The following is a 57,671-nucleotide window of genomic DNA, read 5'->3' as shown; positions in this document are numbered from 1 at the left end:
CTGACCGCCATAACCCCCATCGCAAACGCAGCAACAACCCTGGTGTACTGCTCCGAAGCCAGCCCCGCCGGCTTCGACCCCAGCCAATACACCAGCGGCACCGACTTCGACGCCTCCGCCGAAACCGTCTTCAACCGCCTAACCCAATTCAAACGCGGCGGCACCGAAGTCGAACCCGGTCTGGCCACAAGCTGGGACGTAACCCCGGACGGCCTCCAGTACACCTTCCACCTGCGCCAGAACGTAAAATTCCACACCACGGATTACTTCACCCCGACCCGCACCTTCAACGCCGACGACGTCCTGTTCACCTTCCAGCGCCTGCTCGACCCGGACAACGCCTTCCGCAAGGCCTACCCCGCCGAGTCCCCGTATTTCACAGACATGGACCTGAACACCACGATCAAATCCGTGGAAAAACTCGACGAAAACACCGTGCGCTTCAACCTGAACAACGTCGACGCCGCCTTCGTGCAAAACCTCGCCATGAGCTTCGCCTCGGTGCAATCGGCCGAATACGCCACCCAACTGTTGAAGGAAGGCCACGCCGCCGACCTCAACCAGAAACCGGTCGGCACCGGGCCGTTCGTGTTCAAGCGTTATCAGAAGGACGCACAGATCCGCTACACAGCGAACAGGGACTACTGGAAACCCGAAGACGTAAAAATCGATAACCTGGTGTTCTCGATCACCCCGGACGCCGCCGTCCGCCTGCAAAAGCTCAAGACCGGCGAATGCCAGGTCAGCGGCTACCCGCGCCCGGCCGACATCGAAGTGATGGAAAAAGACCCGAATCTGCGGGTGTTGAAACAGGCCGGTTTCAACCTCGGCTTCCTCGCCTACAACACCACCCACCCGCCGCTGGATCAGCTCAAAGTGCGCCAGGCGCTGGACATGGCCATCGACAAACCGGCGATCATCAAGGCTGTTTACCAGAGTGCCGGACAACTGGCACAAAACGCCTTGCCGCCGGCGCAATGGTCATTCGATCCGAACATAAAAGACGCGCCGCACGACCCTGTAAAAGCCAAGGCGCTACTCAAGGAAGCCGGGGTTGCACCGGGTACAACCATCAACCTTTGGGCGATGACAGTGCAGCGTGCGTCCAACCCGAACGCGCGAATGTCGGCACAAATGATTCAGCAGGACTGGGAGAAGATCGGGATCAAGGCCAACATCGTCAGCTATGAATGGGGCGAATACATCAAGCGCGCCAAGAATGGCGAACACGACGCGATGATCTACGGCTGGACCGGTGACAACGGCGACCCGGACAACTGGCTGGGCGTGCTTTACAGCTGCGCGGCAGTGAAAGGCAGCAACTACGCCAAATGGTGCGACCCGGCCTACGACAAGCTGGTACAGCAGGCCAAGGTATCCACCGATAAATCGCAACGGGTAAAACTGTATCAACAGGCGCAACTGATCCTTAAACAGCAGGTGCCGATCACGCCGATCGCCAACTCCACGGTGTTCCAGCCACTGCGCAAGGAAGTCACCGACTTCAAGATCAGCCCGTTCGGTCTAACCCCCTTCTATGGCGTGGGTATAAATAAGTAACACCCAGCCCCAACCGGGCGCATTTTGCGCCCTGGTTGCACCATTTCAGGGCGGCATTTGCACCGTAAAAAACGTCCGCAAACGGTTAAATGCGTCAAAAGTTATACAGATGCGACATTAAGGTACGTTCGTGCCACGCTTTGACGCCGCCGAGCGCTCTGGATCTTGCATTGGGTATGGGCCCTGCATAAGTATCCGCAGGCACGACTCACGAGGTCGTACCTCACAACTAAAAAATGACAACAAATCATGAGGCCAACATGCTTAAACACGCGGTCATTCCGTTTTTAGTCGGCGCAGGCTTGTTAGCCTCCGCACCTTTCGCCACCGCTGCGACTAACCTGGTGTTCTGCTCCGAAGGCAGCCCGGCCGGTTTCGATCCAGGCCAATACACCACCGGAACCGACTTCGACGCCTCAGCCGAAACCATGTTCAACCGTCTGACCCAGTTCGAGCGTGGCGGTACCGCCGTGATTCCTGGTCTGGCGACCAAGTGGGACATCTCGGATGACGGCCTGACTTACACCTTCCACCTGCGCGAAGGCGTCAAGTTCCACACCACCCCGTATTTCAAGCCGACTCGTGAGTTCAACGCCGACGACGTGCTGTTCACCTTCAATCGCATGATTAACAAGGATGACCCGTTCCGTAAGGCGTACCCGACCGAATTCCCGTACTTCACCGACATGGGGATGGACACCAACATCACCAAGATCGATAAAGTCGACGACCACACCGTCAAGTTCACCCTGAAAGAAGTCGACGCCGCGTTCATCCAGAACATGGCCATGAGCTTCGCGTCTGTTCAGTCCTCCGAGTACGCAGCCCAGCTGCTGAAGGAAGGCAAGGCTGCCGACATCAACCAGAAGCCGATCGGCACTGGCCCGTTCGTGTTCAAGAGCTACCAGAAAGACTCCAACATCCGTTACACCGGGAACAAGGACTACTGGAAGCCTGAAGACGTGAAGATCGACAACCTGATCTTCGCCATCACCACCGACCCGTCGGTACGTATCCAGAAGCTGAAAAAGAACGAGTGCCAGGTCACCCTGTTCCCTCGTCCGGCTGACCTCAAGGCGCTGAAAGAAGACCCGGCGCTGAAGATGCCTGACCAGGCTGGTTTCAACCTGGGCTACATCGCCTACAACGTGATGGACAAGGTCAAGGGCAGCAACGAGCCGAACCCGCTGGCCGACCTGCGCGTTCGCCAGGCGCTGGACATGGCTGTGAACAAGCCACAGATCATCGACTCGGTTTACCAGGGCGCCGGCCAACTGGCTGTCAACGCCATGCCGCCAACCCAGTGGTCCTACGACACCACTATCAAGGACGCCAAGTACGATCCTGAGAAAGCCAAACAGCTACTCAAGGAAGCCGGCGTCAAGGAAGGTACCGAGATCGTCCTGTGGGCCATGCCGGTTCAGCGTCCGTACAACCCGAACGCCAAGCTGATGGCTGAAATGCTTCAGTCCGACTGGGCGAAGATCGGCCTGAAAGTGAAGATTCAGAGCTACGAGTGGGGCGAGTACATCAAGCGCTCCAAAGGTGGCGAGAACCAGGGCATGCTGATTGGCTGGAGCGGTGACAATGGTGATCCGGACAACTGGCTCAACGTGTTGTTTGGTTGCGACTCCCTGAGTGGCAACAACTTCTCCAAATGGTGCGACAAGAAGTTCGACGGCCTCGTGAAAGAAGCCAAGCGCACCACTGACCAGGCCAAGCGCACCGAACTCTACAAAGAGGCGCAACACGTCCTCAAAGATGCAGTCCCTATGACACCTATCGCTCACTCGACGGTGTATCAACCCATGCGCGCCAACGTGCAGGACTTCAAGATCAGCCCATTTGGCTTGAACTCCTTCTACGGCGTCAGCGTCAGCAAATAAAAGAAGCAGCGGCGACGTTTTCAGCGTCGCCGCTGTTTTTTTGCCGAGAAGCCAGGAATTTGCCTACAACCTTTTCCGCCCCGCCTTACCGGGACGGTTCGGGACGTGTTGCCTTTTCCTACGAGGCTTTAGGACAAAGCGCATTTACTGCCAGACCCACGGCCCCTACCGTCGGGTTCTGACCAGTGACTGCGTGGGCTATCGGTTTTGCTGCCGTATTGGTTTGAGCTCAATGCCGCCACAACGTCCCTGGACGGGATCGCGGCGCATTGAAAAACACTAAAAAAAGAGGGAGCGTCATGCGCCATACCTTGGTTTTTTCCGCATTGCTGGGCGCCGGCCTGTTGGCCGCCACGTCCGCCAGTTACGCCGCCGGCAACAGTCTGGTGTTCTGCTCCGAAGGCAGCCCGGCAGGTTTCGACACTGCGCAGTACACGACGTCGACCGATAACGACGCCGCCGAGCCGTTGTACAACCGTCTGGCCGAGTTCGAAAAAGGCGCGACCGGTGTTGTACCGGGCCTCGCCACCAGCTGGGATATTTCCGAGGATGGTCTCAAGTACACCTTTCACCTGCGTGAAGGTGTAAAGTTTCATACAACGCCGTACTTCAAGCCGACGCGCGACTTCAACGCCGACGACGTGCTGTTCACGTTTAACCGCATGCTCGATCCGCAACAGCCGTTCCGTAAGGCTTATCCGACCGAGTTCCCGTATTTCAACGGGATGAGCCTCAACAAGAACATCGCCAAGGTCGAGAAGACCGGGCCGTTGACCGTGGTCATGACGCTCAACAGCGTCGACGCCGCGTTCATCCAGAACATCGCCATGAGCTTCGCCGCCATCCTGTCCGCCGAATACGCCGACAAGCTGCTGGCCGAAGGCAAGCCGAGCGACATCAACCAGAAACCGATCGGCACCGGGCCGTTCGTGTTCAAGAGCTATCAGAAAGACTCGAACATCCGTTACACCGGCAACCCGCATTACTGGGACCAGAGCCGGGTGAAGCTGAAGAACCTGATTTTTGCGATCAACACCGACGCTTCTGTTCGCGTACAGAAAGTCAAAGCCAACGAATGCCAGGTCACCGTCAACCCGCGTCCGGCTGACGTGCCGGCGCTGAAAAACGATCCGAAACTTCAACTGATCGAAAAACCCGGCTTCAACCTCGGTTACATCGCCTACAACACCCGCCACAAGCCGTTCGACCAGCTCGAAGTGCGTCAGGCGCTGGACATGGCGGTAAATAAACAGGGGATTCTCAACGCTGTTTATCAAGGCGCCGGCCAACTGGCCGTCAACGCCATGCCGCCGACCCAGTGGTCCTACGACGACACGATCAAGGACGCCGCCTACAACCCGGAGAAAGCCAAAGAGCTGCTCAAGGCTGCCGGCGTCAAGGAAGGCACCGAGATCACCCTCTGGGCGATGCCGGTACAACGGCCGTACAACCCCAACGCCAAACTGATGGCCGAAATGCTCCAGGCCGACTGGGCCAAGATCGGTCTGAAAGTGAAGATCGTCAGCTACGAATGGGGCGAGTACATCAAGCGCACCAAGAATGGCGAGCACGACATCAGCCTGATCGGCTGGACCGGTGACAACGGGGACCCGGACAACTGGCTCGGCACGCTGTACAGCTGCGACGCCATCGGCGGCAACAACTACTCCATGTGGTGCGATCCGGCTTACGACAAGCTGATCAAACAGGCCAAGGTCGTCACCGACCGCGACCAGCGCACCGTGCTCTACAAACAGGCCCAGCAACTGCTCAAGCAGCAAGTGCCGATCACGCCTGTCGCCCACTCGACGGTCAACCAGCCGCTGAGCGCCAAAGTCGAAGGGTTCAAGGTGAGCCCGTTCGGTCGCAACGTGTTTTCGGGTGTCAGCATCGATTAAACCAAAAACCGATTAGCCGCAATGCTGAGGGGGCCGTCTACCCCCTCACGCAAGCGCTTTGCCGAAATTCGCCAATCAGGCCTTTTGCAAACGTTTGCGATGTGTGAATGAGTTCTAAACCAATAACCGGTCAACCAAAAAAGGCCGGCATAAAAAGAAAGTAAAGGAGCTTCACCCATGAAACTGAGCAATACCGCGATACTGGCCCTGGCCATCAGCAGCATCACCGCCACGGCTTACGCGGAAACCCAAAGCCAGGCGTTCACTCCGGTGACCGTCAATGAGAAGAGCGCCCAGGCTGAAGCCACCGGCTTCCTCGAAGGTCAGTCGATCAGCGGCTCGACCCGTAACTGGTACGCCAACGAGCAACTGAAGCGCGGCGGCAAGTTCACCTATCGCAAGGATGGCGTGGCCACCCCGACCGACCGTCGTATCAACTGGGTGCAAGGCACCATCGTCAAGTACAACTCGGGCTTCACCGAAGGTACTGTGGGTTTCAGCACCGAAGTGGCGGCGTACAACGCCATCGCGCTGGAGCGTGACCGCGAGAACCTGGCGTCCAACAACGGTGGCGCACCGGGCACCCGTCCAGGCGCGGGCAACAACCGTACCCTGACCCGTGAAGGCGGCGAAGCTCAGGGCCAGTGGAGCAAAGTCGGCCTGGCCAACGTCAAGGCGCGGATCTCCAACACCACCCTGACCGCCGGCCGCATGAACTTCAGCAGCCCGCAGGTCGACGTGATCGGCAACCGTCCGCTGCCTTCGAGTTTCGAAGGTGTTGCGATCCACAGCGAAGAGCTGAACAACCTGTCCTTCGACCTGGCCTCGTTCGATCGCGTTTCGCCGCGTACTGAAGAAAGCCTGAGCAAGTTCCGCTCCGAATACGGCGCGATCGATGCCGAAGCCGACCATGTTCACACCGGCGGCATCTCGTACCAGCCGTTCGCCAGCCTGACCACCAGCCTGTGGGGCACCCAGGCCGAAGACCTGTGGAACCAGTACTACTTCGGCGCCACCCACGTGCTGGGTGACAGCTCGGTGCTGGCTCTGACCACCGGTCTGAACTACTACAAGACCGTGGACGAAGGTAAGAAAAAACTGGGCGAAATCGACAACGACACCTACTCCCTGTCGTTCGGTCTGACTCACCAGGCGCATACCTTGACCTTCTCCTACCAGGAAGTGAACGGTAACGAGTACTTCGACTACCTGCACGAAACCAACGGTATCTACCTGGCCAACTCCCTGCTGTCGGACTTCAACGGCCCGAACGAGAAATCCTTCCAGGTGGCCTACGGTCTGAACATGGCCGAATACGGCGTGCCAGGTCTGAAGTTCAACATCTACCAGGCCCGCGGCTGGGGCATCGACGGCACTCACTACAAGGGTGGCGGCTACGATGGCGTGCAGTCGATGGACGGCGAGCACCACTATGAATACGGCATCGGTGCCGCTTATGCGGTACAGAGCGGTCCTCTGAAAGCCACCACCGTTCGTGCGACCTACACCGCGCACCGCGCGAGCGAGAACCAGGCTGACGGCAGCATCAACGAGTTCCGTCTGGTGACCACCGTTCCATTCAACATCCTGTAAAAACGCCAGCCGACGGCTGACTCAGTGACGAGTCGGCCGTTCGGCTTTTTGTCTTCAACCGATTGCAGAGGGTTCTTGATGAAAATGCTTCCCCTACGTGCGGCCATCGCGGCTGCGTTGCTGAGTGTCGCTGTCGGCGTCTCGGCCAAACCCTTGGTGGTCTGCACCGAAGCCAGTCCGGAAGGCTTCGATATGGTCCAGTACACGACTGCAGTCACTGCCGACGCGGTGGCCGAAACCATCTTCAACCGTCTGGCGGACTTCAAGCCCGGCACTACCGAAGTGATTCCGGCGCTGGCCGAGTCCTGGGACATCAGTGAAGACGGCCTGACCTACACGTTCCATCTGCGCAAAGGCGTCAAGTTTCACACCACCGAATATTTCAAGCCGACCCGCGACATGAACGCCGACGACGTGGTCTGGAGTTTCCAGCGTCAACTGGACCCGAATCACCCGTGGCACAAGCTGTCGAGCGTGGGCTTCCCGTACTTTGAAAGCATGGGCTTCAAGGAACTGCTGAAAAGCGTCGAGAAAATCGACGACAACACCGTCAAGTTCACCCTGACCCGTCGCGAAGCGCCGTTCCTGGCCGACATCGCCATGGCGTTCTCCTCGATCTACCCGGCCGAATACGCCGATCAGTTGCTCAAAGCCAACAAGACCGGCGACCTGAACAACAAACCGGTCGGCACCGGCCCGTTCATCTTCCAGCGTTACGCCAAGGACGCCCAGGTACGCTTCAAGGCCAACCCGGACTACTTCCGCGGCAAGGCCCCGGCTGACGCGCTGATCCTGGCGATTGCCACCGACAACAACGTGCGTTTGCAGAAGCTCAAGGCCAATGAGTGCCAGATCGCGCTGTATCCAAAACCGGATGACATCCCGAGCATCAAGAAAGACGACAAGCTGAAAGTCGATGAAATGGACGCGATGACCGTCTCGTACATCGCCATGAACACCCAGCACAAATACATCAGCGACGTGCGGGTGCGCAAAGCGATCGACATCGCCTTCGACAAGGAAGCCTACGTCAACGCGCTGTTCGGCAAAGGCAACGCGTCGGTCGCGGTCAACCCGTACCCGCCGACCCTGCTGGGCTACAACCACGAGCTGAAGAACCCGCCACGTGACCTCGACAAGGCCCGCGCCCTGCTCAAGGAAGCCGGCGTACCGGAAGGCACCGTGTTTACTCTGTTTACCCGCAACGGCGGCGGCCCGACCAACCCGAACCCGATGCTGGGCGCGCAGATGATGCAGGCTGACCTGGCGAAAGTCGGGATCAAGATCGACATCCGCGTGATGGAATGGGGCGAGATGCTCAAACGCGCCAAGGCCGGCGAGCACGACATGGTCTCGGCCGGATGGGCGGGCGACAACGGCGACCCGGATAACTTCCTGACGCCTATGCTCAGTTGCGAAGCGGCCAAGAACGGCGAAAACTACGCTCGCTGGTGCAACGAGAAATTCCAGACCCTGCTGGACGAAGCACGGGCTAAAGTAGATCCGGCCGAACGCGCCAAACTGTATGAAGAGGCGCAAGTCATCTTCAATCAGGACCAGCCGTGGATCAGCATGGCCCACACCCGCATGTTCACCGCAATGCGCAACAACGTAGAGGGTTATCACATCAGCCCTCTGACAACCAATAACTTCGCCACCACCCAGGTGAAGTAGATAAGAAAACTCCCGGCCTCCCTGACCCCAGGGTCGCCGGGCACGCCTAACCGGCTGATGAGGTAGCACACAAGATGTTTAGTTTTATTGCCCGCCGACTGGGGTTATTGATCCCCACGTTTTTCGGCATCACCTTGCTGACTTTCGCGTTGATTCGCATGATTCCCGGCGACCCCGTGGAAGTGATGATGGGCGAACGTCGGGTCGACCCCGAAATGCACGCTCAGGCAATGGAACGCCTCGGTCTGAACAAACCGCTGTACGCCCAGTATCTGGACTACATCGGCAAACTGGCCCATGGCGACCTCGGCGAATCCCTGCGCACCCGTGAGAGCGTCTGGACCGAGTTCACCTCCCTCTTCCCGGCGACCCTGGAACTGTCCATGGCCGCCCTGCTGTTCGCCGGCATCCTGGGTCTTCTGGCCGGGGTGATTGCGGCCCTCAAGCGAGGATCCCTGTTCGACCACGGGGTGATGGGCATCTCCCTCGCGGGTTACTCGATGCCGATTTTCTGGTGGGGCCTGATCCTCATCATGTTCTTCTCGGTGAGCCTGGGCTGGACCCCGGTATCCGGGCGAATCGACCTGCTTTACGACATCGAGCCGCGCACCGGCTTCATGCTGATCGACACCCTGCTGGCCGATGACATGGGCGCGTTCCTCGATGCCCTGCACCACCTGATCCTGCCGGCCATCGTGCTGGGCACCATTCCGCTGGCAGTGATCGCGCGGATGACCCGTTCGTCGATGCTCGAAGTGTTGCGTGAAGACTACATTCGTACTGCCCGGGCCAAAGGCCTGTCGCCGTCGCGCGTGGTGTTCGTCCACGGCCTGCGCAACGCACTGATTCCGGTACTGACCGTGGTCGGCCTGCAAGTCGGCACCCTGCTGGCCGGTGCGGTTCTGACCGAAACCATTTTCTCCTGGCCCGGCATCGGTAAATGGCTGATCGAAGCCATCGGCGCCCGGGACTACCCGGTTGTGCAAAACGGCATCCTGTTAATCGCCTGCCTGGTGATTCTGGTCAACTTCGTGGTGGACATCCTCTACGGCTTTGCCAACCCACGCATCCGTCATCAGCGCTGAGGTCAATACCCATGAGCACTCCAACTTCCTCAGTAGTCACCGCCGCCACCGCCGTGGATCAAAGTCTGCTGTACCCGTCACCGTACAAAGAGTTCTGGCAGGCCTTCGCCAAGAACAAGGGTGCCGTCGCCGGCCTGCTGTTCATGCTGCTGGTGATTTTCTGCGCGATCTTCGCGCCGTGGGTCGCCCCGCATAACCCGAGCGAGCAATACCGTGACTTCCTGCTGACGCCGCCGGCGTGGCTCGAAGGCGGACAGATGCAGTTCCTGCTCGGCACCGATGAACTGGGTCGCGACTTGCTGTCGCGTCTGATCCAGGGTTCGCGCCTGTCGCTGCTGATCGGCCTGTCGTCGGTGGTGATGTCGCTGATCCCGGGAATCCTGCTGGGCCTGTTCGCCGGCTTTTTCCCGAAAATGATCGGCCCGACCATCATGCGTCTAATGGACATCATGCTGGCCCTGCCGTCGCTGCTGCTGGCCGTGGCGATCGTCGCCATCCTCGGCCCTGGCCTGATCAACACCGTGATCGCGATTGCCGTGGTTTCGCTGCCGTCCTACGTGCGTCTGACCCGTGCCGCCGTGATGGGTGAGCTGAACCGCGACTACGTGACCGCCGCGCGCCTGGCCGGTGCCGGCCTGCCGCGCCTGATGTTCATCACCGTGCTGCCGAACTGCATGGCACCGCTGATCGTTCAGGCGACCCTGAGCTTCTCCTCGGCGATCCTCGATGCCGCCGCCCTGGGCTTCCTCGGCCTCGGCGTCCAGCCGCCAACCCCTGAGTGGGGCACCATGCTGGCTTCGGCCCGCGACTACATCGAACGCGCCTGGTGGGTGGTGAGTCTGCCTGGTTTGACCATTTTGCTCAGCGTGCTGGCAATCAACTTGATGGGCGACGGCCTGCGCGATGCGCTGGACCCGAAACTCAAGAACGCCGCCTGAGGAGATTCCCATGTCACTGTTAGAAATCAAGAATCTCAATGTTCGCTTCGGCGACAAGAACGCCACCCCGGTCGTCGACGGCCTCGACCTGAAAGTCGACAAGGGCGAAGTCCTGGCGATCGTGGGCGAGTCGGGTTCCGGCAAGTCCGTGACCATGATGGCGCTGATGGGCCTGATCGAGCACCCGGGGATCGTCACCGCCGACTCGCTGAGCTTTGACGGCAAGGACATGCTCAAACTGAGCAATCGCCAGCGTCGGCAGATCGTCGGCAAAGACCTGTCCATGGTGTTCCAGGACCCGATGACCGCGCTGAACCCGAGCTACACCGTCGGTTTCCAGATCGAAGAAGTGCTGCGCCTGCACCTGAAAATGTCCGGCAAGGCCGCCCGCAAGCGCGCCATCGAACTGCTGGAAAAGGTGGAAATCCCTGGCGCTGCCAGCCGTATGGATGCCTACCCGCATCAACTGTCCGGCGGTATGAGCCAGCGTGTGGCGATTGCCATGGCGATTGCCGGCGAGCCGAAACTGCTGATCGCCGACGAGCCGACCACCGCACTCGACGTGACGATTCAGGCGCAGATCATGGACCTGCTGCTGGCGTTGCAGAAAGAGCAGAACATGGGCCTGGTGCTGATCACCCACGACCTCGCCGTGGTAGCCGAAACCGCCCAGCGCGTCTGTGTGATGTACGCCGGTCAAGCCGTTGAAGTCGGTCAGGTTCCGCAACTGTTCGACATCCCGGCGCACCCGTACAGCGAAGCGCTGCTCAAGGCGATTCCGGAACACAGCCAGGGTGCCGAGCGTCTGGCCACCCTGCCGGGCATCGTTCCCGGCCGCTACGACCGCCCGCAAGGCTGCCTGCTGTCGCCGCGCTGCCCGTACGTGCAGGACAGCTGCCGCGCGCAGCGTCCGACCCTTGACCCGAAAAGCAACAGCCTCGCCCGCTGCTTCTACCCGTTGAACCAGGAGGTGGCGTAATGGCCGTCGTACTTACCGCCCGCGACCTGACCCGTCACTACGAAGTCTCCCGTGGCCTGTTCAAGGGCCATGCCACTGTGCGCGCCCTCAACGGCGTGTCGTTCGAGCTGGAAGCCGGCAAGACCCTCGCCGTCGTCGGTGAATCGGGCTGCGGCAAATCCACCCTCGCCCGCGCCCTGACCCTGATCGAGGAGCCGTCGTCCGGCTCGCTGAAAATCGCCGGGCAAGAAGTGGCCGGCGCCGACAAGGCTCAGCGCAAACAACTGCGCAAAGACGTGCAGATGGTGTTCCAGAGCCCTTACGCGTCGTTGAACCCACGGCAGAAAGTCGGTGATCAACTGGCCGAACCGCTGCTGATCAACACAAACCTTTCGGCCGCCGAGCGTCGCGAGAAAGTCCAGGCGATGATGAAGCAGGTCGGCTTGCGTCCCGAGCACTACCAGCGCTATCCGCACATGTTCTCCGGCGGTCAGCGTCAGCGTATCGCGCTGGCTCGCGCCATGATGCTGCAACCGAAAGTGCTGGTGGCGGACGAACCGACCTCGGCGCTGGACGTGTCGATCCAGGCACAGGTGCTGAACCTGTTCATGGACATGCAGCAGGAGTTCAACACCGGTTACGTGTTCATCTCGCACAACCTGGCGGTGGTGCAGCACGTGGCCGATGACGTGATGGTGATGTACCTCGGTCGCCCGGTGGAAATCGGTCCGAAGCACGACATCTATGCCCGTCCTCTGCACCCGTACACCCAGGCGCTGCTGTCGGCGACTCCGACCATCCACCCGGATCCGGACAAGCCGAAAATCAAGATCGTCGGCGAGCTGCCCAACCCGCTGAACCCGCCGCCTGGCTGCGCGTTCCACAAGCGCTGCCCTTACGCCACCGCGCGTTGCAGCAGCGAGGAGCCGGCCCTGCGCCAGCTCGACACGCGTCAGGTTGCATGCCACTACGCCGAGCAATTCCTCGACGGCGCGGCCTAAAAGCAGATTTGGAGATCGACACAAAATACTGTGGGAACGAGTTTGCTCGCGAAGGCACTGGATCAGTCGACATGCATATCAACTGACACACCGCAATCGCGAGCAGGCTCGCTCCCACAAGAGTTGGGTTGTTCTCTGAATTGAAGTGTTGACCAAACCCCTTCTGCCTCGATTGCGCATCAGTCGAGGTAAAAGGGGTTTTCTTTTGGCTGGAATCTACGTCTGGCTATCGCCCTCGTCCGGATCGTCGGTGTCCGGCTCATCGGTGGTCGAATCGTCATCGTCGGCGCTGCCACCCTGGCCCTGATCGCCCGGCTCGGACTCGGACTTGGCCAGCATCAGCGCGCTGTGCCCCACCTGCCCGCTGGAGGCCTGGGTATCGTGATCCTCGCACTCGGCCCAGGCCGTCGCGGTGCCGAGGGACAGCATCACCATCACTTTCAACAGCAGCAAAACGCGTAGCAACCTGTTTTTCATAGCCGAGTCCATCCTGTTCCAGGTGAGAAATTCGTGCTGACCTGACGCTGATTGAAATCTAGTTCCGATCCGCCGGGTTCACCAGATAGGACGCTAACCCATGCCCGGAAATGCCATGCGTGGACAGACCGCTTTCGAATAACGCTCATAACCGGATCGGCTAAAGCCCTTTCGAAGCTCGAATTCGAGTTGCCTGATAAATCAGCGGCACTGACAGCAAGGCCAACACGGCACTCGCCAACCAGACACTGTGGCCACCGAACTGGCCGTAGAGCTGCCCACCCAGCACCGGCGACAACAGCGAACTCGCACTCCAGGCCATGAAGAACAGACCAAAGTAGCGGCCGCTTTTTCCGGTTTGCGCATGCTGCATCACCAGCACGTTCAACGGCGGCATGAACAACGCCTCCCCCAGCGTCCAGATCACGGTCGAGAGGCAGGCATAAACCAACCCGGAACCCAGCGGCAACATGCCGAGCCCGAGCGCCAGCAGCACACAACCGGCGATCAACGGCCGGCGCGCGCCCCAGCGTTCCCCCCAGTGCGACATGGGAATCTGCAGCGCCACCACCAGAATCGCATTGATCGCGAACTGCCAGCCGATGGCCTCGGTACTCAAGCGGTAATAGTCGCGAAGGTAGTTGCCCAAGGTGCTGTAGACCGTGTCGAACGCCATGCCCAGAAGGACGGTCGCCGCCAGCAGCCAGAGGAATGGCTTGTCGCGATACGGCAGGCCCGTGCCCGATTGCGTCTGTGGTGCCTCGTCAGCGATCAGCACCGGTCGGCGCCAGGTTGTGCGGACAAACCAGAGCAGCGCCAGCAGCGTGAGCCCGGCGCTGATGAAAAACACCCAGCGAAAATCCACCTGTGCCAGAACACCGCCCGCCACACCGGCAGCGGCCATCCCGAGGTTCCTGGCAATGCGGCTCAAGGCCTGCGCCCGTGGGCGCTGCGCGACTTCGCAATACTCCATGATCAGCCGCTGATGCAGGGTGCGGATTGCACCGTCGAGAGTGCCGCTGAGCAACAGCAGCCCGGCCAGCAATGGCACTTGCGTGACCAGCCCCAGCGAGACCAGAACCCACGCAGAGACAAAGAACAGAGCAGCCGTCAGTCGCGCCGTGCGCACGTGGTCACTGAGCCACCCGCCGAGCATCGAGCCGATCAGCAGACCGCATCCATATGCCGACAGCAGCCAGCCGACCGTTTCGATCGCCAGCCCCAGCTCCTGCCGCAAGTACAACGCCATGAACAGCTTGACCATGCTGCTCAGGCGATTGATGAACAGCAGCGCCGCCAGCACCCAGGCCATCAGGCTGAAATAGCCGTCGGGCCGAAGCAGATGAGCGAGCCTCCCTGTCATTCGATTGCTCCCTTGTTGATCGACCAGACGCACCGCGCCCGACTTGAATGAGTTCGCATACTTAATCAACACGCAAAAAAAAGCCCACTGTTTTATCAGTGGGCTTTCGGGTGTCGCCAATCAGCGCTTAGTGATGCTCACGTGTCGCACGGAATTTCACGTCCGGCCAGCGCTCTTCCATCAGGGCCAGGTTGACGCGGGTCGGTGCGAGGTAGGTCAGGTGACCGCCGCCGTCCAGTGCCAGGTTTTCCACGGCCTTGTTGGAGAATTCCTCCAGCTTCTTCTTGTCGCTGCATTCGATCCAGCGCGCGGAGTACACGGTGATCGGCTCGTAGGAGCACTCGACCTTGTATTCCTCTTTCAGGCGGCTGGCGACCACATCGAACTGCAGCACACCGACGGCGCCGAGGATAATGTCGTTGCTGCGCTCCGGGAAGAACACCTGGGTCGCGCCTTCTTCGGCGAGCTGTTGCAGGCCCTGGCGCAGTTGCTTGGATTTCAGCGGGTCGCGCAGGCGTACGCGGCGGAACAGTTCCGGGGCGAAGTGCGGGATACCGGTGAAGCCCAGGGTTTCGCCTTCGCTGAAGGTATCGCCGATCTGGATCGTGCCGTGGTTGTGCAGACCGATGATGTCGCCGGCGTACGCTTCTTCCAGCTGTTCACGCTCGGAGGAGAAGAACGTCAGGGCGTCGCCGATGCGCACGTCCTTGCCGGTACGCACGTGGCGCATCTTCATGCCTTTCTCGTACTTGCCGGAGCAGATACGCATGAAGGCGATGCGGTCGCGGTGTTTCGGGTCCATGTTCGCCTGGATCTTGAAGATGAAGCCCGAGAACTTCTCTTCCACCGGCTCCACGGTACGCTCGTTGGCCACACGTGGCAGCGGACGCGGCGCCCAGTCGACCACGGCGTCGAGGACGTGATCGACACCGAAGTTGCCCAGTGCGGTACCGAAGAACACCGGAGTCAGTTGACCGTCGATGAACTCCTGCTGGTTGAACTCGTGGCAGGCGCCCTGCACCAGTTCCAGCTGTTCGAGGAAACGGTCGTACTCGTCGCCCAGGTGAGCGCGGGCTTCATCGGAATCGAGCTTCTCGATGATCTTGGTTTCGGTGCGTTCGTGACCGTGACCGGCGGTGTAAACGATGATGTAGTCGTCCGCCAGGTGGTACACGCCCTTGAAGTCTCGGTAGCAACCGATCGGCCAGGTGATCGGCGCAGCCTTGATCTTCAGCACGGCTTCGATCTCGTCGAGCAGTTCGATCGGGTCGCGGATGTCACGGTCGAGTTTGTTGATGAAGCTGACGATCGGCGTGTCACGCAGACGGCAGACGTCCATCAGCGCGATGGTGCGTGGCTCTACACCTTTACCGCCGTCGAGGACCATCAAGGCCGAGTCCACCGCAGTCAGGGTGCGGTAGGTATCTTCGGAGAAGTCTTCGTGGCCCGGGGTGTCGAGCAGGTTGATCATGTGTTCGCGATACGGGAACTGCATGACCGACGTGGTGATCGAGATGCCCCGCTGCTTTTCCATCTCCATCCAGTCGGATGTCGCATGGCGGTCGGATTTACGGGATTTCACCGTGCCGGCCACAGCAATCGCCTTGCCCATCAGCAAGAGCTTTTCGGTGATGGTGGTTTTACCGGCATCGGGGTGGGAAATAATGGCGAAAGTGCGGCGTTTCGCGACTTCGGCGGCCTGTCTGGTCATGGGAAATCGCCTGGCGGTGATTCAAAAAAGGGCGGCGATTATAGCCCAACTCGATTCAATAACCGAACCGTTGAGCACATTAAGGGTGGCCAAATGCTGCCGCAGATGGGAACCTTTTAAAGCACGGAGACGTCCATCCCCTGTTACGAATTTTCGTCAGGGGCTGAAAAATCAGCAAGTTAGCCTGACGAGGCTGCGCTCATGGCTCGCTTTCAGACCGCTTTTGCCGGGCTGAAAAAAAGCTGCTTCTCGCGAACGCTGACTCCGGCAGCCAGGAATGGCATGCCACGCGGAACTGCGTTCGCCGACTATAAAAAAGGAGTCCGCCTGTGGCTATCCGCTATGGCAAAGGGCTGATGGGAGGTGCGGTGGTGATCGCGCTCCTGGCCCTGCTGGTCCACTGGATCGGCATCAACACGATCGAACACTACCGCGACGATTTGTTGTTTTACCTGCAAGCTCATCTGATCCTCGTCCTCGCTTCAATGCTGGCCGCCCTTGTCGTGGGCATCCCCGCCGGTATCTTCCTGAGCCGCCCGACCATGGTCGGCCGCGCCGAACGCTTCATGCAGATCTTCAATATCGGCAACACCGTGCCTCCGCTCGCCGTGCTTGCGATTGCCCTCGGGGTTCTCGGCATCGGCAGTGGCCCCGCGATCTTCGCCCTGTTCCTGGCCTCTCTTTTGCCGATCGTGCGCAACACCTATGAAGGGCTGAAAAACGTCCAGGGCTCGCTGAAAGAGGCTGCCATCGGTATCGGCATGACCCCGCGTCAGGTGCTGTGGCAAGTCGAACTGCCCAACGCCGTGCCGATCATCGTTGGCGGTGTACGCGTCGCGCTGGCGATCAACGTCGGTACCGCGCCGCTGGCCTTCCTGATCGGTGCCAACAGCCTCGGCAGCCTGATCTTCCCCGGCATCGCCCTGAACAATCAGCCGCAACTGCTGCTCGGCGCCGCGTGCACCGCACTGCTGGCCCTGCTGCTCGATGGCGTGGTCACCCTCGCCAGCCGTCTCTGGCTGGAACGCGGTTTGCGCCCGTCTTAAGGCTTTTGCGAAGGAATGAACATGAAACGACTTAGCTTGATCTTAGGCTGCGTTCTGCTGTTCGCAGGATTGGCGCAAGCCGCCGAAAAACCGGTGATTCGCCTTGGCGCCCGGGTATTCACCGAGCAGACCCTGCTCGCGGAAATCACCGCCCAATACCTGCGCAGCAAAGGCTACGACGCGCAGATCACCGGTGGTCTGGGCAGCAACCTGGCCCGCAGCGCCCACGAAAGCGGGCAGCTGGACATGCTCTGGGAATACACCGGCGTGTCGCTGGTGGCCTACAACCATGTCACCGAAAAACTCGACAGCGAACAGTCCTACGCCCGGGTGAAAGAACTCGACGCGAAAAAAGGCCTGGTCTGGCTGACGCCGTCGAAGTTCAGCAACACCTACGCCCTCGCCCTGCCCAAAAAGGTCGCCGAGGAATATCCGCAGATCAGCAACATCAGCCAGTTGAACGACGTGCTGCGCAGCGAGGCCAAGACCAATCACCTGGTGGCGCTGGACACCGAGTTCGCCAACCGCTCCGACGGTCTGGACGGCATGGTCAAGCTCTACGACATGAACCTGACCCGCAAAAACATCCGGCAGATGGACGCAGGGCTGGTCTATACCGCGCTGCGCAACGGTCAGGTGTTTGCCGGTCTGGTCTACACCACCGACGGTCGCCTCAATGCTTTCGGCCTGAAGCTGCTGGAAGACGACAAGCATTACTTCCCGGACTACACCGCCGCGCCAGTCGTGCGTCAGGCCTACCTCGACGCCCATCCAAAATTGGCTGAGCAACTCAAACCGCTGGCCGAACTGTTCGACGACGAGACCATGCGCCAGCTCAACGCGCGGGTCGATGTCGATCACGAAAGCCCGTCGAAAGTCGCTGCCGATTTCCTGCGCCAGCACCCACTGAACTAAGGGAGGAAAAGACATGGAATTTTTGAACGCCTTTTCCCACCTCGACTGGCAGCAGGTGATGCACCTGACCTGGCAGCACATCACCCTGGTCGGCATCGCCGTCAGCCTGGCGATTCTCATCGGCGTGCCGCTGGGCATCCTGATGACCCGGTTTCCGAGCCTCGCCGGTCCGTTGCAGGCCAGCGCCACGGTGCTGCTGACCGTGCCGTCGATTGCGCTATTCGGGCTGCTGCTGCCGTTCTACTCGAAATTCGGCCAGGGCCTCGGCCCGATGCCGGCGATCACGGCGGTGTTCCTTTATTCACTGCTGCCGATCATGCGCAACACCTACCTCGCCCTGACCGGCGTCGAACCGGGCATCCGTGAAGCCGCACGCGGCATCGGCATGACCTTCGGCCAGCGCCTGCGCATGGTCGAGTTGCCGATCGCGGTGCCGGTGATCCTCGCCGGCGTGCGCACCGCCGTGGTGATGAACATCGGCGTGATGACCATCGCCGCGACCATCGGCGCCGGCGGCCTCGGCGTACTGATCCTCGCCTCCATCAGCCGCAGCGACATGTCGATGCTCATCGTCGGCGCGCTGCTGGTCAGTCTTCTGGCGATCTTCGCCGACCTCATTTTGCAGTGGCTGCAACGTTCGCTGACTCCAAAAGGACTCCTCAAATGATCGAACTTCAAAACCTCAGCAAGACCTTCCAAAGCAACGGCAAAGATGTGAAAGCCGTGGACTCGGTAAGCCTGACCGTCAATGAAGGCGAAATCTGTGTGTTCCTCGGGCCATCGGGCTGCGGCAAAAGCACCACGCTGAAAATGATCAACCGCCTGATCAAGCCGACCTCGGGCAAGATCCTGATCAACGGCGAAGACACCACCGACCTCGACGAAGTGACCCTGCGCCGCAACATCGGTTACGTGATCCAGCAGATCGGTCTGTTCCCGAACATGACCATCGAAGAGAACATCGTCGTCGTGCCGAAACTGCTCGGCTGGGACAAACAGAAATGCCACGACCGCGCCCGCGAACTGATGAGCATGATCAAGCTTGAGCCCAAGCAATATCTGCATCGTTACCCGCGCGAACTGTCCGGCGGCCAGCAGCAACGGATCGGCGTGATCCGCGCGCTGGCGGCGGATGCACCGCTGTTGCTGATGGACGAACCGTTCGGTGCGGTCGACCCGATCAACCGCGAGATGATCCAGAACGAATTCTTCGAGATGCAGCGCGCGCTGAACAAGACCGTGATCATGGTCAGCCACGACATCGACGAAGCGATCAAGCTCGGCGACAAGATCGCGATCTTCCGCGCCGGCAAACTGTTGCAAATCGACCATCCGGATACCTTGCTCGCCCATCCGGCGGACGACTTTGTCAGCAACTTCGTCGGCCAGGACAGCACCCTCAAGCGTCTGCTGCTGGTGAAAGCCGAAGACGCGGCGGACAACGCGCCGTCGGTGAGCCCGGAAACCCCGGTGGCGGATGCGCTGGAGCTGATGGATGAACACGACCGTCGTTATGTGGTGGTCACCTGTGCCGAGAACAAGGCATTGGGTTACGTGCGACGTCGCGACCTGCACCGTCAGACCGGCACCTGTGCGCAATTCCTCCGCGAGTTCAACGCCACGGCTGCATACGACGAGCATTTGCGCATCCTGTTGTCGCGGATGTACGAGTTCAATCGCGCATGGTTGCCGGTGATGGATGCCGAGCGAGTGTTCCTTGGCGAGGTTACGCAAGAGTCGATTGCGGCGTACCTGAGCTCGGGTCGATCGCGGGGGATGAAGACCAATATTGTGTCGCCGGCCGAAGCGGTGGTTGCCTGATAACAAGGGGCTGTCTGACAGCCCCGTTTACACTGCCTCTTCAGCCCTTTATCAATGGAGGCCGGCTTGCCCCAAATAATGGCACATGGATATCATCCTCTGGCGAGCGATTAACAACGCTTCTCAAGGACGGATCAAAAGGATGATGCAGTGATCGATCAAATCGTGGCGCTGAACGCATTACGTAAAGAACTCCCCGATGCCGTTGGCTGGACGACCTTGGGCCCTTATCTGTTTCATGCACCGGCCGAGATGGTCGAGGGCGAAAATCGTTTTGTTTGCACCCATATCGCCATTTACAACGAATCAAATACGACCCTGACAAATCTGAAGGTCCTGTATCGAGGCAACTTTCAATTCACGCCCAGGATTGTCTACTCTCGCCACGAAGCCGCAGTCAAATGGCAACACAATGCGCAAGACAAGGAACTCATTCTCACTGACGTCCCTCCCAACGAAACGGTTGAAATATCGATCTACAATCCGTTGGAGTTTGATGTAGTACAGGTCTTGGTGAATGGTAAAAAAATCACCGACTTCATGACCCGCAGAGCGCTAGCGAAAGCCTATCCGGTGCCCCTGCGATGGCGTATCGCTTTGCCGCTGGTGATCACTGTGGCGCTTTGCCTGCTGTCATTCCTCAGTTGGCAAACGTACGACATCGTCAAGAACAACAGCGATTACGATCTTCTTTCTACCGTGCCAAAGGGTTTTTCCAGCTGCCGACCGTATGTGTTCGACAACCCTCCTGACGGCTCTGGTGAGAAAAAGCTTGAACGCCTCTTGAAGCAGGATAACGCATGGCTGGACTTCATATTGGCGATGAACAACGCCACTGATTCAAGTGAACTGCACCTCAAAGACCGGGTGGTGCTCTGCAAAGCAGTCGATAAACCAAAAAATTAAGCTCTGCACTTGAGATATTGAGCAGCGAAGAGAAGCAATCTGTCAGACGGCGTCCGAATTTCGACTGGTATCCGGCCTCAACCTGACAGATTCATTCTATTCAGCAAGGTGAAAAAAAATATCAACAGTCGCGTCAGGTGATATTACTCAGCCGTCCCGTTCGAGCAAGCCAACTCCCCCCTCATACCACCCACTCGCCGCCAACGTCGCCGATGTTGTCGCCTTCGTACTTTTCATCGATTTGCACTCATCAGCTGCGAACGTGCAGGTATTTTTAACACCTGAAAATTATGGCGGAACATCTGAGCGTCATATCGGTCGGCTACAAAGAGTGAGATCCACGACGCACGTCAGAAGCGTGCAAAAACGCGACATTTTTAGTTGATCTCAGGCCCCTCACGCCCTAAAGTTCGCGCCGAACGTCCATGCTGGAAACGATCCATCCGGCTCAAGTACTGACGACGAGACAGCAAGGCCAAGGGCAGCGACCCATGGCCTTTTTGCTTTCGGCGACATGCCTTGGGAAGTAGGCGAACCAAAGTGGGGATACGGAGGACGTTCATATGCACCCATTGATTAACGACGTTTGCCACTAGGAGTCCCAAGTATGTCGATCCAGGTCGAAGACTATTTCGCGCGCGAAACCTTTCAGAAAATGAAGGCGTTCGCCGACAAACAGGAAACCCCGTTCGTGGTGATCGACACCGCGATGATCGCCCAGGCCTACGATGACCTGCGCGCCGGTTTCGAATTCGCCAAGGTCTACTACGCGGTCAAGGCCAACCCGGCCGTCGAGATCATCGACCTGCTCAAAGAAAAAGGTTCGAGCTTCGACATCGCCTCGATCTATGAGCTGGACAAAGTGCTGAGCCGTGGCGTCAGCGCGGACCAGATCAGCTACGGCAACACCATCAAGAAATCCAAGGACATTCGCTACTTCTATGAGAAGGGCGTGCGCCTGTTCGCCACCGACTCGGAAGCCGACCTGCGCAACATCGCCAAGGCCGCACCGGGCGCCAAAGTCTATGTGCGCATCCTGACCGAAGGCTCGACTACGGCCGACTGGCCACTGTCGCGCAAGTTCGGCTGCCAGACCGACATGGCCATGGACCTGCTGATCCTCGCCCGCGACCTGGGCCTGGTGCCATACGGCATCTCGTTCCACGTCGGCTCGCAACAGCGCGACATCAGCGTCTGGGACGCGGCGATCGCCAAGGTCAAAGTGATCTTCGAGCGCCTGAAGGAAGAAGACGGCATTCACCTGAAGCTGATCAACATGGGCGGTGGCTTCCCGGCCAACTACATCACCCGCACCAACAGCCTGGAAACCTACGCCGAAGAAATCATCCGCTTCCTCAAGGAAGACTTCGGTGATGACCTGCCGGAAATCATTCTGGAACCGGGCCGTTCGTTGATTGCCAACGCCGGCATCCTGGTCAGCGAAGTGGTGCTGGTCGCGCGTAAATCCCGCACCGCCGTCGAGCGTTGGGTTTATACCGATGTGGGCAAGTTCTCCGGCCTGATCGAAACCATGGACGAAGCGATCAAGTTCCCGATCTGGACCGAGAAGAAAGGCGAGATGGAAGAAGTCGTGATCGCCGGCCCGACCTGCGACAGCGCCGACATCATGTACGAAAACTACAAGTACGGCCTGCCGCTGAACCTGGCGATCGGTGATCGCCTGTACTGGCTGTCGACCGGTGCGTACACCACCAGTTACAGCGCCGTAGAGTTCAATGGCTTCCCGCCGCTGAAATCGTTCTACGTGTAAGCACCTTACCCGTAACGCGAAAAGCCCATGACATGTCATGGGCTTTTTTATGCTTTAGAGTCGGGTCATTTTGACCAGTTGGTCCGACATGCTTTGCACATCATTCAACGGTCCCTTAAGCATCGGCAGCGTAGATTTTACCCGCGCCATCGTCATCGTCGGGTAATGGCTTCTAAGCATCTGTTGCGTTTCATCCAGCATCCAGGTCATCCGAAAGCAGAAATCGCTGAGGTTGTTCGCCGCACTGGCAGCGCGTCGGCGCAGATTGAACAGAAACTCGACATGCTCTTTGGACAGCGCGATTCGCTCCTCCTGCGAATACAACCGGCCCGGCACATAAGTCGTGCCGGGTAATCCCATTTTACCCAGGCTGTAATAGACTTCGATCTTGGCGATGGGTTCATCGCAGGAACAGATGGGCATCGTCAAACACTCGATGAAACGTACGAAGATGCTGTGGATCGATTCAGCCAGGCTAGTCACCTGGGTTTTGAAATTCAACACCGTGCCCCGGTATTGCTCCAGTCGTCGATCCATTTCCCGCAGCACATCGATGATGCTTGCGGCGGGTGCATTACCCCAGACAGGCGACCTTACCAATGAAAATTGCCGTGGATCGATAGTGTCAATCGCCTCTCGGTGATTGTCGGCATTTGAAACAGTGGCCTGAAACTCTTCAATAAAGCCGAATACCTCACGTAACACCCGCGCGGAATTGCTGCCAAGCAACGGTGTTGCTTCCTGTATCGCCAGCCAACACGCTCCATTGGCTTGTGCCGCCAGCCTCAGGTTTTGAATATTTGGTGGGGACAGCATGGTGTGCCCTTGTCGTTCAAAGCTTTTACTAAACTCAGTCATTTCCTGTAAGGCAGGGGGTAGATCCTGCAGAAACTTCACATACTGCTTCAATGCAGCGAAGTTTTTTTCTGCCAGTAAATATTCAAGCATCAGCCTCTCCTTGGTCTGATCGAACTTTTGTTGCCGATGGAACCGTGCCCATCGGCAATCCTGCGCCGGACTCTGATATCAAACACAAACACAGAGCACGGCCTGCCGGCAGAATCAGCGCTGCGGTAATGACAGCGGATCAACGAAAGCGATAAACAGTGGCGCATGCTGTTTCAACGCGGCACTGAGTGCATCAAAGTCGTCCAACCGCTCGACATCGATCGCATCGCGCAATTTCTCAAAAGCATTCACGGCAGGACGGTAGGTGGCGGCATATTCGGCGCGACAGTCTTCCATGACATGAATGGCCGTCAGGTACGCGACCTTGCCTTGCGAATCACGGATACCCGAGCGCTCACGTTCGATATCGGCCTGCACGCCCTCGATTTTCAGCTTCAGCTTGTCGCTCTCGTGAACCATGTCCAGAAAGCGCACAGATTCGCCGATGCCGATGAGGGTTCGCTTCAGTTGATCGATGGCCGCCATCACCAGTTTGATTTCCGGCGGAGCCAGGCCCAGCTCGGTTATCTTGGCGATAGTAAGTTCAACATCCTTGCCGAGCTTCTCGATGCCACTTTTTTCCAGAAGAGTGACGCCGTCATTGATGATCTTGCGTTCAGCCGCAAGCTCTGCAAGTTTGCCCTCCAGTTGGGCAATTTCAGCATTGTTCACAAGCGCGTCGCGCTGGAAATCAGCAATGTAAGCCTGTGTCAGGCGAACATCAAACCGTGCATCAATGTTGCGCAAGGCGCTTCCCACCAAAGATGCCTGCCTCGTCATGGCAGAGGAGATCGAACGCAAAATATCCTTACGCTCATCATCGATTTCTTCAATGACCTCAGGATCGGTTTCTTTTAACCGGTCCTTCTCGTTGCGGGTGAGACGTCGCAGGCTGTTTTGCAGATCATTCACACCCGACTGTGCCGAATCCTGCAATTGGCTTTGGCATTGTCCCATGCCAATCACGATTCGCTTGAAGCGGTCAAAAAGATCGGGCAGGTAACCCAGTCGGGTTTTCAAAACTTCTGCCTGAGTGCGAGCTTCACGCACCTGTTCAATAGAGGATGTCAGGGTGGCAACGTCCACAGGCGGGTAGCTCACTGTGGTGTTGATCCCGATCACACGCGAGGCACGCGCGCTGAACGAATAGTTGCGCTCGTATTCTGCATCAGCCTCTTTGAAGACCTGGATAAGCTTGTCCGAGTCAGTCTCGATGGCTTTCCATGGCAACACGACTTCTTCGAATTCGGTCCCGAAGATCCGCAGGCTCAAGGCGTCGTTGACTCGGTTCATCGCCGCTACCGAGTTGGAGATGTGCACCTCCAGGCTTTTCCAGACATGTATCAGGTTCTGCGTGGCAATGTCAGCATCAATCGCCACGATCATCAGACTTTGCAGGTCATGCTTGACGCGGGCAAGGGAACCGAGCGTCTGATTCATACTCGCCAGCAGCTGGATATTCCGCTCCTGTTCGGCATACAACTCGTTGCGTGCAGCACGAATATTTTCGGCCTCTACCCCCATGTAGATAGCCATGGCCAGGCCCACGATGTTCATCCCGGCTGCAGACTTCAATGCCTCCTGAACCGCCGCCTTGTATTCAGTGTTTTTGATATCAATTTCTTTAGCACGATTATCAATATTGTTCTTCAATACTTTGACATTCTCTGCCAACGTACTGCTGTCAATCAGTCCGACCCGAAGTTTTATGCCGGGCAAAACATGCTCGCGCAGATCATAACCAAACATATCCAGATCATTTTTTATGCCCTGCACATCGCTCAGGTTTTTATTGACCCTCTCGAATATCCGTTGCAGGTAATAGCCCAGCGTCGCGACCGTATCAGGGTCAATTTCAATATCCGGAAACTTGTCACCCAGTTCGATTTCCAGCGCCTTAAGCTGAGCGAGTGTCTTAATCTTGTTTGCCTTGAGGAACGCGACTGAATCATCATCGCTCAAGACTTCCTGAATCGATTTGCCATAATTGAGCATGCTGCTGGCAAAGCTCTTCAGCCCTTGCCCGGTCATCATGATGCGTTCACGCAACGGCGACCAACGTCTTGCGTGGTTGCGGGTGTTGACGAAGGTCGAAAGGAAATCAGTCGGGTTTAAACCTGGGCCACCGTCCTGCCCGGCGCCGAAACGCAGATAATCTTCGACATCCTTCAGGGTATGTGGAAGCGCCAGACCGGCCGCTTCATATTTACGCAAATCAATGATCTGTTTTTTGGTGAGGAGAAGTCCGCGGTCACGCACGACCTCGTCCCCCTCGGAAACCGATGCATCGCTGAGTAACTTCGGCGCCGCCGCCGCCATCTGCATAACTTGCTCAGGCGAGGCATTATTCAGGGCATCGCCCCATAAGCTGGAAGAAGACATGATCATTCCTTTAATCAGTTTTAAGTTAAGTTAAATCAACAAGAAAGTTAAAGCAGATAAGCCTCAACTCTTCCAAGCGAACTTAAACATAAAACCCAAACCTAAAGAAGCGCACCACACCTTCAATTTATTTAAAAAGAATAACAACAACTAGACACACGAATCGAAAACTTCGAACAGCTTGTTTTGTTTGACTAGACGGCCATGTGTTCTGCGCGCTCTTTGTACTCTTGAGCCAATGCTTGAATAGCAGGGTGCGATGCGCTTTCCAAGGTCTGGGCAGCCACATGGAGAAACACAGCATGTCCCCCGCACATCGCCTGGCGGTACCATTTCAACGCCTCTCTTATCTGTGAGCGCTCGGCCAGAACACTGGCATAACTGAACTGGCCACGGAAGTCGCCGCTCTGCGCCGAGCGGCGATACCAATCGAAGGCTGCGGCCGGGTCAGCGCGGCAATGACGCCCCTCCTCAAGATACCGACCGAGCAGATTCATCGACTTGGCGTGCCCCGACTCGGCGGCCTGACGATAAAGCCCCAGAGCTTGCGGCTGATCCACAGCCGCCCCGCGCCCGGTCGCCAGCAGATTGGCGAGGTTGTACATCGCCCAATCCAGCCCGGCATCTGCTGCAACGCGATAATGCCTGGCGGCAACCGCTGCGTCGGCCACACAACCCCATCCATGTTCATGACAGCGGCCGAGCATGTTGCGCGCCATCAGATGTCCCTGCCCCGCGGCGATTGCGAACCAGCGCAATGCCAACGGCTGATCCTGAGCAATCCCATGACCATCGAGCAGGATCTGCCCGAGCAGCGCCTGCGCTTCCAGCACGCCCTCACCGGCCGCCATCAGAATCGCCTGAGCCGCACGGGCCGGGCTTTCTTCGAGCATGGCCGTGAGGCGTTCGCCGTCGAGGACTTCTTCGCGACGTAACTGAAAGTCCGCCACTTATACCTCGACCCAGCGACGCAACAGGTTGTGATAGGTGCCGGTGAGGCGGATCAGCGAAGGGTGATCGGGCATGTCTTGGGTGAGTTGCTGGATCGCACCGTCCATCTCGAACAGCAAGGCACGCTGGCTGTCTTCGCGCACCAGACTTTGCGTCCAGAAGAACGAGGCATAACGCGCGCCGCGAGTGACCGCATTGACCTTGTGCAAGCTGGTGCCGGGGTACAGAACCATGTCGCCGGCGGGCAGTTTCACCCGTTGGGTGCCGAAGGTGTCCTGGATTTCCAGCTCCCCGCCGTCGTAATCCTCCGGCTCGCTGAAGAACAGCGTGGCGGACAGATCCGTTCGCACCCGCTCGATACTGCCCTTGGGCTGACGCACCGCGTTGTCGATGTGAAAATCGAAACTGCCGCCCGCCGTGTAGCAGTTGAGTAACGGCGGAAACACTTTGTGCGGCAGCGCGGCCGACATGAACAGCGGATTTTTCCACAGGCGTTCAAGCATCGCGGCACCGATTTCCTTGGCCAGCGGGTGGCCTTCAGGCAGTTGCAGATTGTGCTTGGCCTTGGCCGATTGATAGCCGGCGGTGATCTTGCCATCGGCCCAGTCAGCCTGTTCCAGAGCCTCGCGGATGCGCCGCACTTCGTCTTTCTCGAACAGAGCGGGGATGTGCAGCAGCATGTCGAAATCACCTGATGGCAAAGAGGCGGCAATGGTATTGATTCTTATTGGCTGTGTAAAACCCGCTAGACGAATGAACTGGCAAAAACCGTAAGGTTAAATTGTAAAGAATGTAAATTCAGTGCGAATAACAATGTTTCGCAATTGATACGAATACCTGTTTACCCTATATTCCGCCGCCTCAAATCCTTGGGGAGGGGAATAAAAATGGCACGTCAACTCGCACAATTACCGGTCAGTTCACCACGTCTGCTCGCTTCCGCCATCGGCGTGGCAATCACCGCCGGCTCCGCAGGCCACATGGTGTTCGCCGCCGAAAAAACCGACAGCAAAGCCACCGGCAATGCCATCGCCCTGGACGCCACCGCCATCACCGGCGAAGCCCAGGACTCGACGTCCTATCAGGTCGAGAAAGCCTCCTCGCCCAAGTACACCGCGCCGCTGGTCGACACGCCGCGCTCAGTCACCGTGATCCCGCAACAAGTTCTGAAAGACACCGGCGCCCTGAACATGCAGGATGCGCTGCGCACCGTACCGGGCATCACCTTCGGTGCCGGTGAAGGCGGCAACCCGCAGGGCGACCGTCCGTTCATCCGTGGTTTCGACGCCCAGGGCGACACCTACCTCGACGGCGTGCGCGACACCGGCTCCCAGAGCCGCGAAATCTTCGCCGTGGAAAACATCGAAGTCAGCAAGGGCCCGAACTCCGCCATTGGCGGTCGCGGCGCAGCTGGCGGCAGCATCAACCTGGTGAGCAAGAAAGCGCACCTGGGCAACTCGTTCGACGGTGGCTTCACCTGGGGCTCCGACCAGACCCAGCGCTACACGATGGATGGCAACTACCAGTTCAGCGACACCGCTGCCGGCCGTCTGAACCTGATGAGCCACGAGAGCAACGTCGCCGGTCGTGACAAAGTCGACTACGACCGTTGGGGCATCGCGCCGTCCCTGGCCTTCGGCCTGGGCACCGACACCCGCGTCAACCTCGACTACTACCATCTCGAAAGCAATGACACGCCGGATTCGGGCATCCCTTACACGATTCCTGCCGGTGGCTCGGCGGCGCGTACCAAGTCCAACCCGGACAAACCGTACGCCGGCGGCGATCACAGCAACTTCTACGGTCTGGACCGAGACTTCCGCAAGGGCCGCACCGACACCGCGACCTTCGCCATCGAGCATGACCTGAGCGACTCGCTGACCCTCAAGAACACCCTGCGTCACGGCACCAGCATGCAGGATTACATCCTGACCCAGCCGGACGACAGCAAGGGCAACGTGAACAACGGCAGCGTCTGGCGTCGTGCTAACACTCGAGTGAGCAATACCGAGACCACCACCAACCAGACCGACCTGTTCGGCAACTTCTACGTCGCCGGCTTCAAGAACAGCTTCTCCACCGGTGTCGAATACACCCGTGAGGAAAGCAGCAAATCCTCGTACAACGTCAACACCGACACCACGCCGCGTACCTCGGCCGTGACCACCAACTGCAACCCGGGCCTGATCGGCGCCGCCAGCGGCTACAACTGCACTTCGCTGTCGAACCCGAACCCGAACGATCCGTGGAACGGCGCCATTTCGCGCAACTACGCCGGCACCGACACCCAGTCCGATACCTACGCACTGTATGCGTTCGACACCCTGGAGCTGTCCGAGCAATGGCTGGTGAACATGGGTCTGCGTTACGACCACTTCGAAACCGGCTACAAGACGTACACCAACGCTGGCCGCACCACCTCCCAGGGTTCGGACACCAGCGAGTTCGTCACCGGCCAGTTCGGCGTCGTCTACAAACCGGCAGAGAACGGCAGCATCTATGCGTCCTACGCCACCTCCGCCACACCGCCGGGCAACACCCTGGGCGAAGGCATGGAAGGCAACCCGCTGGGCGGCACGCCGGATCGCAACGGCAACCTGCTCAAGAGTGACATGGAGCCGGAAACCACCAAGAACTACGAAATCGGTACCAAGTGGGATCTGCTGAACGATCGCCTGTCGCTGACCGCCGACATCTTCCGCACCGAGAAAGAAAACGCGCGTGTCCAGGTTGATACCACCTCGTACGAAAACGCCGGCAAGACGCGTGTACAAGGTATCGAGTTGTCCGCCAGCGGCAAGATCACCGACAAGTGGCAAGTGTTCGCCGGCTACGCCTACATGGACAGCGAACAGGTTGACGGTGGTGACCTGCCGGCCAACAAGGCCAACAACGGTAACGAGCTGCCTAACACGCCGAAAAACAGCGCCAGCCTGTGGACCACTTACCAGGTCACGCCGAAGCTGACCATCGGTGGCGGTGCGTTCTACGTGGATGACGTGTTCGGCAGCGTGGCCAACACCACCATGGTCGATTCCTACGTTCGCTACGACGCGATGGCGGCGTACAAGCTGAGCAAGAACGTCGACCTGCAACTGAACGTGCAGAACCTGACCAACGAAACCTACTACGACAAGGCCTTCTCGACTCACTTCGCCAACCAGGCGGCGGGCCGTACGGCATTGCTGAGCACCAACTTCCACTTCTGATCGATGTGGAAACCTGTGGGAGCAAGCTTGCTTGCGAAAGCGGTGGGTCAGTGACGTAGATGCTGCCTGATACGACGCCTTCGCGAGCAAGCTCGCTCCCACAAGGTATGCGCCACAAGGCTTGGCCCCGTTCATTCATTTGAGCGGGGCTTTTGTGCGTAATAAAGAACGTTTCTCGATAAGCCACGGCATAATGCACGCCGTGAACACAATTTCCGAACGGACAAGGCAAGCGACGTGTTGAAGAAAACCCTGTTCCAGTTGCACTGGTTTTTTGGCATCACTGCCGGGCTGGTGCTGGCCCTGATGGGCATCACCGGCGCTGCCTATTCGTTTCAGGACGAGATCCTGAAAGCCCTCAACCCATCGGTGTTGCAGGTGGAGAAACAGGTCGCCGGCGTCCTGCCGCCCGCCGACCTGGTGGCGCAGATCGAAGCAGCCTCGGGCAAAAAAGTCTCGATGCTCTCGGTCGAGACCGAAAGCGGTAGCGCCGGGCGCGTCTGGTTCACCCCGCCCAAAGGCGAGCGCCGAGGCGAGATGCGTTATTTCGATCCGTACACCGCCGAGTTCAAGGGCGACGCTACCGGCCAGGACTTCTTCGGCCTGATGCTGCAACTGCACCGGTTCCTCGCCATGGGCGATACCGGCCGCAACATCACCGGCGCCTGCACCCTGATGCTGCTGTTCTTCTGCCTGTCCGGCCTGTACCTGCGCTGGCCACGTCAGTGGAACAGCTGGCGCGTGTGGCTGACCCTCGACTGGAAGAAAAAGGGCCGCAGCTTCAACTGGGATCTGCACTCGGTGTTCGGCACCTGGTGCATGCTGGTTTACCTGCTGCTGGCACTGACCGGACTCTCCTGGTCGTACGAGTGGTACAACAAAGGCCTGACCAAGTTGCTTTCCGACGCGCCGCAAAACGAGCGCGTGCGCGGCGGTCGTGGACCGGCCCCCGAAGGTCCGGCGCCGACTGCCGATTACGCCGCGATGTGGGTCAGCATTTACAGCTCCGCAGGTCCCGGTCTCGCTTCCTACAACATCCGCATGCCACCGGTGGCCGGCCAACCGGCGACCGTGTTCTACCTGCTCGACAGCTCGCCCCATGACCGCGCGCTGAACCAGATCACCCTCGACCCGGCCACCGGCGTGGTCAAACGCGTCGACCGCTACGCCGACAAGAGCTTCAAGGCGCAATTGCTGACCAGCATTTACGCGTTGCACGTCGGCAGCTATTTCGGCCTGGTCGGGCGGATCATCGTCACCGTCGCGGCGGTGTTGATGCCGCTGTTCTTCATCACCGGTTGGTTGCTGTACCTGGATCGCCGACGCAAGAAAAAGCAGATCAAGGATGCCCGCAAAGGCCTCGACCAACCGGCCGGCGATACGCCGGCGTGGCTGATCGGCTTTGCCAGCCAGAGCGGTTTTGCCGAGCAACTGGCGTGGCAGACCGCCGGCCAGTTGCAGGCGGCAGGGTTGCCGGTGAAGGTGCAGCCGCTGGCGAATGTCAGCGAGCAGGATCTGCGCGAATCGAACAACGCGCTTTTCGTGGTCAGCACCTTCGGCGACGGCGAAGCGCCGGACAGCGCTCGCGGTTTCGAGCGCAAGGTGTTGAAGAACGCCTCGACCCTCGACAGCCTCAACTACGCCGTACTCGGCCTCGGCGATCGCCAGTATCAGCACTTCTGCGGTTTCGCCCGGCGCCTGCATCAATGGCTGGGCGAGCATGGTGGCAAGACCCTGTTCGCCCCGGTGGAAGTCGACAGCGGCGATCCTTACGCCCTGCGCCACTGGCAGACCCAGCTCGGCCTGATCACCGGGCAAGCACCGGTCGACACCTGGCAAGCGCCGAGCTACGAGAACTGGACGCTGGTACGTCGTGAGCTAATGAACCCGGACAGCAGCGGCTCTCCGGTCTTCCTGCTCGGCCTGACCGCGCCGACCTCCCGCAGCTGGCTGGCCGGCGATCTGGTGGAAGTGCTGCCACGCAACTGCCCGTGGGCGATCGAGCATTTCCTCGACGGCCTCGGCATCCGTGGTGAAACCAGCGTGAAGGTCAATGGCCTGGAAGAGTCGCTGGAAGTCGCCCTCGCCACCCGCCAGTTGCCCGAGCACCGCGCGCATCTGGTGGGCCTGCATGCTCAGGCGCTGGTGGATGCGATGGTGCCGCTGGCGATGCGCGAATACTCGATCGCCTCGATTGCCGCCGACGGCGTGCTGGAGCTGATCGTGCGTCAGGAACAGCATGCCGACGGCAGCCTCGGCATCGGTTCCGGCTGGCTGACCGAGCATGCTCCGGTCGGCGGCAGCATCAGCCTTCGGGTCCGCCGCAACAGCGGTTTCCATCTGCCGAACGCTCCGGTGCCGATGATCCTGCTGGGCAACGGTACCGGCCTCGCCGGGCTGCGCAGCTTGCTCAAGGCGCGGATCGCCGACAATCAACAACGGCACTGGCTGCTGTTTGGCGAGCGCAATCGCGAGCACGATTTCCTCTGCCGCGCGGAGCTGGAAGAGTGGTTGATCAATGGCGATCTGGAACGCCTCGATCTGGCGTTCTCGCGGGATCAGTCCGAGAAGATTTACGTGCAGGATCGCCTGCGCGAATCGGCCGGCGAGTTGAAGAAATGGCTGGCGGACGGTGCGGTGATCTACATCTGCGGCAGCCTTCAAGGCATGGCATCAGGTGTGGATCGGGTGCTCAATGAAGTGCTGGGCGCTGCCGAAGTCGAACGCCTGATCGAACAGGGTCGCTATCGCCGGGATGTTTACTGACCACACATAACAACTGTGGGAGCGAGCTTGCTCGCGATGACGGTTTTACATTCAACACATTTGTTGTCTGTTTCACCGCTATCGCGAGCAAGCTCGCTCCCACAGATTATTTGCGGTGGACTCAGGTCGGTGACAGCTTCTGCTCGAACACCGCAACCCCCTCCAGATCCCGCAACACCACGCTCATCTCCCCGCTCTGCCCATCGATGTTCACCTCACCGAAAAACTGAAACCCGGCAAACGGCGAGGCGTTCTGTACCGCCGGCGCCTTCTCGAACACCACTTGCGGTCCAAAGGTCTTGTCCAGCGGGTTGGGCCCGAAACTGCCGGCGTTCAAGGGCCCCGCGACAAACTCCCAGAACGGTTCGAAATCCTGGAACGCCGCGCGATCCGGGTGATAGTGATGCGCCGCGCAGTAATGCACGTCCGCCGTCAGGAACACGAAATTGCGCACCTGCTGTGCACGCAAAAAGCCCAGCAGCTCGGCGATTTCCAGTTCGCGTCCCTGCGCCGGACCTGGGTCGCCGTTGGCCACCGCTTCCCAACGCGGCACACCGGGGCTGACCTCGCCATCCGGCACGCCGAGACCGATCGGCATGTCGGCGGCGATGACTTTCCACTGGGCTTTCGAGGCCTTCAATCCACGCTTGAGCCAGTTCAGTTGCTCGCGCCCGAGGAACGGTTTTTCCGCTCCGAGATTGTCGTCGTTGGCGCCGCGATAACTACGCATGTCGAGTACGAACACATCGAGCATTGGCCCGTAGCTCAGCTTGCGATAGATTCGCCCGCCGCCATCCGCTGCCTGACGGCGCATTGGCGAATATTCGAGCCAGGCCTGACGCGCACGGCCGACCAGAGTGTGGATATTTTTTTCCTGATAGCGCTCGTCGAGCTGTTTGCCCGGCGACCAGTTGTTGACCACTTCATGGTCGTCCCACTGCCAGATCTGCGGTACTTCGGCGTTGAAGTGGCGGATGTTTTCGTCCATCAGGTTGTAGCGGTAATTGCCGCGATAATCGTCGAGGGTCTGGGCGACTTTGCTCTTGGCTTCGGTGGTGAGGTTGCGCCAGATCCGGCCACCGTCCGTGGTCAGTTGCGCCGGCACCGGGCCGTCGGCATAGATGGTGTCGCCGCTGTGGATAAAGAAGTCGGGCAGGCGCATGCGCATGGCTTCATAGATGCGCATGCCGCCGATATCGGGGTTGATGCCGAAGCCCTGGCCGACGGTGTCACCGCTCCAGACAAATCGGATATTACGCCGCGCCGTCGGTGCGCTGCGCAAATGGCCAAGCCACGGTTCACTGGCGACGCCGGTGCGGGCGTCCTTGAAATACACGCGGTAGAAAATCGCCTGATCGGCGGGCAGCCCGGTGAGTTCAACGCGGGCAGTGAAATCGCTGCGGGCATCGGCCAGCGCCGAAACGACCCGGCGCGGATGGCGGAACTGACTGCGGGTGTCCCACTCCACCACCATCTGTGCCGGGCGGTCGGCGCGGCTCCAGATCATCGCGCGGTCGCCCTGCAAGTCGCCGGATTGCACGCCGTCAGTGAGTTGCGGTCGATCCTTGACCGAGGCGATGACTGCCGGCGCCAGCCCCGGCATCAGCAGTCCGGCGCCGACGGTTTGTATAAGCCGTCGGCGACCGAGTTTGAAATCGCTCATGGTGTTCTCCCTGAAAAAAGGAAAACTTAAGCACGGGATCATGAATTGGGGATGACAACACCTTTCCTGTGGGAGCGAGCTTGCTCGCGATAGCGGCGGGTCAGTCAACTTACCTTTGCCTGATAAACCGCCATCGCGAGCAAGCTCGCTCCCACAACTCTACTGTGTCAGGCGTTGGCGGGCTCCAGCGCCAGTTCCACGGCCTCCGGCCGCTTGACCAGCGCGTACACAACCGCCGTCAGCAGACTGCCCGCGACAATCGCCAGCAGGTACAACAGCGCATGGTTGATCGCGTTCGGAATCGCCAGCACGAACAGGCCACCGTGGGGCGCCATCAGTTTGCAGCCGAAGTACATCGACAGCGCACCAGTCAGCGCACCGCCGGCTATGCTCGCCGGAATCACCCGCAACGGGTCTTTCGCGGCAAACGGAATCGCCCCTTCGGAGATGAAGCACAACCCGAGCACCAGCGCCGCTTTACCCGCCTCACGTTCAGTCTGGGCGAACTTGCGACGGGCGATGAACGTGGCGATGCCCAGACCGATCGGCGGCACCATACCGGCGGCCATGGTCGCGGCCATCGGTGCATAACTCTGCGAGGCCAGCAGCCCCACCGAGAATGCATAGGCTGCCTTGTTGATCGGCCCGCCGAGGTCGACGCACATCATGCCGCCCAGCAGCACACCGAGCAGGATCGCGTTGGTGGTGCCCATGCTGTCGAGAAAATGCGTCAGTGCCGCGAGCATCCCGGCCACCGGTTTACCCACCACATAAATCATCACCAGCCCGGTGAACAGACTGGCGAACAACGGGATGATCAGAATCGGCTTCAGCGCTTCCAGACTTTGCGGCAGCGCCACATACCGACTGATCGCCTTGGCCGCATAGCCTGCGATAAACCCGGCGACGATCCCGCCGATGAAGCCGGCGCCCAGGGTGCTCGCCAGCAAACCACCGATCATGCCCGGCGCGAGTCCGGGACGGTCGGCAATCGACCAGGCGATGTAACCGGCCAGCAGCGGTACCATCAATTTGAACGCGGTCTCGCCACCGATCTGCATCAGCGCCGCCGCCAGCGTGCCCTCTTCCTTGAACGCGGTGATACCGAACACAAACGACAAGGCGATCATCAGACCACCCGCCACCACCATCGGCAGCATGAACGACACGCCGGTCAGCAGGTGTTTGTAGACGCCGCTTTTCTCTTGTTTGGCCGGGGCCTTGCCGTCACTCGCGGCGCTTTCCTGCTTGCCTTCGGCCAGGGCTTTTTTCAACGTGGCTTCGGACTGCTTCAAGGCAATGCCGGTGCCGCAGCGATAGATTTTTTTGCCAGCGAAACGCTCGGTGGCGACTTCGATATCTGCCGCCAACAGCACCACGTCAGCCTCGGCAATCGCGGCTGCGCTCAGCGGATTTCGCGCGCCGACCGAGCCCTGGGTTTCGACTTGCAGGTCGTAGCCCAGACGCTTGGCGGCTTGCTGCAAGGCTTCGGCAGCCATGAAGGTGTGAGCGACGCCGGTCGGGCAGGCGGTGACCGCGACCAGACGCGGCGCTTGCGCGCTGGCAACCACGGGCGGCGTTTCGGCAGCGACGTAAATCTCGGCCTCCGCAGCGCCACGCCGCAGTACTTCTTCGACATCCTGCAGGGCTTGCGCCGGCGCAATCCGAAAGACTTTCTTGCCGATGAACCGGGTCATGTCCACAGTTCCGGTGGCCACCAGCAACACCCACTCGGCGGCCTCGATGGTGGCCGCCGACAACTCGCGTTCCGGGTGCGCCGCATCCACCACTTCGACGCTGGTGCTCCAGCCCTGACGCTGGGCCGCGGCATCCAGCAGCCGGGCGCACAGCACACTGGTGACCATGCCGTTCGGGCAGGCCGTGACAATGGCTAATTTCATGACAAACCCTCTTATTGTTCTGTCAGGGGGCGCACGCGCACGCCCTGTTCGAGCTGCGTCAGTTGCGCAGCGTCGTGAATACCGAAACCGATCTGGGTTACCGCCTGCGCCGCAATCGCGGTGGCCGTGCGCAAGGTTTGCTCCGGCGTGTCGGCGCTGAGCAGACCGTGGAGCATGCCGGCCAGCAACGAATCGCCGGCACCGACCGTGCTGGCGACGCTGACCTTCGGCGGCGTCGCATGCAGCGCCGAGCCGACGCTGAACCAGTTCACACCTTCGGCGCCGTGGGAGATCACCACATGCTCGATGCCTTGGGTGTGCAACCGATTGACCGCCTCGGCCTGAGACGCGTGGGACACCACTTCACAGCCCAGCGCATCGGCCAGCTCTTCGGTGTTCGGCTTGATCAGCCACGGGCCGGCCTTGAGCGCCGCGCGCAAGGCATCGCCGCTGGTGTCCAGGGCGACTTTCAGGCCCAACGCCTTCAAGCGCTCGACCAGTTCGCGCAACCACTGTGCAGTGACTCCGCGCGGCAAACTGCCGGCGACCACCACCGCGTCATGCCCCGGCGCGATCTGCACCAGACGATCCAGCAACGCCTGTTGCGCCACCACGCCGACCACCGGGCCAGGGCCGTTGATGTCGGTGATGCGTCCGTTCTGCTCCGCGACTTTGATATTGCTGCGGGTCTCGCCGGGCACCCGGATAAACGCATCGGTGAAACCGCGTTTGGCGAACAGGGTTTCGAACGCTTGCAGATTGTCTTCGCCGAGAAAGCCGCTGACCGTCAGTTGATGACCGAGGTCGGCCAGCACTTGTGCGACGTTGACGCCCTTGCCGGCGGCGTGGGTGTGCATCTCGTCGCTGCGGTTGACCTGACCGGCCTCCAGACGTGGCAACTGCACCGTGAGGTCCAGCGCCGGGTTGAGGGTCAGGGTGAGAATCTTGGCCATTACAGGGCCTCCACTAATGCGCGCACTTCGTTGGCGCTGCCCACGGCCAGGGCTTGTTGAGCAAGGTTTTTTGATTGCGTCAGGCTGAGTTCACGAATGCGCGCCTTGACCTCGGCGATGCTGCGCCCGGACACGCTCAGCTCATCCACACCGAGGCCGACCAGCACCGGCACCGCCAGCGGATCCGCCGCCAGCTCGCCGCACACGCCGACCCATTTGCCGTGGGCATGGGCCGCGCGCACGGTGATGTCGATCAGTTGCAGCACCGCCGGGTGCAGGCCGTCAGCCTGGGCGGACAGGGTCGGATGACCACGGTCGATCGCCAGGGTGTATTGGGTCAGGTCGTTGGTGCCGACGCTGAAGAAGTCCACCTCTTTGGCCAGCACCGGCGCCAGCAACGCAGCGGACGGCACTTCGATCATGATCCCCAGTTGCAGGTCCGCGATCGGTATTTCCAGACGCAGGCGTTCGGTCATGTCGCGGGCCTGACGCCACTCTTCGACGCTGCCGACCATCGGGAACATGATCCGCAACGGACGGTTGTCCGCCGAACGCAGCAAGGCGCGCAACTGCGCTTCCATGATCTGCGGACGCTGCAAGGTCAGGCGAATGCCGCGCACGCCGAGGAACGGGTTTTCTTCCTTGGCGATCGGCCAATACGGCAGCGGTTTATCGCCGCCGACATCGAGGGTGCGCACCACCAGTGGCCGACCGGCGAGGCCGTCGAGGACGCGGCGATATTCGGCTTCCTGAGTCGCCTCGTCCGGCGCTTGCGGATGGGCCATGAAAATCAGCTCGGTGCGCAGCAGGCCGATGCCTTCGGCGCCCTGCTCCACCGCGCTGATTACACCGGCGCTTTCACCGATGTTGGCGAACACTTCCACGGCGTGGCCGTCGGTGGTGTGCGCCGGTTGATGACGTTGTTCGGCGGCGGCTTTCAGGCGTTGTTCGCGGGTGTCGCGTTCTTCGCTGGCGCGTTGCAGAGTCGCGGCATCCGCGTCCACATGCAGGCGACCGCGCTGGCCGTCGAGCAGCAACGGCGTGCCCGGTTTCAGCAGCAATACCGCAGCACCTGCACCGACCAGCGCCGGAATCCCTAGCGCGCGGGCCACAATGGCGCTGTGAGCGGTGGCGCCGCCGCGTGCGGTAAGAATCCCCGCGACCCGCGCCGGATCCAGCCGCGCCACGTCGGACGGACCGACCTCGTCCATCACCAGAATGTACGGTTGCTCAGGCTCGGCGGGCGTCTGCACGCCACACAGTTGCGCCAGCACCCGGCGACCAATGTCGCGCAGGTCGGCGGCGCGTTCGGCGAGCAACGCGTCCTGCAATGCTTCCTGTTGTTTTGCGGCGGCCTCGATCACGGCCATCCAGGCTGCTTCGGCGCTTTCGCCCTGTTTGAGGCGAGTATCGACTTCGTCGGTGAGCTCCGGGTCGTCGAGCATTTCCTGGTGGGTGATGAAAATCTCGCGGATCGCCTTGGCCTTGCTGCGCTCGATCAGGCCCTGAATGTCCTGACGCACGTCAGCCAGCGCGTGCTTGAGACGCTCGCGCTCGATGGTGGCGGATTCGCCGCGCAACGGGTAATCGATGGTTTGCTGGACTTGAATGTGCGCCGGGCCGATGGCGATGCCGGGAGCGGCGGGAATCGCTTGTAACAGGCTGCCGGAGACTGGGGCGGTCAGGACTTCGGCGATGTCGGCCATGACTTCACGCCGTTGGCTGACTGCCGGCAGCGGCTCGACTTCCTCGCCGAGGCCTTCTTCGATGGCGGCCAACAAGGCCGGCAACGCATCGGCTGCGATGCTCGGTTCGGCGATGATTTCCAATACTTGGCCACGGCGAGCGCCGAGGCTCAGCAGCTTGCTCAGGCTCTTCACCGATACGGCGCTGTCCTGACCATCGACGATCCGCACACGGATTTCGCCGTCAAAACTTTTCGCCAGTTGCGCGAGGATCTTCGCCGGCCGCGCGTGCAGACCATGGGCGTTGGCCAGTGCGATACGCGCGCTCGGCCAGTCGGCCGGCAATTCGCCGCCGAGCACTTCGAGGACTTTGCGGCTGCTGGTGGCGCGGCCCAGTTCATGGCCGCGACCTTCGATCAGCAACGCGCACAACCGCTCGAGCAACGCCTGATGCGCTTCACCGAGGCTGGCCAGACAGAACAGACCGCTGAGCGGCTGGCCGAGGTAGCGCATCGGTTTGTCCGGCGTGACGAACGCCAGGCCCGGACGCTTCACGGTCTGCTCACTGTGCAGCCACCACAGGCCATCACCCAGCGGCAGCGCTTCGACCTGCTGCAGCACCCCGGCGAAACCGTTGCTCACGCAATCGGCCTGGCGCAGCAGACGTGCACCGCGCCAGACCAGTTCTTCGAAATCGTCGGCAGAAACCCCGAGGCCGATCATCTGCGCATCCAGCGCCAGCTCTTGCGGCGCACCTTGCAGCAGTTTCAGCAGCGCTTCCGGCGAACTCGCGCGGCGCAGGGCCTGGCCCAGATCGGTCTCGCCGAGGGCGCGGGTCAGCAGTTGCAGCAGGCGCAGGTGTTCGTCGGATTTGGCGGCGATGCCGATGGCCAGATAAACGATCTGGCCGTCGCCCCAGTCCACCCCATCGGGAAACTGCATCAGGCGCACGCCGGTGGCGAACACCTGATCGCGGGTTTCGGGCGTGCCGTGGGGGATCGCAATGCCTTGGCCGAGGAAGGTCGAGCCCTGAGCCTCCCGGGCCTGCAGGCCGGCGAGGTATCCGTCGGCGACGAGGCCATCGGCGACCAGATGACTGGCCAGCAATTGCAAAGCGGCGGGTTTATCCACAGCCGACTGGCCCATGGATATCTGCTCTACAGTGAGCTCGAGCATGCGATCTCCTTTTTGGCACTGTTCAATGCCAGGTATTGTTTTGAATGGTTGCAGCTTAGGCGCTATGAGCCATCCTTTTCAGGAGGCAGTTTTGGCGGTTTCACGGCAGAACCGGCCAAAGGCGTCTAAAACGTAGAAAATACGCTTGCTGAAACGTTTAATCTAGATTGATCGGCACGTTACTCGATAATGTCCCATCCTTGAAGTCCAACTTGTCGGATGCGCTGAGACAATGGTCGCCTGCCTGAATCGGGTAGGATTGGCGAAAATGTCGCGGCAAGCTCGAAAAAACAAGGAAATCCCGGGTTGAAACTCAGTGATATCGCGCGGTTGGCCGGAGTGTCCGTGACCACCGCCAGCTACGTCATCAACGGCAAGGCCGAACAGCAACGCATCAGCACCGCCACCGTCGAGCGGGTGCGGGCGGTGGTCGATCTGCACGGCTTTACCCCCAATCCACAGGCGGCCGGGCTGCGCAGTCGGCACACCCGGACCCTGGGTTTTATCCTGCCGGATCTGGAAAACCCCAGTTACGCGCGGATCGCCAAACTGCTGGAGCAAGGCGCACGGGCACGCGGCTATCAATTGCTGATCGCCAGCTCCGACGATGCGCCGGACAGTGAACGGCAACTGCTGCAACTGTTCCGCGCCCGACGCTGCGATGCGTTGATCGTCGCCAGTTGCCTGCCGGCCGGTGACGACAGTTATCGTCAGTTGCAGGCCAAGGGTTTGCCGATCATTGCCATCGACCGGGTGATGGATGCCGAACACTTCTGCTCGGTGGTCAGCGACGACCGCGAAGCCAGCCTGCACCTGACCGAAAGCCTGCTCGACCCGCAGCCAAAACAGATCGTGCTGCTGGGCGCCCGTCCCGAACTGAGCATCAGCCAGGAACGCGCGGCCGGGTTCAAGCAGGCTTTGGCCGGGTTCAAGGGCGAAGTGCTGATCGAACATGCCGAATCCTTCAGCCGCGAGTGCGGCAAGCAGTTGATGGAAGAACTCCTGCAACGCCTCGGACATTTACCGGACGCGCTGGTGACCACGTCCTACGTGCTGTTGCAGGGCGTGTTTGACGCGCTGCATGACTTCCCGCTCAAAAACCGCCCGTTGCGCCTCGGCACATTCGGCGACACCCAGTTGCTCGACTTCCTGCCGCTGCCGGTCAACGCCATGGCCCAGCAGCACCAGTTGATCGCCGACAAGGCGCTGGAACTGGCACTCGCAGCCGTCGAGCAATCGGACTACCAGCCTGGCGTGCAAGCCATCGCCCGTACCTTCAAGCAGCGTATTCACCGGGACTGAGCCGTGGAGCTGATCGACAGCCACACCCATCTGGACTTCCCCGACTTCGACGCCGACCGCGCGGCGCTGCTCACCGAAAGCCGTGCCCTCGGGGTGCGGCGAATGGTGGTGCTCGGGGTCTACGAGGGGAACTGGCAACGGGTGTGGGATCTGGTGCAAAGCGACGCCGATCTGTACGCGGCGTTCGGATTGCACCCGGTCTATCTCGATCAGCATCGTCCTGAAGATTTACGGGCACTGGGCGATTGGCTGACACGCCTAAAGGGTCATCGGCAGCTGTGCGCGGTCGGCGAAATCGGCCTGGATTACTTCATCGAAACCCTCGACCGCGAACGCCAGCAAGCGCTGTTCGAGGCACAGCTGCAACTGGCGGCGGATTTCGAACTGCCGGCGCTGATCCATGTACGGCGCAGCCATGCGGCGGTGATTGCCACGCTCAAGCGCTTCAAGCTCAAGCGCGCCGGGATCATCCACGCCTTCGCCGGTAGCCGTGAAGAAGCGCGGGAGTACGTCAAGCTCGGTTTCAAACTCGGCCTCGGTGGTGCACCGACCTGGCCGCAGGCGTTGCGCATGCATCGGGTGCTGGCCGACTTGCCGCTGGACGCGGTGGTGCTGGAAACCGACTCTCCGGACATGGCGCCCGCCATGTTTCCCGGCGTGCGCAATACGCCTGCGCATCTGCCGGCGATCTGTGCCTCACTGGCCGCGTTGATGAACATCAGTACGCAGCAGCTCGCTGCCGCCAGCACCGCCAACAGCTGCGAAGTGTTCGGCTGGTAGTCAGTCGGCGTGGGCCTTGGCCGCGTCGAGAATCAGGGTCAGATGCTGGCGGTGCCGGGCATAACGAATCACCGCGAAGTACACGAAAATCGCAATCAGCGACGCGTTCAACTGCTCGGTGACGCTGAGCAGCCCTACCCATTCCATTACCAGCGCCACCAGCAAAGCGGTGCACACCGTCACCAGTGCACTGGCGCGCAACAACCCCAGTGAATCCAGCGAGCGGAAGCGTTTTATCTGTTTAGGACAGCGCAGCTCAAGGGTTTTCTGGCAGTGAGCACATGTGAACGGTTCGTGGATGGAAATGGCATTGAGCTGCCAGGGTTTGAGCACCAGCGTGGTCTGGCAATGGGCACAACGGCCCTGGACACCCAGGGTTGCAACGGACATGTGTGGCCTCCTCCAAACGGTCAGTTGTCATGATCTTGGTTCATTGAAGACGAAAATCCAGCGCCCGGAGGAAAACAGGATTTGGCTTACAGGTGTAAGCAAAAAAGTACTACAAACCATTCCGAAAAAACCTGCCTCACAAGAGGCAGGTTGATTCAAACCCGAAAAGCGCTGATCAACTGCTTCAACTCGACCACCTGCGCCGACAGCGCGCGGCTGGCGTCTTCGGTCTGATGTGCACCCTCTGCGGTGCGCTCGCCAGCACGGTTGATCTCGACGATGTTCTGGTCGATATCGTGGGCCACAGCGGTCTGCTGCTCGACGGCGGCGGCGATCTGCTGGTTCTGGTCGACGATCATGCCGACAGCGCCGAGGATGTTTTCCAGCGCCTGCTGGACTTTTTCCGACTGCCCCACCGTGCCGTTGGCCATCTGATGGCTGACGCCCATGGCCTTCACTGCCGCGCCGACGCCGCCGTGGAGTTTGGCGATCATCTGCTCGATTTCTTCGGTCGATTGCTGAGTGCGTTTGGCCAGCGTCCGGACTTCGTCAGCGACCACGGCAAAACCGCGCCCCTGCTCACCGGCCCGCGCGGCCTCAATCGCGGCGTTGAGCGCCAGCAGGTTGGTCTGTTCGGCAATGCTCTTGATCACTTCCAGAACGCGGCTGATCGACTGACTGTCGCTGGCCAACTGGTTGATCACCAGCACCGACTGATCGATCTCGCTCGCCAGTGCCGCGATACTGCCTTGTTGCGATTCCACCAGCCCCCGACCGCTGATGGTTTCATCGTTCACACTATGGGCACTGCTGACCGCTGCCGCCGCACTACGCGCCACTTCCAGCGATGTCGCCGACATCTGGTTCATCGCGGTGGCCACTTGCTCGATCTGCGTGCGCTGCCCGGCGACTGCCTGATTGCTTTGCGCCGAGACGTTTTCCACTTGCCCCGCCTGTCGCTCGACCTCGCCAACGGTGTGGCCGACCCGTTCGATCAGGTCATGGATTTTCCTCACCGTACCGTTGAACACTTCGCCCAACTCGCCGAGTTCATCGCGGCTGTTGGCGCGAAAATTCACCGTCATGTCGCCCGCCGCGACTTTATCCATCATGGCGCCGAGGTTCTTCAGGGTGGCGCGGGTCGATGCGTAGAAGCCGCCGTACAAGTAGAAAATCAGCACGAACACCACCGACAGCGCCACGGCTTGCAGCACCATGTGCGTGCGGTTTTGCCCCAGACGCTGCTGCAACTGGGTGTCGAGGAATTTCAGGGTGGCGTCGTTGAGCTGATAGGTCTGGTTCATCAGCCCGGTGACCTGGTCATAAAATGCCTGCCACGGAGCGTCGAGCGTTTCAGCCATCACCACTTGTTCTTCGATCAGGGTGCCGGCCTGTTTCAGCGACGCCTTGCTGGCATCGGACGGAGCGCTCAGAGAATCACGGGCGGCTTTGCTCGAACCCAGCGCGTCCTGCAATTTCAGGCCGTACTCGGCCTGAAGTTTTTCGATCTGCACCAGCAACTCGTCGAAGCGGGTGCTCGACGAACTGTTGAGAAAACCCTGGCCCAATGAATACGAGCCCATCGCCCGACCTTCGCCCAAGGCCTGGGTGACGGCCGGCGTGGTCGCGGTGATCAGCTCGCTAAGCTGGCGAATGTCGCCCTGATTGTCGCGACTCAATCCGGCCTGGCTGGCCACGATCTGGCTGAAAATCTGCGCATTGCCCAGCAGTTTGCCAATCAGCGCACTTTTGCTTTGCAGGGAGTTTTCCGCTTGCTGGGTCTTGAAGGCGGCGATCATTTCATCGCGCTTGGTCTCGAAGAACTTGATCTGCTCAGGATCCTCGGTCATGGGCGTCAGCCCTTGCAGACGCGCCAAAACGCTTTGTTCAAGGCTGGTGATCTGCGCCTCGACATTGCCGGCCTTGCCGGACTGGCCGAGGGTGACGTTGATCTGCACCAGATTGTTGAGGGTTTCCAGATCCCGGCGCAGGGTCAGGCTGCTGCCCAGCAGGTCGAGGCTCTGCAGCTCCACCCGGGTGCCCTGGAATTCGCGATAGGAATCGCGCACCAGATAGAAATTGGTCACCAGCATCGGCACCAGGAACAGCACGCTGATCAGGCTGAACTTCATGCCGAAGCTCAAGCGGTTCATCAGCGAGACAGCGGGATAGAGCAAGCTCTTCACTGGAAGTCTCCCTTGGTTTTTTCTTGTTTTTATTGGCAGGCGCGGGGCGACAGCAGATAGCCACTATCGGGCGCTATCTCTGTATAGCTCAAATCGAAGGGAGGTTTTGTAACTTAAGGTTAACGAGGGGGATTGCCCCCCTCGTCACGCGAACGGCCTACGCGAGTACCGTCCACAGGGCAAATCCGGCATACCACAGCACCGCTGCTCGCAGCAGCAATTCCCACAGGCAGTCGAGGGTGTTGATGCCTTCGGGACCGACGGCGGCCGGCGGGATTTCCCCGGCAGCCAGCCCGACCTTGTCGATCAATTGGGCGGCGCTGATGTTCCAGTTCAGCAGTTCGTGCAGCATCACTCGGCTGACCGCGACGAAATTGCCGACCAGGGCAAGACTCGCCGCCAGCAGACGCACCGGCACCCAGTCGAAGGCATGACGCAGTTGCCCGGCCCGTTCGGCCACCGCCGGGTTCTGGGCGTTTTCTTCGGCCAGTGCCAGCAAGCGATAGCTCAGCGCCGCGACCGGGCCGAGCAGGAAGTACCAGAAAATCACCGCAAAGAAACTCTGGTAAGCCTGCCACAACAGATGCCGTTGCACTTGCTCCAGCAATTGTTCGCCGCTTTCGGCGCAGATGTTCAGATCACGCTTGGCTACGTGGGCGGCGGCCTGCAGATCCTCACGGCGCCAGGCGTCGCGAAACGGCCCGAGTTCGCCGAGCAGATCACCCCGCCCCAGGCTGTAAATCACCACCAGCAAATGCACCGGCAACGCCAGCAGACCGTAGGCCACCGGGTCCAGCACCACCAGCAGCAACCCCAGCAGCGCCACCGGCAACAGCACCAGAACGGTCAGCACCAGCCATGGCTGTTTGGCCAGCCCGCCGGTTTCCAGCTTGTGCAGTTCGCGGATCCATCCGCCATCGCGTTGAACCCGTTGGCGCAGGGCCGAGAATTTCTCGATCCATACCGCCAGCAGTAACACCAGAAAACTCATTGTCCTTCCTCTTGTGCCAGGGCGGCGCGGTAGCGTGCCCAGTCGAATGCGGGTCCGGGGTCGGTCTTGCGCCCGGGGGCGATGTCGCTGTGTCCGCAAATGCGTTCGACAGTGATCGCTGGAAACGCTTTTTGCAAATGGCGGGTCAGCACAATCAATGCGTGATACTGCGCATCGGTGAACGGCAGATCATCAGTGCCTTCCAGCTCGATGCCCAGCGAAAAATCGTTACAGGTTTCCCGTCCCTCGAACACCGAAACACCGGCATGCCAGGCACGCTCAAGACAGGAGACAAACTGGGTGACCTTGCCGTCACGTTCGATCAGAAAATGCGCAGACACGCGCAGGTCGGCGATCCCTGCAAAATAGGGATGTTCCGTGACATCCAGACGATTCTGGAAAAATTCCTGCACCTTTCCCGTGGCGAACTGCGCCGGTGGCAGGCTGATGTTGTGGATGACCAACAGGGAAACTTCGCCCGCCGGGCGTTCATTGAAGTTGGGCGAAGGGCAGACCTGCACCCCGTGACACCACCCGCTTGCGGGATCCAACTGCATACCGATTCCTTCAACGCCGACTGTGTTGGCGACCAGTATGCCGTGATCGGCCCCCGGCGCGCGATCACTTGCCGCGATTGAGCCGCCGCAGATTGCCGAGCACCGACTCCAGCGCCCGGTCGAACAGCAAGGTGTCGTCCAACGCCCGCACCGCACCGCGACGAAACGCCAGGGCCAGTTCCGTGCGGTCGCGCTCCAGCACCTTCATCCCGGTGCGGTCGACGAACACGTACTTGTTGGTGGCCTCGATGATCGCCGCCAGCTTGCAGCGCAGGGTGTGTTCTTCGTCTTCTTCGAACGCCACCCAACTGCCCAGGCGCAACTGATCGACCTGACGCAAACCTGCGTCGTCGGCCGGCAAACGCGCCGGCGTGCGAGGCTGGAGACCGTCGTCGGCCATCTGCAAGACAATCGCCTGCGACACCTCGATCATTTCCGGCAACGCGGTCTGATCCGGCTCGCTGGACGGTTCGAGCAGGCGTACATGCAGCGCTTCCAGCTCACTGAAAAAGCCGCTGGTGGCAAACGGATCGAAGGCCGAACTGCTCAGGCCATCGCGCAATGACTTGAGCAACCCCGGCACCAGCGCCAGCAGACGCAGACCGGCCTCGGCGTCGTGGTGGCGCTGCACGCTCCAGATCAATTGCTCCATGGTCTGCACGTCGGCCTGCCATTCGGCAGACTGATCGCCGTGTTTGAGGCAGGTCAGCAGCAACACCTTGCTCCAGGCCTCCTGCACGAACGTCACCACCGCCGGCGGCAGGACTTTGCCCAGCAACGCCTGATTCAACGCCTGCTCGACCCGCTGGCGGGCCAGTTCGGTTTTCGCACGCCCCTCTTCGGCATCGCGCAAACGCTGTTCAAGCAATTCGCTGCGACGGCGCTCGTCACTGGTGAACGCGAGGAAGTCCGCCAGCAACTCGGAAAAAATGGCCGGGTCATCGACGAAATCCGTCAGCAGGCGCTGCACCACTTGCTCGATGCGCAGGTACAGGCTGTCGCGCGCATTGCCGTCGCACTCGCCCCAGCCCATCGCCGCTTCGGCGATTTCATTGAGCAGGCGACGCGCCGGGTGGCTGCTGCGGCTGAAGAAGCTTTTGTCGATCACCGCGACTTTCAACATCGGGATCTGCAACCGGGCGATCAACGCCTTGAGCGAATCCGGCAGATTGTGGTCGTCGAGAATGCAGTCGAAAACCATGGCCACCAGATTGATCACGTCCTCGTCAGCCTCGCCGACGATTCGTGATTTGCCGCTGCGCACGCTGACCCGGGTCAGCAACTGTTCAAGCTGATGGCGCAGGTCGAAGTCGTCCTGCACCGCCAGCGCCGGCACGTATTGCTGCAGGTGCGAGAGCAGGCGCAACAGGTCGCGGGTGGAAATCGGCTGGGCCGGGGCGCTGGGTTCAAGGGTCGGCGCGACCGTGCCGCGCACGTTCAGCAGCAACTCCTGCAACGCGGCGAAGACCTCCTGCACGCCCGCATCCGTCTGGGTTTTGTCGACGCCCTCGAATTCGCTCTGCACGCTGGCCACGGCTTGATCGATGGCGCGACGGGCCGGTGCCGGCTTGAGCTCGGGCAACACGCCCGTGGCGATCAGCAGTTGATTGGCTTCGGCGTAGAGTTGATCGGTATCGGCCAGCACATACCGCTCGAACAGTTTGAGCAGGATCAGTTTGACCTTGATCTCCACCCCCAGATTGCGCCCGGCCTGCAGGAAGTACTCGCAGAGCATCGCCGGGCCCAGCGGGTTGTATTGATCGTCCAGGGTCTTGCCCAACAGCGCATTGAATCGCGCGGTCAGTTGATCCAGGGCGAACCCGTCGCGATTCAGTACGCGGCCGACCATGGTCTCGATCGCGACGCTGCGCTCCATGTCATCGGTGCGCGCGGTGGTGTCCTCATACTGCAGAGCATGAGAAAGGACGGTGGGGACGGGATCGAATTGAGTCAGGCCGACAAAGGCCTCGAAGAACTGCTCGAGAAAACCGCGCTCGATGTTCTTGCGCTTGAGGCGCAGGTCGCGCATGGCTTCGAAAAAGATGTTCTGTTCGACGTCGTTGCGTGCCCGATCGGCCATTTCGAACAGGGTGTCGTCGGCGTTATCGAACAGTTCCTGCAGACCGTTGCGCAGGCGCTGTGCAGCCTTGTCGCGAACCTGAAGCAGAATCACAGGCAGGCGGGCGAGCGGCGAGTGAGTCGCCTGATCGGTAGTGGCCTTGTGCAGAGGCACTACATTCCCGTCGTTGTGCATCCAAGCCTCCTGAAACGGTGATTTGCCGACGTCAAAGTCATGGCGTCAAATGCAAGGCGGATTATCTTGCAAAAGATGTCCCCGGCGCCAGAGCTGTCAGGGTTTCCCCTATGCGCCGACACCTTGCAGTGACCACGACAGAATCGGGTTTGCTCAAAGAAAATCGACCGGATGCAGCGCTGCGTGGCCGTTCTCGCCTTGGGTTGGCCGACGCCATGCCCCTATAATCGGGCCACTTAGTTTGTGGAGCCCGTTATGCCGAATCTACGTCTCGCCGATTTGACCGCCGAAATCGAAGCCAACGTGCGCCGTGCGTTGCTCGAAGACATCGGCAGCGGCGACATCACCGCGCAACTGATCCCGGCCGAACGCCTGGCCAAAGCCACCATCATCACCCGCGACGCCGCCGTCATCAGTGGCACGGCCTGGGTCGATGCGGTGTTCCGCCAGCTCGACCCACGGGTGGCGGTCCACTGGCAGGTGCGCGATGGAGAGCGGGTTTCGCCCAATCAGCCGCTGTTTCATCTGGAAGGCCCTGCCCGCTCGCTGCTGACCGGTGAACGTAGCGCGCTGAACTTCCTGCAATTGCTGTCGGGCGTGGCGACTCGCTCACAGTACCTGGCGGACTTCGTTGCCGAGACCTCGGTGAAACTGCTCGACACCCGCAAGACCCTGCCGGGCCTGCGTCTGGCGCAGAAATACGCGGTCACCTGCGGCGGTTGCCATAACCATCGCATCGGTCTGTACGACGCGTTCCTGATCAAGGAAAACCACATCGCCGCCAGCGGTGGCATCCCGCAGGCGATTGCCGCCGCGCACAAGATTGCCCCGGGCAAACCGGTGGAAATCGAAGTGGAAAGTCTGGAAGAGCTGAAGGAGGCGCTGGCCGCCGGTGCCGACATCATCATGCTCGACGAACTGAGCCTCGATGACATGCGCGAAGCCGTGCGCCTGAACGGCGGCAAGGCAAAACTGGAAGCCAGTGGCGGCATCAACGAAAGCACGTTGCTGCCGATCGCACAGACCGGGGTGGACTACATCTCGATCGGCGCCATGACCAAAGATGTGAAGGCCGTGGACTTGTCGATGCGCCTGAGCATCTGAGTCGATCACGCAATAAAAAACGCCAGCCCTTTCGAGGCTGGCGTTTTTGTTTCAGACCACCAGATTGTTCATCTCGCAGTATTCATCCCACTCGACACCCAACACTTCAGCCGCTTCCTTGTGCAGTTCCAGACGCTTGGCTTCGAACTCCTCAGGCGTGCTGGTGTACTTGAGGGTCAATTCCCAAGGTTGCAGGCCCTGAGCTTCCGCTTCGTCTTCGAACGCCCACTGGATCTGATCCTTCTGATCATCGGGACTGAGATCCTTGATCTCGTCCATTAGCTCAGGCGCATCAAGCTTGTACTTTTCCAGCGCTTGTTCGTGGCGTTGTTCTTGAGTTAACTCGGTCATGGCGTTCTCGCTGATCATAAGAATGGAAGATGGATGTGGATCATCAAGGATCTCTCTGACGCGGACTGTCCGGCCTTCGGAACCATTCGGGATCATCTGAAAACTGCTGGGCGATGCTCATGCAGACAACGAATATAGGACGTTTGGCGAGCGAATAACACGGGACTTTACATCTCTCCCACAAAAAGTTGACCTGCGGAACATAATCCGGATTTCCAAGTCATAGCGATGTGCCATATCGGCACTCACCTTCGCTGTTCACAAGGAAACCCAGTGATGCGCAGCATTTCGAAGATTTCTTCTGTTGTGTCCGCCACCGCTTTGACCGCCCTGCTGGGCACCCTGGCCCTGCCAGCCAGCGCAATGGCAGTTGAACTGAGTAGCAGCAGCCCTTCCTATGGCGACCAGATCTCCGCCATTCACAACGATTTCGGCAAAGACGTAGTCATCAAGAGCGGCGTCGGTGTCGAGGAACTGAAAAAGATGCGCGACACCATCAACGAGCAGTCGCGTCAGATCGAAGAGTTCAAGCGCAGCAGCGGTTCCAGCTCGAGTTCCAGCGGCAGGGAAATTGAAGATCTGAAGAACAAGGTCAAGGAACAGGATCGCCAACTCGATACGCTCGGGCGGCAGGTCGAAGACCTCAAGCGCAACAGCGGCTCCAGCTCCAGTTCGAACAACAGCGAAATCTCCAGCCTGAAGCAGAAGCTCAACGATCAGGATCGCGCGATGGATCAGCTCAAGCGCACCGTCGAGGAGTTGAGCCGCAAGGTCAAATAAGGGGAAGTGGTGCCCGAGACAGGAATCGAACCTGCGACCTTCGCGTTACGAGTGCGCTGCTCTACCGACTGAGCTACACGGGCGGTGGGCTAAACCTAGCACTGGTCTTGCAGGTCGGCAACTTCGCCGAATGACTCGATATTTCACGGACAAAAAAATGCCCCGCCGTTTTCACGGCGGGGCATTTTCATTGCGCTAAAGCGACGGGGTGATTAAACGCCCGAAGCCTTGGCCGCTGCCACGTCTTTGATGGACAGCTTGATACGGCCGCGGTTGTCCACGTCCAGTACCAGCACTTCCACTTCCTGGCCTTCTTTCAGAATGTCGGTCACTTTCTCTACGCGAGCGTCGCTCAGCATCGAGATGTGAACCAGACCGTCCTTGCCCGGCAGGATGTTGACGAATGCGCCGAAGTCGACGATGCGCTCAACCTTGCCGACGTAGATCTTGCCGATCTCGGCCTCTGCGGTGATACCCAGAACGCGCTGACGCGCAGCTTCTGCAGCTTCCTTGGTTTCACCGAAGATCTTGATCGAACCGTCGTCTTCGATGTCGATCGAAGCCTTGGTTTCTTCGCAGATTGCACGGATGGTCGCGCCGCCTTTACCGATAACATCACGGATCTTGTCGGTGTCGATCTTCATCGCGATCATGGTCGGTGCGTTGGCCGACAGTTCGGTACGCGACTGGCCGATGATCTGGTTCATCTGACCGAGGATGTTCAGGCGCGCTTCCAGGGCCTGGCCCAGAGCGATTTCCATGATCTCTTCGGTGATGCCCTTGATCTTGATGTCCATCTGCAGCGCGGTCACACCTTTGGCGGTACCGGCTACTTTGAAGTCCATGTCGCCCAGGTGGTCTTCGTCACCCAGGATGTCGGTCAGGACAGCGAACTTCTCGCCTTCTTTAACCAGACCCATGGCGATACCGGCAACCGGTGCCTTCATCGGAACACCAGCGTCCATCAGGGCCAGGGAAGCGCCGCAAACGGAAGCCATCGAGCTCGAACCGTTGGATTCGGTGATTTCCGATACCACACGGATGGTGTACGGGAACACGTCAGCGGCTGGCAGCATGGCCGAAACCGAGCGACGAGCCAGACGGCCGTGACCGATTTCGCGACGACCGGCGCCACCCATGCGACCACACTCGCCCACCGAGAACGGAGGGAAGTTGTAGTGCAGCATGAACGGGTCTTTTTTCTCGCCTTCCAGAGTATCCAGCAGTTGTGCGTCACGGGCAGTGCCCAGAGTTGCAACGACCAGAGCCTGGGTTTCACCACGGGTGAACAGTGCCGAACCGTGAGTCTTCGGCAGAACGCCGACTTCGATGTTCAGCGGACGTACGGTGCGAGTGTCGCGACCGTCGATACGTGGCTTGCCGTTAACGATGTTTTCGCGAACGGTGCGGTATTCGATTTCGCCGAAAGCAGCTTTGACGTCGGAAGCCGAAGGCTGGCCTTCTTCACCGGACAGCTTGGCAACCACCTGGTCACGCAGCTCGCCCAGACGCGCATAACGGTCGGCCTTGATGGTGATGGTGTAAGCCTGGGAGATCGCTTCGCCGAACTCGGAACGGATAGCGCCCAGCAGCTCGGTGGCTTCTGGAGCTGGTGCCCAGGTCCAGGTTGGCTTGGCGGCTTCGGCAGCCAGTTCTTTAACGGCGTTGATCACGACCTGGAACTCGTCGTGTGCAAACAGTACTGCGCCCAGCATCTGGTCTTCGGTCAGCTCTTTGGCTTCCGATTCAACCATCAGTACGGCGTCCGAAGTACCGGCAACGACCATGTCCAGGCTCGAGGCAGCTTGCTGCTCGTAGGTCGGGTTCAGCAGGTAGCCGGTGCTTTCGTGGAAAGCAACGCGAGCGGCGCCGATCGGGCCGTCGAACGGAATGCCGGAGATCGCCAGGGCTGCCGAGGTACCGATCATCGCAGCGATGTCCGGATCGGTCTTCTTGCTGGTGGACACGACGGTGCAGACAACCTGCACTTCGTTCATGAAACCTTCCGGGAACAGCGGACGGATCGGACGGTCGATCAGTCGGGAAGTCAGGGTTTCTTTCTCGGAAGGACGGCCTTCACGCTTGAAGAAACCGCCAGGAATCTTGCCGGCAGCGTAAGTCTTTTCCTGGTAGTGAACGGACAGAGGGAAGAAGCCCTTGCCCGGATCGGCCTGCTTGGCACCAACTACGGTCACCAATACGCTGACGTCGTCGTCAACGGTGACCAATACTGCGCCGGAGGCCTGACGGGCGATACGGCCAGTCTCGAGGGTAACGGTCGACTGACCGAACTGGAATTTTTTGATTACCGGGTTCACGGTGTCCTACCTTCTTTGTGGCTCTTGGGGGAACTGGTTTCTTGCGAAATTCTTGGGCAATGCCGGGAATCGGCCCGACGCCTGTCCAGGGTAAAACGTGCATCCAGATAAAACTTGAGGCTGGGAGCCTGCCGGACGCCGGCGGAAACCCGCTGACGTCTGACAGACAACCAACCTCATAGCGCAATCGCTGATTAGCGACGCAGACCCAGGCGAGCGATCAGAGCGCTGTAACGGCTCACGTCCTTGCCTTTCAGGTAGTCCAGCAGCTTGCGACGCTGGTTAACCATGCGGATCAGACCACGACGGGAGTGGTGGTCTTTACCGTTGGCCTTGAAGTGACCTTGCAGTTTGTTGATGTTGGCGGTCAGCAGTGCAACTTGCACTTCTGGCGAACCAGTGTCACCAACAGCTTGCTGGTAGTCGGCAACGATTTGAGCTTTTTCTTGAACGTCGAGAGCCATGAGGCAATCCTTTTATCAGGAAACTGTTTCAAAAACAGTTTCAACAGGCCAGGGACAAATCCCTGTATCTATAAATGAGTAGTGACCGTGCCTGTTGACAGCCACACTCGCCGGCCTGCTGTTACACAGACCGGTTTCCGGTCATTCTGACCGAATCAGTCGACGCGGCGCGATGCGCCCGTCTTCGCTCACTTCACCGATACCGATGAAGCGACCGTTGTGATCCTGTACCCGCACCATGCCGAACTTCGGAGCATCCGGGGCACGTACCGGCTGGCCGTTGAGCCAGTAGAACGCGCTCGCTTCCGAGAACTGCAGCAACGGCCAATCCTGCAGGCCGCTGTCCGATGGCATCAGGAAGCGGTCGACCGCTTCGTTGCCGCCTTCGGCATGTACCGCTTCCAGCTCTTCGAGGGTCACGGTCTGCGCCAGGGTGAAAGGCCCGGCCTGGGTACGACGCAGTTCAGCGACGTATGCACCACAACCGAGTTGCTCACCGATATCCTCCACGAGGGTGCGAATATAGGTGCCCTTGCTGCAATCCACCGCAAGACGTGCAGTATCGCCTTCGAAGGCCAGCAATTCCAAGCGCGCAATAGTAACAGAACGCGGTTCGCGCTCCACTACTTCGCCTGCACGGGCCAACTTGTACAGCGGCTGGCCATCACGCTTGAGAGCAGAGTACATCGGCGGTATCTGACTGATTTGCCCACGAAATTTCGGCAAAACCGCTTCAATGTCGGCCTGACCAACGGTCACCGGACGCTCCTGCAAAACCTCACCTTCGGCGTCTGCCGTGGTGGTGGTCTTGCCCAGTTGCGCCAGGGTTTCGTAACCCTTGTCGGAATCGAGCAGGTACTGCGAGAACTTGGTCGCTTCGCCAAAGCACAACGGCAAGACGCCGGTGGCCAGGGGATCGAGGCTGCCGGTGTGACCGGCCTTCTCGGCGTTTAGCAGCCAGCGGACTTTCTGCAACGCGGCGTTGGAGGTGAACCCCAGCGGCTTGTCGAGCAGAATGATGCCGCTGACGTTACGACGGATACGTTTGACCTGAGCCACCGAGTTACTCCTTGGCGTCTTCAGGTTCGGCCGCTTCGTGCTGGCTGTCTTCAGCCACGGCGCGCTCGATCAGGGCCGACAGGTGTGCACCGCGGGCGACGCTTTCGTCGTAATGGAAATGCAGTTGCGGCACGCTGCGCAGCTTCATTTCACGCGCCAGCTGCATGCGCAGGAAGCCTGCGGCCGAATTCAGCACCTTGATGCTCTGTGCGATGTCTGCGGCGTTGTCCTGCCCCATCACGGTGATGAAGATCTTGGCGTGACCGACGTCACGACTGACATCCACTGCGGTGATCGTCACCAGGCCGACACGCGGGTCTTTGACTTCACGACGGATCAGTTGGGCCAGCTCACGCTGCATCTGATCGCCGATACGTTGGGTACGGCTGTATTCTTTTGCCATGACTTGTTACCTGTTACTGCCCCGCGGTGAAACCCGCAAGGTCTGAAAGCGGCAAACGCCCGGCCTGACAAAAGCCAGACCGGGCGTTGCGTTTAGAGTCCTGACGCCGTGCCGCGCACTTGCATGCGGCGGCCCGACGCGGCCCTTGAAGTGCGCGAGTCAGAGGCTGCGAGCAACCTGAACCTTCTCGAAGACTTCGATCTTGTCGCCGACTTTGACGTCGTTGTAGCTCTTCACGCCAATACCGCATTCCATGCCGGCACGGACTTCGGAAGCGTCATCCTTGAAGCGGCGCAGCGATTCCAGCTCGCCTTCGAAGATCACGATGTCTTCACGCAGTACACGGATCGGACGGTTACGGTGAACAGTACCCTCGATCACCATGCAGCCGGCGATAGCGCCGAACTTAGGCGAACGGAATACGTCACGGACTTCGGCCACACCGAGGATGTTCTCGCGAACGTCGCTGCCAAGCATACCGGTCAGGGCTTTCTTGACGTCTTCGATGATGTCGTAGATCACGTTGTAGTAACGCATGTCCAGACCTTCCTGCTCGACGATCTTCCGTGCGCCGGCATCGGCACGCACGTTGAAGCCGAACAGTACAGCGTTGGACGCCAAGGCCAGGTTGGCATCGGATTCGGTGATACCACCGACACCGCCACCGACCACGCGCACTTGCACTTCGTCGTTGCCCAGGCCGTTCAGAGCGCCCTGCAAAGCTTCCAGCGAACCACGGACGTCGGATTTGAGGACGATGTTGAGCGTCTTCTTCTCTTCCTGACCCATGCTTTCGAAGATGTTTTCCAGCTTGCCGGCGTGAGCGCGAGCCAGTTTGACCTCGCGGAACTTGCCTTGACGGAACAGAGCCACTTCACGGGCTTTCTTCTCGTCGGCAACCACGCTCATCTCGTCACCAGCGTCAGGCGTACCGTCCAGGCCGAGGATCTCGACCGGAATGGCCGGGCCCGCTTCCTTGATCGGCTTGCCGTTCTCGTCGAGCATGGCACGCACGCGGCCATAGTTCGAGCCGACCAGCACCATGTCGCCTTGACGCAGCGTACCGTCCTGAACCAGAACAGTCGCCACCGGGCCACGGCCCTTGTCCAGCCGCGATTCAACCACGACACCACGGCCAGGAGCCGATGGAGTGGCAGTCAGTTCGAGAACTTCGGCTTGCAGCAATACAGCTTCAAGCAGTTCGTCGACGCCGGTACCCATCTTCGCAGAAACCGGAACGAATGGAGTGTCGCCACCCCACTCTTCGGAGGTCACGCCGTGGGCCGACAGTTCGCTACGGATGCGATCGAGATCAGCGCCCGGCTTGTCGATCTTGTTCACCGCAACCACCAGCGGAACGCCAGCAGCAACAGCGTGCTGAACGGCTTCGATGGTTTGTGGCATCACGCCGTCGTCCGCCGCAACCACCAGGATCACGATGTCGGTCGCCTTGGCACCACGGGCACGCATGGCGGTGAACGCAGCGTGACCAGGGGTGTCGAGGAAGGTGACCATGCCGCGTTCGGTTTCAACGTGGTACGCACCGATGTGCTGGGTGATACCACCGGCTTCGCCAGCAGCTACCTTGGCACGACGGATGTAGTCGAGCAGCGAGGTCTTACCGTGGTCAACGTGACCCATTACGGTCACAACCGGCGCACGAGGAACCGCTTCACCTTCGAACTTCAGGGACTCGGCCAGGGAATCTTCCAGGGCGGTGTCGCTGACCAGGGTCACTTTGTGGCCCAGTTCTTCGGCTACCAGTTGAGCAGTTTCCTGATCAAGCACCTGGTTGATGGTCGCTGGAGTACCCAGTTTGAACATGAACTTGATGATTTCGGCAGCCTTCACCGACATCTGCTGAGCGAGATCGCCAACAGTGATGGTTTCGCCGATCTTCACTTCACGCACGACAGGGCCGGTCGGGCTCTGGAAACCGTGGGCGTTGCGTTTTTTCAGCTTGGCCTTGCCGCGACCGCCGCGACGGAAGCCATCGCTTTCTTCGTCGGTAGTGCGTGGCGCCACACGTGGAGCCGGAGCCTTTTCCTTGACCGATGCGCGATGCGGAGCGTTTTTGCGCTCGCCATCACCACCGCCACGACGGTTGTTGTCGTCGGCACGTGGCTTGTCCGGACGGCGCTGTTCGTCACGCTTGCGAGTGTCGGCAGCTGGCGCAGCAGCCACAACCGGCGCGGCTTCGCGCACAGGTTCGGCCACTGGCGCAGGTGCAGCGACGGCTTCGGCAGGAGCGGACGGCGCAGCAGGCTGGCGACGCGCTTCTTCTTCGGCGCGAACGCGGGCTTCTTCTTCAGCCTTCTGACGGGCAGCATTTTCTACTGCGCGACGCTCATCCAGTTCACGCTTGCGCTCGGCTTCGATTTCTTCCGGGCTACGCTGTACGAAAACTTTCTTCTTGCGGACTTCAACGCTGATGCTTTTGCTGCCAGCCACACGCAGGGTGCTGGTGGTTTTACGCTGCAGCGTGATCTTGCGTG

The 57,671-nt window shown here is 60.0% G+C and carries 43 protein-coding genes and 1 tRNA gene (2 of these 44 cut by a window edge); 21 read left to right on the top strand and 23 right to left on the bottom strand.

What is annotated here, in order from left to right; translation table 11 throughout:
* The 9 genes from N8H71_RS15650 to N8H71_RS15610 form a co-directional block, all read left to right on the top strand.
* On the top strand, positions 1-1,560 hold the 3' portion of the coding sequence (locus tag N8H71_RS15650) for an ABC transporter substrate-binding protein (RefSeq protein ID WP_262194685.1). It extends 42 nt beyond the left edge of the window; the window shows 1,560 of its 1,602 coding nt (coding positions 43-1,602); the start codon falls outside the window, past its left edge; the stop codon is at positions 1,558-1,560.
* A 260-nt stretch (positions 1,561-1,820) separates the two neighbouring features.
* On the top strand, positions 1,821-3,446 hold the full coding sequence (locus N8H71_RS15645; protein ID WP_262194684.1) for an ABC transporter substrate-binding protein: 1,626 nt from the start codon (positions 1,821-1,823) through the stop codon (positions 3,444-3,446).
* 299 nt (positions 3,447-3,745) lie between these two features.
* Complete coding sequence (locus N8H71_RS15640) at positions 3,746-5,344, top strand: ABC transporter substrate-binding protein (protein ID WP_262194683.1); 1,599 nt, start codon at positions 3,746-3,748, stop codon at positions 5,342-5,344.
* A gap of 177 nt (positions 5,345-5,521) precedes the next feature.
* Positions 5,522-6,937 carry an OprD family porin gene (locus N8H71_RS15635; RefSeq protein ID WP_007953663.1) on the top strand — a complete coding sequence of 472 codons (1,416 nt, stop codon included), beginning with the start codon at positions 5,522-5,524 and terminating at the stop codon, positions 6,935-6,937.
* Positions 6,938-7,015: 78 nt separating this feature from the next.
* On the top strand, positions 7,016-8,611 hold the full coding sequence (locus N8H71_RS15630) for an ABC transporter substrate-binding protein (RefSeq protein ID WP_262194682.1): 1,596 nt from the start codon (positions 7,016-7,018) through the stop codon (positions 8,609-8,611).
* Between the two features lie 74 nt (positions 8,612-8,685).
* The gene (locus tag N8H71_RS15625; RefSeq protein ID WP_047597886.1) at positions 8,686-9,696 is read left to right on the top strand and encodes an ABC transporter permease subunit; all 1,011 of its coding nucleotides are present in this window, start codon (positions 8,686-8,688) and stop codon (positions 9,694-9,696) included.
* A gap of 11 nt (positions 9,697-9,707) precedes the next feature.
* Positions 9,708-10,634 carry an ABC transporter permease subunit gene (locus N8H71_RS15620; RefSeq protein ID WP_115076533.1) on the top strand — a complete coding sequence of 309 codons (927 nt, stop codon included), beginning with the start codon at positions 9,708-9,710 and terminating at the stop codon, positions 10,632-10,634.
* A 10-nt stretch (positions 10,635-10,644) separates the two neighbouring features.
* Positions 10,645-11,613, top strand: coding sequence for an ABC transporter ATP-binding protein (locus N8H71_RS15615; RefSeq protein WP_085685664.1), 969 nt, complete (start codon positions 10,645-10,647; stop codon positions 11,611-11,613).
* Positions 11,613-12,593: a peptide ABC transporter ATP-binding protein gene (locus tag N8H71_RS15610; protein WP_262194680.1), complete on the top strand. Its 981-nt coding sequence runs from the start codon at positions 11,613-11,615 to the stop codon at positions 12,591-12,593. The genes N8H71_RS15615 and N8H71_RS15610 overlap by 1 nt, the downstream gene beginning before the upstream one ends.
* A 216-nt stretch (positions 12,594-12,809) precedes the next feature.
* On the opposite strand, the gene N8H71_RS15605 is transcribed toward N8H71_RS15610, so the two are convergent.
* From N8H71_RS15605 to N8H71_RS15595, 3 genes are all read right to left on the bottom strand, one after another.
* Positions 12,810-13,070: a hypothetical protein gene (locus N8H71_RS15605; protein ID WP_064384136.1), complete on the bottom strand. Its 261-nt coding sequence runs from the start codon at positions 13,068-13,070 to the stop codon at positions 12,810-12,812.
* 160 nt (positions 13,071-13,230) lie between these two features.
* Positions 13,231-14,433 (bottom strand): MFS transporter, encoded by a 1,203-nt coding sequence (locus N8H71_RS15600; RefSeq protein ID WP_262194679.1) that lies wholly within the window; start codon positions 14,431-14,433, stop codon positions 13,231-13,233.
* Between the two features lie 127 nt (positions 14,434-14,560).
* Complete coding sequence (locus tag N8H71_RS15595) at positions 14,561-16,144, bottom strand: peptide chain release factor 3 (RefSeq protein ID WP_085608055.1); 1,584 nt, start codon at positions 16,142-16,144, stop codon at positions 14,561-14,563.
* 356 nt (positions 16,145-16,500) lie between these two features.
* Between N8H71_RS15595 and N8H71_RS15590 the strand changes: the two genes are divergently transcribed.
* The 6 genes from N8H71_RS15590 (at position 16,501) to N8H71_RS15565 (ending at position 22,603) form a co-directional block, all read left to right on the top strand.
* Positions 16,501-17,190 carry an ABC transporter permease gene (locus tag N8H71_RS15590; RefSeq protein ID WP_262194688.1) on the top strand — a complete coding sequence of 230 codons (690 nt, stop codon included), beginning with the start codon at positions 16,501-16,503 and terminating at the stop codon, positions 17,188-17,190.
* 21 nt (positions 17,191-17,211) lie between these two features.
* Positions 17,212-18,105: a glycine betaine ABC transporter substrate-binding protein gene (locus tag N8H71_RS15585; protein ID WP_262194678.1), complete on the top strand. Its 894-nt coding sequence runs from the start codon at positions 17,212-17,214 to the stop codon at positions 18,103-18,105.
* 13 nt (positions 18,106-18,118) lie between these two features.
* A complete protein-coding gene (locus N8H71_RS15580; protein WP_007953690.1) occupies positions 18,119-18,772 on the top strand; it encodes an ABC transporter permease in 654 nt (217 codons plus the stop codon).
* Positions 18,769-19,926: an osmoprotectant ABC transporter ATP-binding protein OsmV gene (locus tag N8H71_RS15575; RefSeq protein WP_093104729.1), complete on the top strand. Its 1,158-nt coding sequence runs from the start codon at positions 18,769-18,771 to the stop codon at positions 19,924-19,926. The genes N8H71_RS15580 and N8H71_RS15575 overlap by 4 nt, the downstream gene beginning before the upstream one ends.
* Positions 19,927-20,076: 150 nt before the next feature.
* Entirely contained in the window at positions 20,077-20,832 is a 756-nt protein-coding gene (locus N8H71_RS15570; RefSeq protein ID WP_262194677.1) for a hypothetical protein, read from the top strand.
* A 607-nt stretch (positions 20,833-21,439) separates the two neighbouring features.
* Positions 21,440-22,603 carry a type III PLP-dependent enzyme gene (locus N8H71_RS15565; protein WP_007953693.1) on the top strand — a complete coding sequence of 388 codons (1,164 nt, stop codon included), beginning with the start codon at positions 21,440-21,442 and terminating at the stop codon, positions 22,601-22,603.
* A gap of 54 nt (positions 22,604-22,657) precedes the next feature.
* On the opposite strand, the gene N8H71_RS15560 is transcribed toward N8H71_RS15565, so the two are convergent.
* The 4 genes from N8H71_RS15560 to N8H71_RS15545 form a co-directional block, all read right to left on the bottom strand.
* On the bottom strand, positions 22,658-23,551 hold the full coding sequence (locus tag N8H71_RS15560; RefSeq protein ID WP_262194676.1) for a hypothetical protein: 894 nt from the start codon (positions 23,549-23,551) through the stop codon (positions 22,658-22,660).
* Positions 23,552-23,665: 114 nt separating this feature from the next.
* Positions 23,666-25,933, bottom strand: a complete 2,268-nt coding sequence (locus N8H71_RS15555; RefSeq protein ID WP_262194675.1) for an alpha-xenorhabdolysin family binary toxin subunit A — start codon at positions 25,931-25,933, stop codon at positions 23,666-23,668.
* 194 nt (positions 25,934-26,127) lie between these two features.
* Positions 26,128-26,883, bottom strand: a complete 756-nt coding sequence (locus N8H71_RS15550) for a tetratricopeptide repeat protein (RefSeq protein WP_262194673.1) — start codon at positions 26,881-26,883, stop codon at positions 26,128-26,130.
* Complete coding sequence (locus tag N8H71_RS15545) at positions 26,884-27,564, bottom strand: Fe2+-dependent dioxygenase (protein ID WP_085698411.1); 681 nt, start codon at positions 27,562-27,564, stop codon at positions 26,884-26,886.
* 207 nt (positions 27,565-27,771) lie between these two features.
* On the opposite strand from N8H71_RS15545, the gene N8H71_RS15540 reads away from it, so the two are divergent.
* Positions 27,772-30,093, top strand: a complete 2,322-nt coding sequence (locus N8H71_RS15540) for a TonB-dependent receptor (RefSeq protein ID WP_262194671.1) — start codon at positions 27,772-27,774, stop codon at positions 30,091-30,093.
* A 237-nt stretch (positions 30,094-30,330) separates the two neighbouring features.
* The gene (locus N8H71_RS15535; RefSeq protein ID WP_262194670.1) at positions 30,331-32,859 is read left to right on the top strand and encodes a sulfite reductase flavoprotein subunit alpha; all 2,529 of its coding nucleotides are present in this window, start codon (positions 30,331-30,333) and stop codon (positions 32,857-32,859) included.
* A gap of 121 nt (positions 32,860-32,980) precedes the next feature.
* On the opposite strand, the gene N8H71_RS15530 is transcribed toward N8H71_RS15535, so the two are convergent.
* From N8H71_RS15530 to ptsP, 4 genes are all read right to left on the bottom strand, one after another.
* Positions 32,981-34,522, bottom strand: a complete 1,542-nt coding sequence (locus tag N8H71_RS15530) for an alkaline phosphatase D family protein (RefSeq protein WP_262194669.1) — start codon at positions 34,520-34,522, stop codon at positions 32,981-32,983.
* Between the two features lie 167 nt (positions 34,523-34,689).
* The gene (locus N8H71_RS15525; RefSeq protein WP_262194668.1) at positions 34,690-36,423 is read right to left on the bottom strand and encodes a PTS fructose-like transporter subunit IIB; all 1,734 of its coding nucleotides are present in this window, start codon (positions 36,421-36,423) and stop codon (positions 34,690-34,692) included.
* 11 nt (positions 36,424-36,434) lie between these two features.
* Complete coding sequence (gene pfkB / locus N8H71_RS15520) at positions 36,435-37,376, bottom strand: 1-phosphofructokinase (protein WP_262194667.1); 942 nt, start codon at positions 37,374-37,376, stop codon at positions 36,435-36,437.
* Positions 37,376-40,237 carry a phosphoenolpyruvate--protein phosphotransferase gene (ptsP, locus tag N8H71_RS15515; RefSeq protein WP_262194666.1) on the bottom strand — a complete coding sequence of 954 codons (2,862 nt, stop codon included), beginning with the start codon at positions 40,235-40,237 and terminating at the stop codon, positions 37,376-37,378. Before ptsP ends, pfkB begins: the two co-directional genes overlap by 1 nt.
* 306 nt (positions 40,238-40,543) lie before the next feature.
* Between ptsP and cra the strand changes: the two genes are divergently transcribed.
* Together cra and N8H71_RS15505 are read left to right on the top strand one after the other, a co-directional pair.
* Positions 40,544-41,539 carry a catabolite repressor/activator gene (gene cra / locus N8H71_RS15510; protein ID WP_074691885.1) on the top strand — a complete coding sequence of 332 codons (996 nt, stop codon included), beginning with the start codon at positions 40,544-40,546 and terminating at the stop codon, positions 41,537-41,539.
* A gap of 3 nt (positions 41,540-41,542) precedes the next feature.
* The gene (locus tag N8H71_RS15505; RefSeq protein ID WP_262194665.1) at positions 41,543-42,319 is read left to right on the top strand and encodes a TatD family hydrolase; all 777 of its coding nucleotides are present in this window, start codon (positions 41,543-41,545) and stop codon (positions 42,317-42,319) included.
* Here the strand turns inward: N8H71_RS15505 and N8H71_RS15500 are convergent, their stop codons facing one another.
* From N8H71_RS15500 to N8H71_RS15480, 5 genes are all read right to left on the bottom strand, one after another.
* A complete protein-coding gene (locus N8H71_RS15500) occupies positions 42,320-42,709 on the bottom strand; it encodes a hypothetical protein (RefSeq protein ID WP_262194664.1) in 390 nt (129 codons plus the stop codon).
* Positions 42,710-42,864: 155 nt separating this feature from the next.
* The gene (locus N8H71_RS15495) at positions 42,865-44,895 is read right to left on the bottom strand and encodes a methyl-accepting chemotaxis protein (RefSeq protein WP_262194663.1); all 2,031 of its coding nucleotides are present in this window, start codon (positions 44,893-44,895) and stop codon (positions 42,865-42,867) included.
* Positions 44,896-45,052: 157 nt separating this feature from the next.
* Positions 45,053-45,886 (bottom strand): regulatory signaling modulator protein AmpE, encoded by an 834-nt coding sequence (gene ampE, locus N8H71_RS15490; RefSeq protein WP_115076513.1) that lies wholly within the window; start codon positions 45,884-45,886, stop codon positions 45,053-45,055.
* Positions 45,883-46,443: a 1,6-anhydro-N-acetylmuramyl-L-alanine amidase AmpD gene (gene ampD / locus N8H71_RS15485; RefSeq protein ID WP_262194661.1), complete on the bottom strand. Its 561-nt coding sequence runs from the start codon at positions 46,441-46,443 to the stop codon at positions 45,883-45,885. Before ampD ends, ampE begins: the two co-directional genes overlap by 4 nt.
* 64 nt (positions 46,444-46,507) lie before the next feature.
* Complete coding sequence (locus N8H71_RS15480) at positions 46,508-48,697, bottom strand: DUF1631 domain-containing protein (protein WP_262194660.1); 2,190 nt, start codon at positions 48,695-48,697, stop codon at positions 46,508-46,510.
* A 255-nt stretch (positions 48,698-48,952) separates the two neighbouring features.
* Here N8H71_RS15480 and nadC point away from each other — a divergent pair, with 255 nt between their 5' ends.
* On the top strand, positions 48,953-49,801 hold the full coding sequence (gene nadC, locus N8H71_RS15475; protein WP_262194659.1) for a carboxylating nicotinate-nucleotide diphosphorylase: 849 nt from the start codon (positions 48,953-48,955) through the stop codon (positions 49,799-49,801).
* Positions 49,802-49,852: 51 nt separating this feature from the next.
* Here the strand turns inward: nadC and N8H71_RS15470 are convergent, their stop codons facing one another.
* Positions 49,853-50,152 (bottom strand): DUF6388 family protein, encoded by a 300-nt coding sequence (locus N8H71_RS15470; RefSeq protein WP_085685841.1) that lies wholly within the window; start codon positions 50,150-50,152, stop codon positions 49,853-49,855.
* 276 nt (positions 50,153-50,428) lie between these two features.
* Here N8H71_RS15470 and N8H71_RS15465 point away from each other — a divergent pair, with 276 nt between their 5' ends.
* On the top strand, positions 50,429-50,932 hold the full coding sequence (locus N8H71_RS15465; RefSeq protein ID WP_262194658.1) for a hypothetical protein: 504 nt from the start codon (positions 50,429-50,431) through the stop codon (positions 50,930-50,932).
* Positions 50,933-50,939: 7 nt separating this feature from the next.
* On the opposite strand, the gene N8H71_RS15460 is transcribed toward N8H71_RS15465, so the two are convergent.
* The 6 genes from N8H71_RS15460 to infB form a co-directional block, all read right to left on the bottom strand.
* Positions 50,940-51,015, bottom strand: a tRNA-Thr gene (locus N8H71_RS15460).
* Positions 51,016-51,144: 129 nt separating this feature from the next.
* Complete coding sequence (gene pnp, locus N8H71_RS15455) at positions 51,145-53,250, bottom strand: polyribonucleotide nucleotidyltransferase (RefSeq protein ID WP_262194656.1); 2,106 nt, start codon at positions 53,248-53,250, stop codon at positions 51,145-51,147.
* Positions 53,251-53,444: 194 nt separating this feature from the next.
* The gene (gene rpsO, locus N8H71_RS15450) at positions 53,445-53,714 is read right to left on the bottom strand and encodes a 30S ribosomal protein S15 (RefSeq protein WP_011332409.1); all 270 of its coding nucleotides are present in this window, start codon (positions 53,712-53,714) and stop codon (positions 53,445-53,447) included.
* Positions 53,715-53,855: 141 nt separating this feature from the next.
* On the bottom strand, positions 53,856-54,773 hold the full coding sequence (gene truB, locus N8H71_RS15445) for a tRNA pseudouridine(55) synthase TruB (protein WP_007953739.1): 918 nt from the start codon (positions 54,771-54,773) through the stop codon (positions 53,856-53,858).
* Positions 54,774-54,777: 4 nt separating this feature from the next.
* A complete protein-coding gene (rbfA, locus tag N8H71_RS15440; protein ID WP_262194655.1) occupies positions 54,778-55,176 on the bottom strand; it encodes a 30S ribosome-binding factor RbfA in 399 nt (132 codons plus the stop codon).
* 159 nt (positions 55,177-55,335) lie between these two features.
* On the bottom strand, positions 55,336-57,671 hold the 3' portion of the coding sequence (gene infB, locus N8H71_RS15435; RefSeq protein WP_262194654.1) for a translation initiation factor IF-2. The gene runs 181 nt beyond the window's last position; the window shows 2,336 of its 2,517 coding nt (coding positions 182-2,517); its start codon lies off the right edge, out of view — the gene reads right to left on this strand; the stop codon is at positions 55,336-55,338.

It is taken from the genome of Pseudomonas koreensis (assembly GCF_025447595.1).
GTDB lineage: Bacteria > Pseudomonadota > Gammaproteobacteria > Pseudomonadales > Pseudomonadaceae > Aquipseudomonas > Aquipseudomonas koreensis_H.
The sequence above is the reverse complement of the archived record's forward strand: the minus strand, read 5'-3'. Positions and strand labels throughout refer to the sequence as shown.

Bases quoted from the DNA above. Each gene is read 5' to 3' on its own strand.
- N8H71_RS15590 (WP_262194688.1), top strand. From the start codon at position 16,501: ATGGGAGGTGCGGTGGTGATCGCGCTCCTGGCCCTGCTGGTCCACTGG.
- rbfA (WP_262194655.1), bottom strand. From the start codon at position 55,176: ATGGCAAAAGAATACAGCCGTACCCAACGTATCGGCGATCAGATGCAG.
- N8H71_RS15500 (WP_262194664.1), bottom strand. From the start codon at position 42,709: ATGTCCGTTGCAACCCTGGGTGTCCAGGGCCGTTGTGCCCATTGCCAG.
- N8H71_RS15605 (WP_064384136.1), bottom strand. From the start codon at position 13,070: ATGAAAAACAGGTTGCTACGCGTTTTGCTGCTGTTGAAAGTGATGGTG.
- N8H71_RS15575 (WP_093104729.1), top strand. From the start codon at position 18,769: ATGATCGAACTTCAAAACCTCAGCAAGACCTTCCAAAGCAACGGCAAA.
- N8H71_RS15610 (WP_262194680.1), top strand. From the start codon at position 11,613: ATGGCCGTCGTACTTACCGCCCGCGACCTGACCCGTCACTACGAAGTC.
- N8H71_RS15585 (WP_262194678.1), top strand. From the start codon at position 17,212: ATGAAACGACTTAGCTTGATCTTAGGCTGCGTTCTGCTGTTCGCAGGA.
- N8H71_RS15525 (WP_262194668.1), bottom strand. From the start codon at position 36,423: ATGAAATTAGCCATTGTCACGGCCTGCCCGAACGGCATGGTCACCAGT.
- N8H71_RS15560 (WP_262194676.1), bottom strand. From the start codon at position 23,551: ATGCTTGAATATTTACTGGCAGAAAAAAACTTCGCTGCATTGAAGCAG.
- N8H71_RS15620 (WP_115076533.1), top strand. From the start codon at position 9,708: ATGAGCACTCCAACTTCCTCAGTAGTCACCGCCGCCACCGCCGTGGAT.
- N8H71_RS15635 (WP_007953663.1), top strand. From the start codon at position 5,522: ATGAAACTGAGCAATACCGCGATACTGGCCCTGGCCATCAGCAGCATC.
- N8H71_RS15640 (WP_262194683.1), top strand. From the start codon at position 3,746: ATGCGCCATACCTTGGTTTTTTCCGCATTGCTGGGCGCCGGCCTGTTG.
- N8H71_RS15580 (WP_007953690.1), top strand. From the start codon at position 18,119: ATGGAATTTTTGAACGCCTTTTCCCACCTCGACTGGCAGCAGGTGATG.
- N8H71_RS15540 (WP_262194671.1), top strand. From the start codon at position 27,772: ATGGCACGTCAACTCGCACAATTACCGGTCAGTTCACCACGTCTGCTC.
- ptsP (WP_262194666.1), bottom strand. From the start codon at position 40,237: ATGCTCGAGCTCACTGTAGAGCAGATATCCATGGGCCAGTCGGCTGTG.
- pfkB (WP_262194667.1), bottom strand. From the start codon at position 37,376: ATGGCCAAGATTCTCACCCTGACCCTCAACCCGGCGCTGGACCTCACG.
- N8H71_RS15595 (WP_085608055.1), bottom strand. From the start codon at position 16,144: ATGACCAGACAGGCCGCCGAAGTCGCGAAACGCCGCACTTTCGCCATT.
- N8H71_RS15555 (WP_262194675.1), bottom strand. From the start codon at position 25,933: ATGTCTTCTTCCAGCTTATGGGGCGATGCCCTGAATAATGCCTCGCCT.
- N8H71_RS15480 (WP_262194660.1), bottom strand. From the start codon at position 48,697: ATGCACAACGACGGGAATGTAGTGCCTCTGCACAAGGCCACTACCGAT.
- N8H71_RS15625 (WP_047597886.1), top strand. From the start codon at position 8,686: ATGTTTAGTTTTATTGCCCGCCGACTGGGGTTATTGATCCCCACGTTT.
- N8H71_RS15630 (WP_262194682.1), top strand. From the start codon at position 7,016: ATGAAAATGCTTCCCCTACGTGCGGCCATCGCGGCTGCGTTGCTGAGT.
- N8H71_RS15600 (WP_262194679.1), bottom strand. From the start codon at position 14,433: ATGACAGGGAGGCTCGCTCATCTGCTTCGGCCCGACGGCTATTTCAGC.
- N8H71_RS15565 (WP_007953693.1), top strand. From the start codon at position 21,440: ATGTCGATCCAGGTCGAAGACTATTTCGCGCGCGAAACCTTTCAGAAA.
- nadC (WP_262194659.1), top strand. From the start codon at position 48,953: ATGCCGAATCTACGTCTCGCCGATTTGACCGCCGAAATCGAAGCCAAC.
- N8H71_RS15470 (WP_085685841.1), bottom strand. From the start codon at position 50,152: ATGACCGAGTTAACTCAAGAACAACGCCACGAACAAGCGCTGGAAAAG.
- ampD (WP_262194661.1), bottom strand. From the start codon at position 46,443: ATGCAGTTGGATCCCGCAAGCGGGTGGTGTCACGGGGTGCAGGTCTGC.
- rpsO (WP_011332409.1), bottom strand. From the start codon at position 53,714: ATGGCTCTCGACGTTCAAGAAAAAGCTCAAATCGTTGCCGACTACCAG.
- N8H71_RS15545 (WP_085698411.1), bottom strand. From the start codon at position 27,564: ATGCTGCTGCACATCCCCGCTCTGTTCGAGAAAGACGAAGTGCGGCGC.
- N8H71_RS15530 (WP_262194669.1), bottom strand. From the start codon at position 34,522: ATGAGCGATTTCAAACTCGGTCGCCGACGGCTTATACAAACCGTCGGC.
- N8H71_RS15615 (WP_085685664.1), top strand. From the start codon at position 10,645: ATGTCACTGTTAGAAATCAAGAATCTCAATGTTCGCTTCGGCGACAAG.
- ampE (WP_115076513.1), bottom strand. From the start codon at position 45,886: ATGAGTTTTCTGGTGTTACTGCTGGCGGTATGGATCGAGAAATTCTCG.
- N8H71_RS15465 (WP_262194658.1), top strand. From the start codon at position 50,429: ATGCGCAGCATTTCGAAGATTTCTTCTGTTGTGTCCGCCACCGCTTTG.
- N8H71_RS15645 (WP_262194684.1), top strand. From the start codon at position 1,821: ATGCTTAAACACGCGGTCATTCCGTTTTTAGTCGGCGCAGGCTTGTTA.